Source organism: Caulobacter sp. CCG-8 (assembly GCF_037402475.1).
In the GTDB taxonomy this organism is placed as follows: domain Bacteria; phylum Pseudomonadota; class Alphaproteobacteria; order Caulobacterales; family Caulobacteraceae; genus Caulobacter.
Map to the genome: position 1 here is coordinate 164245 of NZ_JBBEUD010000006.1, position 57671 is coordinate 221915.

Here is a 57671-nt window from a genome sequence, read left to right on the forward strand (position 1 = left end):
CGCGGAGCGCGGCCGTTCGCACCACGCCCCCGCATCCTGTCCCAGGGTTTCTCCGGACCCTAGGCGGTTTCCTTGATCAGGCGGCGACGCTCGACCGAGGAGGGGATGCGCAGGGCTTCGCGGTACTTGGCCACCGTCCGGCGGGCGATGTCGACGCCCGCTTCCTTGAGGATCTCGACGATCCGGTCGTCGGAATGGACGTCGGCCTCGGTCTTCTCGGCCTCGACCAGGCCCTTGATCTTGTGGCGCACGCTGGCGGCCGAGTGGGCCTCGCCGCCTTCCGACGACTGGATGGCCGAGGTGAAGAAGTACTTCAGCTCGAACACGCCGCGCGGGGTGGCGATGTATTTGTTGGAGGTCACCCGGCTGACGGTGGACTCGTGCATGCCGATGGCGTCGGCGACGGTCTTCAGGTTCAGCGGCCGCAGGTGCTCGACGCCGTAGGCCAGGAAGCCGTCCTGCTGGCGGACGATCTCGCTGGAGACCTTCAGGATGGTCTTGGCCCGCTGGTCGAGGCTTTTGACCAGCCAGTTGGCGGTGGCGAAGCTGTCGGAGACGAAGGTCTTCTCCTGGTCGGTCCGCGCGCCCTTGCTGACGCGGGCGTGGTAGCGCTGGTCGACCAGCACCCGGGGCAGGGTGTCGGTGTTCAGCTCCACGTGCCACAGGCCGCCGGGCGTCTCGCGCACATGGACGTCGGGCACCAGGGTCTGGGGCGGGTCGCTGTGGAAGGCCGCGCCGGGGCGAGGGGTCAGGGCGCGGATCTCGGCGACCATCTCGCGCAGGTCCTCGTCGTCGACGCCGCAGACCTTGCGCAGGGCGTTCATGTCGCGCCGGGCCAGCAGGTCCAGATTGTCCAGCAGGGCGGCCATGCAGGGGTCGTAGCGGTTGACGTCCTTCAGCTGCAGGGCCAGGCACTCGCGCACGTCGCGGGCCATGACGCCGGCCGGCTCGAAGCCCTGCAGGACCGTCAGCACCTCTTCGACGAAGGCCAGGCCGCAGCCCAGGCGCTCGGCCACCTCCAGCAGGTCGGCGCGCAGGTAGCCGGCCTCGTCGACCGCGTCGATCAGCACGGCGGCCACGGCGTTGCGGGCGGCCGAGAGGCCGGCCACGGCCAGCTGCTCGGTCAGGTGCTCGACCAGGGTCGGGGCGCGGGAGAGGGCGCCTTCGTAATTGTCGTCGCCTTCGAAACTGCCGCCGCCGCCGGCCCGCGACCAGTCGATCTGGCCGCCGGCCTGCTCGGCCCCCGCTTCGGTCCCGTCGCCGGTGGCGCGCTCGCCGGGCGAGACGTCGTCGGGGGTGGCGTCCATCTGGCTGCTGGCGGCGCTGTCGGACACGGCGTCCAGGCCCAGGTTCTCGGTGGCGCGTTCGGCGGGCTCTTCGGCCGCGCGCTCGGTTTCGGCCGGGCCGTCGTCGCGCGCCAGCAGGGGATTGCGCTCCAGCTCGGCCTCGACGAAGGCGTCGAGCTCGAGGTTGGACAGTTGCAGGAGCTTGATCGCCTGCTGAAGCTGCGGCGTGATGACAAGGCCCTGGCCTTGCCGAAGCTCCAATCTGTGGCCGAGAGCCAATGCGCCCTCCTGGGCAAATCAACGAACCTGTTGATCGCCATTGAACGGCCAGTTTGGTTAACGGGGCGCCAACGCCAGCAAAAAGCGGGCCACTGCGACCTTCCGTCCGCGAAGACCGGCGCTTTTCCCGGCATCGGGCGTCAAGTCACTGATCTGGCGACACTTTTAGTTTTCCGGAGCCGCAACGAAAAAGCCGCGCGCTCCGGGTGACGGAACGCGCGGCCTGTTAAATCTTGCCCGGCGGGCGCGGCGAGGGCGCCTAGACCCGCTCGTCGAAGCTGTCGCCCAGATAGACGCGGCGGACCTCGGGGTTGTCGATGATCTCCTGCGGGGCGCCTTCGAACAGCACCTCGCCGGCGTGGATGATCGAGGCCCGATCGACCATCTGCAGCGTCTCGCGGACGTTGTGGTCGGTGATCAGGATGCCGATGCCGCGGTTCTTCAGGTAGCTGACCACCTCGCGGATGTCGGAGATCGCCAGCGGGTCGATGCCGGCGAAGGGCTCGTCCAGCAGCATGAACGACGGCTCGCTGGCCAGGGCGCGGGCGATTTCCACGCGGCGGCGCTCACCGCCCGACAGGGCGGCGGCCGGCGACTTGCGGATGTGGGTGATCCGCAGTTCTTCCAGGATCTCGGTGACATGGTCGCGGGCCTTGCGCTGGTCCTTCTGGCGCATCTCGACCACGGCCATGACGTTCTGCTCGACCGTCATGCCCCGGAAGATCGAGGCTTCCTGCGGCAGATAGCCCACGCCCATGCGGGCGCGCTGGAACATCGGCTGGGACGTGATGTCCTCGCCGTCCAGGTAGATCGAGCCGTAGTCGGCGGCGACCAGGCCGGTGATCATGTAGAAGCAGGTGGTCTTGCCGGCGCCGTTGGGGCCCAGCAGACCCGCGACCTCGCCGCGCTTGAGGCGCAGGGAGACGCTCTTGACGACCGGGCGGTCGCCGAACGACTTGCCGATGGCGTCGACGAACAGGCCTTCGCTGGCCGTGGCGTCGACGTTCAGGGATTGCATCGAAAACGCCATGAGATCCTACGGCTTGCCGGCGGCGGGCTTCTTGTCTTTGTTCTGGTCGGGATAGAGCACCGCCCGCACACGGGGCTTGCCGCGGCCCGTGGCGTTGGATTCCATCTTCACGTCGTTGGTCTTGGTCTTGATCGTCATGCGGTCGCCCCGGGCCACGTCCTGGCCCTGGACGGCCACGACGTCGCCGGTCACCACGATGGTGTCGGTGGCGTAGTCGTAGACGGCATGGTCGCCGCGCACGGTCTGCTCGGGCGTCACGTAGAAGACGTTGCCGTCGGCCTCGACGCGGTCGACGTCGCCGCAGTCGTTGTTGCCGGTGGGCGAGGAGGTCTTACCCGGCGTCTTGCGGCGGTTGTAGACGGTCATGGTCGCGGCCCGCATGCGGGCCTTGTCCTGCAGGACCTCGACCGCGCCGCGGAAGATGGTCTTGCACTGGCTGTTGATGACCTCCTGCTCGTCGGCGGAGATGTCCACCGGCGCGCTGGAGTCGTTGCCTCGCGCGGGGGCCGTCGTCTGGGCCATGGCCGAGCCGCCCAACAGGATCGGGCCGCTCAGCAGGCTGAAGGCGATCGCCGTCGGCGCCATCCATCGATTCATCAACCACGTCCTCATGTTCATTCCGGCGTCCCCGTGTTCTGACCCGGACTTTGGGCCTGCACGGGAACGGCCTCACCCGTCTTCCGGTCGATGCGCGTCTTGACGCCGCCCCGGAAGATGATGCGGTCGCCCTTGTCATATACGGAGTAGGCGTTGGATTGCACCTGTCCAGTTGGACCTTCGCCTTGCAGCGTGGTTTCGCCGGTGGTGTTGCCGTTGCGCGTGTCGACCAGGGCCTCGTCCGAAGCGAATCGATAGCCGGCCCCGTCGTCCATGCGCACGTTGCCGTACAGCTGCAGGATCAGGGTGTCTTCGCGATAGACGCCGCGGTCGGCGGTCGAGCGGGTGGGGGCGGGGCTGCCCACGCCCAGGGTCAGGGTCGGGGCGTCCAGGAACACCCGCTTGAGGTCGTTCTCGTCGCGCACCGCCGAGCGGGCGGTGATGATGAACGGCCGTCCGTCGCTGGACTGGCCGTAGAAGCGCGGCGTGACCATCCGGATCTGGGCCTTGCTCTCGGCCGGCCGGCGGTCGCCGGCGGTGAACGAGCGCCAGGCCACCTGGCCGCCCACGGTGGCCAGGAGGGCGACCATGGCGGCCGGCAGCACCACCCGCGCCAGGTGGACGCGGCGCGAACGACGGCGCCAGCGGCGCAAGTCCCGCCTGTATCCCGCCCGGTCGGCCTCGAGGGTGGTCATCCCGCCCGCCTCAGCTGTGCGCGAAGATGTCGACGTCTTCCCAGCCGGCCAGGTCCAGGGCCGCGCGGTGGGGAAGATAGTCGAAGGCCGCCTGGGCCAGGGCCATGCGGCCTTCGCGGACCAGCATGGCGTTGAGGCGCTCGCGCAGGGCGTGGAGATGCAGCACGTCCGAGGCCGCGTAGGCGACCTGGTCGGCCGACAGCGTGTCGGCGCCCCAGTCCGAGCTCTGCTGGACCTTGGACAGCTCGACCCCGACCAGCTCGCGCGTCACGTCCTTCAGGCCGTGGCGGTCGGTATAGGTGCGGGCCAGCTTGCTGGCGATCTTGGTGCAGTACACGGGGGCCGTCATGACCCCCAAGTGCAACAGGAACATGGCGATATCGAAGCGGCCGAAGTGAAAGAGCTTCACGACGGAAGGATCGGTCAGCAGGCGCTTGAGGTTGGGCGCGTCGTAGGTCGAGCGGTCCAGGCGCACCACGTGGGCGTCGCCGTCGCCCGACGACAGCTGGACCACGCACAGCGGGTCGCGGCCCAGGCGCAGGCCCATGGTCTCGGAATCGATGGCGACCGCCGTCGCGCCGTCGAAGACGCCGGCGGGCAGATCGCCTTCATGCAGGAAGTTGGCCAAGTCTCTTCGTCTCCGCGCCCTCGGTCTCGTCGCGCGGACGCTGCGAATTCCGAATGCGCCTGAATAATGGGGCGCCGACCCTGTCGGCCGAATGAACAGGATATCTAACGCCTGGTCACAACCGTCGCTAGGCCCCCGTGGGGGCCAGGATCATTTTGTGAGCATGTCTTGGAAGCTTTCGAGCCCCCTGGAGTTCCGGGAGCTTCGGCGCCACCCCGACCTTCTTTCGAAGGTTGGTAGGGGGTGGTGCCCAGGAGAGGACTCGAACCTCCACGACCTTTCAGTCACTGGCACCTGAAGCCAGCGCGTCTACCAATTCCGCCACCTGGGCCTGCGGAGCGATCCGTGGACCGCCGCGAGGCCGGGACGTTTATGCAAAGGTTCTGGCCGCGTCAATCGCTAATCGCAGCCTTTTTTTCAGCTTCGATTGCGAAGGCCCTCGCGGTCGTCTATCCCCCGCCTCACGACTTGATAGAGAGGTTTTCGCATGCAAGGTCTGGTCACGGTGTTCGGCGGCTCCGGCTTCGTCGGCGGCCAGGTCGTACGCGCGCTCGCCAAGGCGGGCCATCGCGTGCGGGTGGCGGTGCGCAATCCCAACCTCGCCTATCGCATGCGCATGCTGGGCGATGTCGGCCAGATCGAGGTCGTGCAGGCCAATGTCCGCAACGCCCCGTCGGTGGCCCGCGCGGTCGACGGCGCCGAGGCGGTGGTCAATCTGGTCGGGGTCCTGTGGGAGAACGGCCGCCAGAAGTTCCAGACCCTGCACGTGATGGGCGCCAAGACCGTGGCCGAGCAGGCCAAGGCCGCCGGCGTCAAGCGCCTGGTCCAGGTCTCGGCCATCGGCGCCGACGTCAAGTCCTCGTCCAAGTACCAGCGCACCAAGGCCGAGGGCGAAGCCGCCGTCCGCGCCGCGTTCCCGGGCGCGGTGGTGATCCGCCCGTCGATCGTGTTCGGCGCCGAGGACAAGTTCTTCAACAAGTTCGGCCAGATGGCCGCCCTGGTCCCCGCCCTGCCGCTGATCGGCGGCGGCGAGACCAAGTTCCAGCCGGTCTATGTGGGCGACGTGGCCGCCGTGATCGCCAAGGCGGTCGCCAGCCCGGCCGCCGAGGGCCTGACCTACGAGCTGGGCGGCCCGGCCGTCTACAGCTTCAAGGAGCTGATGGAGCTGATCCTGGTCGAGACCGGCCGCAACCGCGTCCTGGCCCCGATCCCGTTCTTCGCCGCCGGCCTGATCGGCAAGGTCGGCGACCTGTCGCCGATCAACCCGCCGCTGACGTCGGACCAGGTCGAGTCGCTGAAGACCGACAACGTGGCCGACAAGGGCCTGCCGGGCCTGGCCGAGGCCGGCGTCGTCCCGACCGCCGTCGAGGCGGTGGTCCCGTCCTACCTCTACCGCTACCGCAAGGGCGGCCAGTACGCCGAGGTCCCGGCGGGGGCGTTCTAGGACTCTCCTCTCCTACGGGAGAAAAGCAAAAAGCCGCGTCCGGTCTTCCGACTGGGCGCGGCTTTTTCGTTCAGCGGACGGGGACATGCCCTCGCGGCGTGTCCCCGGCCTTGGCTCGGCGCGCGCTGATGGGGACACGCCGCAAGGGCATGTCCCCGCTCAGATCACTTCGGCATGTAGATCAGCCCCAGGCCGATCACGCCCACCACGATCCGCCACCAGGCGAACGGGGCGAAGCCGCGCTTGCCGATGAAGGCGATCATCGTCTTGACCACCAGCAGGCCCGACAGGAACGACACCACGAAGCCGACGGCGATGGTCCCGGCATGGCTGGTGTCGATGTCCTTGTAGCTCTTGAGCAGGTCCAGGGCGAAGGCGCCGACCATGATCGGGATTGCCATGAAGAAGCTGAACTCGGCGGCGGCCTTGCGCTCCACGCCGATCAGCATCGAGCCGACGATGGTCGAGCCCGAGCGCGACACGCCCGGCAGCAGCGACAGGCACTGGAACAGGCCGATCAGGAACGCGGTCTTCAGGCTCAGCGCCATGCCGTCCATTTCCTTGGGGGCGGGGGCCTTCTTGTCGACGATCAGCAGGATCACGCCCCCGACGATCAGCGAGGCGCAGATCACCTGCGGCAGGAACGGGTTCTCGAAGAAGTGCTTGATCACCCCGTGCAGGAGCAGGCCGGCGGCGAAGGCGGGGATGCAGCCGATGATCACGCTCAGCGCGAAGCGACGGGCTTCCGGCTTGGTCGGCAGGCCGACCACGACATTCCACAGGCGCTGGAAATAGACCGCCACGACCGCTAGGACCGCGCCCAGCTGGATCAGGACGATGAAGGTGTCCCAGGCCGGATCGGTCAGGCCCAGGGCGATCTTGGTCAGCAGCAGGTGCCCCGTCGACGAGACGGGGATGAATTCCGTCAGGCCCTCGACCAGGCCCAACACGATCGCGATCAGCCAATCCGGCATCGTCATTCCTTTAGGCGCGCGGCCTCTTGAAACCCCGCCCCGGGCGTGCGCCCGACACGGTAAACAAGTCGTTTATCCACTAAGTGGACCATATAGGGCCATAACTGCGAGTCGCTCGCAATAACCCCACAGTCATCACGGATAAATTTGTCCATGAATTTGACAAACGCATTCTTCTTGCCGCGAAGAGTCCGTATGAGGCCCGCGCACGCAAATTTTTCCCCGGCAGCGGGGACGAGGGAAGTCGCATGGCCGAGCGCATGCTGAAATTCACGACCGTGGCCCGCAAAACGCCCGAAAAGCGTTCGGCGGCTGAGCGCAACGGCGACTTCCACGAGATCTACGCCGACTTCATCGACGCGAAAGCCACCGAGCAGGCCTCGCGTTGCTCGCAATGCGGCGTGCCGTTCTGCCAAACCCACTGCCCCCTGCACAACAACATCCCCGACTGGCTGCGGATGACGGCCGAGGGCCGCCTGGAAGAGGCCTACCAGCTGTCGCAGGCCACCAACTCCATGCCGGAGGTTTGCGGCAGGATTTGCCCGCAAGATCGTCTCTGCGAAGGCAACTGCGTCATAGAGCAGTCGGGTCACGGCACCGTGACGATCGGCTCGGTCGAACGCTACCTGACCGACAAGGCCTGGGAGATGGGCTGGGTGAAGCCGCTCGTGGCCAAGGCCGACCGCGGCCAGTCGGTGGGGATCATCGGCGCGGGCCCGGCCGGCCTGGCCGCCGCCGAGAAGCTGCGCGAGGAAGGCTACGCCGTCACCGTCTACGACCGCCACGACCGGGCCGGCGGCCTGCTGATCTACGGCATCCCCGGCTTCAAGCTGGAGAAGGACGTCGTCGAGCGCCGCACCCGGCGCCTGGCCGACGGCGGCGTCGAATTCAAGCTGGGCTTCGAGGTCGGCAAGGACGCCACGCTGGAAGACCTGCGCGAAAAGCATGACGCCGTGCTGATCGCCGTGGGCGTCTACGCCGCGCGCGACCTGGTCGCGCCGGGCTCGGGCGCCAAGGGCGTGGTCGCCTCGCTCGACTACCTGATCGCCTCCAACAAGAAGACGCTGGGCGACGACGTCCCGGCCTATGACAGCGGCGAGCTGAACGCGGCCGGCAAGGACGTGGTCGTGGTCGGCGGCGGCGACACCGCCATGGACTGCGTGCGCACGGCGATCCGCCAGGGCGCGACCTCGGTCACCTGCCTCTATCGCCGCGACAAGGCCAACATGCCCGGCTCGCTGCGCGAGGTCGCCAACGCGGAGGAAGAGGGCGTGACCTTCGAATGGCTGGCCGCGCCGCGCGCCCTGGGCGGCGACGCCGAGGCCGTGACGGGCGTGCGCGCCATCCGCATGCGCCTGGGCGCCCCGGACGCCTCGGGCCGCCAGACCCCGGAAGAGATCGAGGGCGGCGACTTCGACCGTCCGGCCCAGCTGGTGGTCAAGGCCCTGGGCTTCGAGCCCGAGAACCTGCCCGAGCTGTGGTCGGCGCCCGACCTGAAGGTCACGCGCTGGGGCACGGTCAAGGCCGACGTCCGCCACCAGATGACCAATCTGGACGGCGTGTTCGCGGCCGGCGACATCGTGCGCGGCGCTTCGCTGGTGGTCTGGGCGATCAAGGACGGCCGCGACGCCGCCGACGCCATGCACCGTTATCTGCAGGCCAAGGTCGGCGCCCCCGCGCTGATCGCGGCGGAATAAGAGAGAGGAACCAAGACCATGAGCGAGATGGACCTCTATCTGAAGAACCGCCAGGCCCTGATCGACGGCCACGCCTACGACCCCTCGACCGAGCGCGACGCGTGCGGCGTGGGCCTGGTCTGCGCCATCGACGGCCAGCCGCGCCGCGAGGTCGTCGAACTGGCGATCAAGGCCCTCAAGGCCCTGTGGCACCGGGGCGCGGTCGACGCCGACGGCAAGACCGGCGACGGCGCCGGCGTGCTGGTCTCCGTCCCGCAGGACTTCTTCGTCGACCAGGTGCGCCGCACCGGCCACGCCCTGCGCCAGGGTCCGATCGCCGTCGGCCAGGTCTTCCTGCCGCGCACCGACCTGGGCGCCCAGGAGGCCTGCCGCACGATCGTCGAGGCGGAAGCGCTTCGCTTCGGCTTCTACATCTACGGCTGGCGCCAGGTGCCGGTCGACACCTCGGTGATCGGCGAGAAGGCCAACGCCACGCGTCCGGAAATCGAGCAGATCATGCTGGCCGCCCCGGCGGGCCTGGAGGGCGAGGCCCTGGAGCGCGCCCTGTTCCTGTGCCGCAAGCGCATCGAGAAGCGCGTGCACGCCCAGAACATCAGCGACTTCTACATCTGCTCGTTCTCGGCCAAGTCCCTGATCTACAAGGGCATGTTCCTGGCCGAACACATCGACGAGTTCTATCCCGATCTGAAGGACGATCGCTTCGCCGCGGCGGTGGCGATCTTCCACCAGCGCTATTCGACCAACACCTTCCCGCAATGGCGCCTGGCCCAGCCGTTCCGGATGCTGGCCCACAATGGTGAGATCAACACCATCAAGGGCAACATCAACTGGATGAAGTCCCACGAGATCAAGATGGCGGCCGACGCCTTCGGCGAGTTCGGGGACGACGTGAAGCCGGTGATCCAGCCGGGCGGTTCGGACTCGGCCAACCTGGACAACACCTTCGAGGTGCTGGTCCGGGCCGGCCGCGACGCGCCCATGGCCAAGACCCTGTTGGTGCCGGAAGCCTCCAACCCCAACCAGAAGGCCGAGCACAAGGCCCTCTACAGCTACTGCAACGCGGTGATGGAGCCGTGGGACGGCCCGGCCGCCCTGTGCGCCACCGACGGCCGCTGGGTCGTGGCCGGCAAGGACCGCTCGGGCCTGCGCCCGCTGCGCGTGGCCTATACCGACGACGGCCTGGTGATCATGGGCTCGGAAGCGGGCATGTGCGGCGTCGAGGAAAGCCGCATCACCCGCAAGCTGGCGATCTCGCCGGGCCGGATGATCGCCATCGACCTGGCGGGCGGCAAGCTCTACGGCGAAGACGAGATCATCGACGAACTGGCCGGCCGCCACCCCTATACCGACTGGCTGGGCAACATGGTCGATCTCGAGAAGGAGATCGGCCCCGGCCCTGAGCCGCGCAAGTACGGCCGCGAGGAGCTGACCCGCCGCCAGGCCGCCGCCGGCTTCTCGCTGGAGGACCTGGAAATGGTCCTGGCCCCCATGGTCGAGGAGGGCAAGGAAGCCGTCGGCTCGATGGGCGACGACGCGCCCCTGGCCGTGCTGTCGGAAAAGTACCGGCCGCTCAGCCACTTCTTCCGCCAGAACTTCAGCCAGGTGACCAACCCGCCGATCGACCCCCTGCGGGAGACCGGCGTCATGAGCCTGAAGACCCGGTTCAAGAACCTGGGCAACATCCTGGCGCAGGACGCGGCCCAGGCCGACGTCTACGTGCTGGAAAGCCCGGTCCTGACCACCGGCATGTACGAGCGCATCCATGGCCTGCTGGGCCAGAAGAACGTCGCCGTCATCGACTGCACCATGCCGCTGCCGGCCCCGGAAGCGCGCGACGGCGACGCCCTGCGCGCCAACCTGGACCGCATCCGGGCCGAGGCCGAGGACGCGGTGCTGCGCGGCTGCGGCGCCATCGTCCTGACCGACGAGGGCAGCAACGCCGAGCGCGTGGCCCTGCCGATGATCCTGGCCACCGGCGGCGTCCACGCCCACCTGGTGGCCAAGGGCCTGCGGTCGTACGTCTCGATCATCGTCCGTTCGGCCGAGTGCCTGGACACGCACTATTTCGCGGTGCTGGTCGGCGTCGGCGCCACGGCGGTCAACGCCTACCTGGCCCAGGAAAGCTTCCAGGACCGCCTGGAGCGCGGCCTGGTCGGCGACAAGTCGCTGCGCGACGTCTGCATCAACTTCAAGACGGCCATCGAGGGCGGCCTGCTGAAGATCATCTCCAAGATGGGCATCAGCGTCATCTCCTCGTACCGCGGCGGCTACAACTTCGAAGCCGTCGGCCTGTCGCGCGCCCTGGCGGCCGAGTTCTTCCCGGGCATGCCCTCGCGCATCTCGGGCATCGGCCTGGCCGGCATCGAGACCAAGTCGGTCGAGCTGCACCGCAAGGCCTGGGGCGAGCCGGCCGTGACCCTGCCGGTCGGCGGCCTCTACAAGCTGCGCCGATCGGGCGAGGCCCACGCCTTCGAGGCGCGCCTGATCCACACCCTGCAGAGCGCCTGCGACACCGGCGATTTCGAGCTCTATCGCCGCTGGTCCAACGGCCTGCGCACCCAGAAGCCGATCCAGCTGCGCGACCTGCTGGACTGGCGCTCGGACCGCAACCCGATCTCGACCGACGACGTCGAGAGCGTCAACGAGATCCGCAAGCGCTTCGTCACCCCCGGCATGAGCCTGGGCGCCCTGGGCCCCGAGGCGCACGGCGTGCTGAACATCGCCATGAACCGCATCGGCGCCAAGTCGGTGTCGGGCGAGGGCGGCGAGGACTCGGCGCGCTACAAGCCCCTGCCGAACGGCGACAACCCCAACAGCGCCATCAAGCAGGTGGCCTCGGGCCGGTTCGGCGTCACCGCCGAATATCTGAACCAGTGCCGCGAGATCGAGATCAAGGTCGCCCAGGGCGCCAAGCCCGGCGAGGGCGGGCAACTTCCTGGCTTCAAGGTCACGGAGATGATTGCACGTCTGCGCCACGCCACCCCCGGCGTGATGCTGATCAGCCCGCCGCCGCACCACGACATCTATTCGATCGAGGACCTGGCCCAGCTCATCTACGACCTGAAGCAGATCAACCCGATCGCCCGGGTCACAGTGAAGCTGGTGGCCGCCACCGGCATCGGCGCGATCGCGGCCGGCGTGGCCAAGGCCAAGGCCGACGTCATCCTGGTGGCCGGCAATGTCGGCGGCACCGGCGCCTCCTCGCAGACCTCGGTCAAGTATGCCGGCGGTCCGTGGGAGATGGGCCTGTCGGAGGCCAACCAGGTGCTGACCCTGAACAACCTGCGCCACTCGGTGGTGCTGCGCACGGACGGCGGCATCCGCACCGGCCGCGACGTGGTCATCGCCGCCATGCTGGGCGCCGAGGAGTTCGGCATCGGCACCGCCTCGCTGGTGGCCATGGGCTGCATCATGGTGCGCCAGTGCCACTCCAACACCTGCCCCGTGGGCGTCTGCACCCAGGACGAGGCCCTGCGCGCCAAGTTCACCGGCACGCCGGAGAAGGTGATCAACCTGTTCAGCTTCGTGGCCGAAGAGGTCCGCGAGATCCTGGCGGGCCTGGGCTTCAAGAGCCTGCAGGAGATCGTCGGCCGCACCGACTTGCTGGCCCAGGTGTCGCGCGGCGGCGAGCACCTGGACGACCTCGACCTGAACCCGCTGCTGGTCCGCGCCGACCCCGGCCAGAACAAGCCCTACTGCACGGTCGAGGGCCGCAACGCGGTTCCGGACACCCTGGACGCCCAGATCGTCCGCGACGCGGCGCCCCTGCTGGAGCGCGGCGAGAAGATGCAGCTGACCTACACGGTCCGCAGCACCGCCCGCTCGATCGGCTCGCGCACGTCCAGCCACATCGTGCGCAAGTTCGGCATGAAGGGCCTGCCCGCCGGCCACCTGACCGTCCAGCTCAAGGGCTCGGCCGGCCAGAGCCTGGGGGCCTTCGCGGTTCAGGGCCTGCGCATCGAGCTGACCGGCGAGGCCAACGACTATGTCGGCAAGGGCCTGTCGGGCGCGACGATCGTCATCAAGCCGGCCCGCGGCCTGGCCGCGCCCGAGACCAACACCCTGATCGGCAACACCGTGCTGTTCGGGGCCACCTCGGGCCGTCTGTTCGCGGCCGGCCAGGCCGGCGAGCGCTTCGCCGTTCGCAACTCGGGCGCCACCACGGTGGTCGAGGGTTGCGGCGCCAACGGCTGCGAGTACATGACCGGCGGCCAGGTGGTGATCCTGGGCCCGACGGGCGGCAACTTCGGGGCCGGCATGACCGGCGGCATGGCCTTCGTCCTCGACCAGCACGGCCGGTTCGAGAGCCAGGTCAATCCCGAGAGCATACTGGTCCAGCGCCTGGCCTCGCCCTACTGGGAAGGCGTGCTGCGCTCGCTGCTGGCCGAACACGCCCGCGAAACGGACTCGGCCTTCGCCGAAAGCCTGATCCGCGACTGGGACCGCGTGCGCGACCTGTTCTGGCAGGTGTGCCCGAAGGAGATGGTCTCGCGTCTGCCGCAGCCGCTGGCGGCGGAAGAGGCCGTGCACGAGCGGGCCTAGCGCCACTTTGCAGATGGGTTAGCATGGGCCTCTCAACCGGAGAGGTCCATGCTGTCCGCCCTGATGATCCTGGTCGCGGCGGCGACGATCCAGGCCGAGCCCGGGCCGGGTTGGGACGATCCCCATGATCTTGGGAAGATCGGTCCGTGGGCGCTGACGTGCGTACGCGACGGAAGCTTCACGAGCTGGAACCATGTCGAAGGCTGCTCCGCCCGGGCTTCGGTCGGCGGGGCGCGGCTGATCATCGTCCGGACGGCGAACGAGGCCTATACGGTTGTCGACGGCGTCCAAGGCTGCTCGCCTCTCGTCAGCCAATCGGGCCTTTCGCTAAGGGCCTTGAACAGGCCCGGTGCGGCGCGCGTCCGGCTGGTCCGCGACGCCTTGCGGCGCACGATCAGGGCCGCCGTGGAGCGGTGCGGCGCAGGTCCGGAATACAAGGCCTTCGTCGTGCGCGACAGCGACATCGAGGCGTTCCTGAAGATCAGTGAGGGGCTCCAGGACCTGAACGGGCCCGGGTCGTAGGGATCAGGACGCCGGCCGCACGCCCACATACCGCGCCCGGGGCCGGATCAGCTTTCCCGTCTGCAGCTGCTCGATCGCGTGGGCGTGCCAGCCCGCCATCCGTCCGACGGCGAACAGGCTGAACGGCGCGTCCGCCGGCAGGGCCAGGGTCTGGGACAGGGCCACCAGGGCGAAGTCGATATTGGGGGGCAGGCCCGTGGCGGCCTCGGTCTCGCGGCGCAGCTGCGCCAGGACCTCCGGGACCTTGAAAGCCTCCAGCAGGGCCGCCGCGCGCGGGTCGCCGTCGGGATAGAGCGGATGGCCGAAGCCCGGCATGGCCGCCCCCCGGGCCAGGCGCTCGGCCACGGCCCGCGCCGGGCCGCGCCGCTCGGCCTCGTCGACGAGCATCTCGACCCGCGCCGCCATGCCGCCGTGCAGGGGTCCCGACAGCGCCGCCAGCCCGGCCAGGGACGCGGCCGCCAGCGACGCCCCGGTCGAGGCCGCCACCCGCACCGCGAAGGTCGAGGCGTTCAGCTCGTGGTCGGCCAGCAGCACCAGGCTCCGGCGGACCAGGTCGGCGCCCTGGGCGTCCAGGCCCCAGGCCTCGGCCAGGCGCTGGTGAATCGGGCCATCGCCGATCGACCCGGCCACGGCGTCGGCGGCGGCTTCCAGCAGTCCGGCCGCCTCCATGGCCAGGGCCAGGGGCGCGCGGCCCCGCGCGGGCGGGTCGATCCCGGCCCGGGCGGCCAGGGTCGAGAACAGGCGCGCGCGGGGCGTCTCGCCCTTCTTGGGTTTCTTGGGCTCCGGACCGGTCAGCGGCGCGCCGTGGCCGCCGCGCAGCAGGCGCGCCGCCTGCTCCAGGCTGTGCATGCGGGCCAGGTCGACGGCGTCCTGGCCGCGATAGAACAGCCGCCCGCCCTCGACCGTGGTGATCGCCGAGGGCAGGACCGGCTCGCCCCAGGCGATGGCCTCGGCCGCCACGTCGGCGGCGCGCCGGCCCCGGGCCTTCTTGGCCGCCAGGGCCGCGACGTCGGAGGCGCGATAGAGGCTGCGGCGCGGATCGTCCGGATGGACGACCGCGCCCACCCGACCCCGGCTGACATAGGCGTACAGGGTCTGGGCCCTTACCCCCAGCGTCGCCATCGCCTGTTCCGCGTCGATCCATTCGGCCATTTATATTGATTACATTGATCAAGATTGACGATCAAGCTCCGGAGGCGTGGATTGCGCGGTGAAAGGAGACCTCATCTATGTCCAAGGGTCTTACCGCCGCCCAACACGCCGGCTTCGTCGCGGAAGGTCTGGAAGGCGTCGTCGCCGCCCACACCGTGCTGTCCGACGTCGACGGCCAGGCCGGCCGCCTGACGATCCGCGGCTACGCCGTCGAGGACCTGGCCCATCGCGCCGGGTTCGAGGGCGTCGCCCACCTGCTGCTCGACGGCTTCTTCGACGACCTGCCGTCCGACCTCGCCCCGGCCCTCGGCGCCGCCCGCGCCCGCGCCTTCGCCGAGGTGGCCGCCCTGGACGAGGGCCTGGCCCGGCGCGATCCGGTCGAGGCCGTCCGCGCCCTGATCGCCCGCCTGCCCGACGGCGACGGGCTGGACACGGCCCTGCTGCTGCTGGCCGCCCCGGCCGTCTTCACTCCCGCCGTGCTGCGCGTCGCCGGCGGCCAGTCGCCGGTCGCCCCGGACCCGGCCCTGTCGCACGCGGCCGACATGCTGCGCATGACGCGCGGCGTCCCGGCCACGGACGGGGAGGCGAGGGCGCTGGACGCCTATCTGGTCACGGTCTGCGACCACGGGCTGAACGCCTCGACCTTCGCCGCCCGGGTGGTGGCCTCCACCCGCGCCGGCCTGACCTCGGCGGTGCTGGCCGGGATCTCGGCCTTGAAGGGTCCGCTGCACGGCGGGGCGCCCGGTCCGGTGATCGAGATGCTGGACGCCATCGGCGCGCCCGACAACGCCGAGGCCTGGCTGCTGGCGGCCCTGGCGCGCGGCGACCGGCTGATGGGCTTCGGCCACCGCATCTACCGGGTCCGCGACCCGCGCGCCGACGCGCTGAAGGCGGCGATCCGCCAGCTGGCCCAGACGTCCAACGCCGTGCCCGGCCGCTTGGCCTTCGCCGAGAGCGTCGAGCAGGCCGCCCTGCGGATCCTGCGCGACCACAAGCCCGACCGGCCGCTGGACACCAATGTCGAGTTCTACACCGCCGTCCTGCTGGAGGCCCTGGGCCTGCCGCCCAAGAGCTTCACCTGCGTCTTCGCCATGGGCCGCACCGCCGGCTGGATCGCCCACGCCCGCGAACAACTGGCCACCGGAAAGCTGGTGCGCCCGCAGTCGGTCTATGTGGGGCCCAGGACCAAGGCGGCGGCCTAGGGGGGAAACGGGGGACACACACTCACGCCACGGTCCGAGCCGATCCGGCATGGTCTTGCCGTGAGTGTGTGTCCCCTCCTTCGTCCACCGCGAGTCGTTCTCGCTGGGGCTGCATCGCCGCCCTTGCTAAACAGCGTGCATGTCCGTTGCTCCCGTCCCCGCCCTGACCGCCGCCGAGTCCGCCAAGCTCACCCGCCGGGTCACCGCCCTGTCGGTGGGGGTGGCGACCGTGCTGATCGTGATCAAGGGCGCGGCTTGGCTGGCCGGCCATTCGGTGGCCATGCTGGCCTCGCTGGCCGACAGCGGGCTGGACCTGATCGCCTCGCTGATCACCTTCTACGCCGTGCGCTACGCCGCCGAGCCGCCGGACGCCGAGCACCGGTTCGGCCACGGCAAGGCCGAGGCCTTCTCCAGCCTGACCCAGGCGGGCCTGGTCTTCGCCTCGGGCGCCCTGATCGGCCAGGAGGCCATCCGGGGCCTGCTGCATCCCAAGCCGATCGCCGCCGAGGGGCTGGGCATCGGCGTCATGATCGTCTCGATCCTCCTGACCCTGGCCCTGATCCGCGCCCAGGCCGAGGTGATGAAGCGTACCCGCTCGGTGGCGGTGTCGGGCGACAAGGCCCACTACGCCGCCGATCTGGCGTCCAACGCCGTCAGCCTGGCCGGCATCGCCGCCGCCGGGTTCCTGGGCCTGACCTGGGTGGACGCCGCCGCCGGCCTGGTCGTCGCCGCCTGGCTGGTCTGGGGCGCGATCGGGGTGTTCCGCGAGGCCAGCCACCAGCTGATGGACCGCGAACTGGCCGACGAGGACCGCGCCCGCATCGTGGCCCTGCTGACCGCCGACCCCCGGGTGATGGGCGTGCACCAGCTGCGCACCCGGGCCTCGGGCCCGTTCGTCCACGTCCAGGCCCACATGGACTTCGACGCCGAGACGCCCCTGGTCCTGGCCCACACCCTGATGGTCGAGGCCGAGGCGCGGGTGCTGGAGGCCTTCCCGACCGCCGACATCCTGCTGCATCCCGACCCGCGCGGCCTCGCCGAGCCGCATGCGGGGGCCTTCAGCGAGGTCGAGCCGTTCTGAAGGCTTGCCCCGACGGCTCCGCGGGGCCAAATGGCGCTTCTTCCGAGACGTTAGAGCGACCGACCTGATGGACGACACCCTGGCCAAGCTTCCGCCGACCTTTTCGGGCGCCACCGTGCTGGTGCTGGGCGACGTGATGCTGGACCGCTTCGTCTACGGGGCGGTGGACCGCATCTCGCCCGAGGCCCCGGTGCCGGTGATCGCCATCGAGCGCGAGACGGCGATGCTGGGCGGGGCCGGCAACGTGGCCCGCAACGTCGCGGCCCTGGGCGGCCGGGCGGTGCTGGTGGGCGTGGTCGGCGACGACGACGCGGGCCGGACGCTGCTGGGCCTGATCGATCGCGAACCCAGCCTGGACGCGGCCCTGATCGTCGACGCCAAGCGCCGCACCACCGAGAAGACCCGCTACATCTCCGGCTCGCACCAGATGCTGCGCGCCGATCGCGAAGACCGGGGCGAGGCCGACGGCCAGGCCCTGCTGAAGGCGTTCGAGACCCACCTGCGCGAGGTCGACGTGGTGGTGCTGTCCGACTACGCCAAGGGCGTGCTGACGCCGGTGGTGCTGAAGGCCGCCATCGCCGCCGCCAACGCCGCCGGCAAGCCGGTGATCGTCGATCCCAAGAGCCGCGACTTCAGCCGCTATGACGGCGCCACCCTGATCAAGCCCAACCGCCGCGAGGCCGCCGAGGCCACCGGCGTGACCGGGGCCGGGGACGAGGCCGCCGCCGAAGCCGCCGACGCCATCCTGGCCACGGCCCCCAACCTGGCCGCCGCCCTGATCACCCGGGGCGGGGCGGGCATGACCCTGGCCGTGCGCGGCGAGGCGCCCGTCCACCTGCCGGCCACGGCCCTGGAGGTGTTCGACGTCTCGGGCGCCGGCGACACCGTGGCCGCGACCCTGGCCTTGTCGCTGGCCAAGGGCGCGCGTCCGCTGGACGCGGCCCGCCTGGCCAACCTGGCCGCGGGGCTGGTGGTGGCCAAGCTGGGCACCGACGTGGTCACCGCCGACGAGCTGGTCGAGGCGGCCCGGGGCGAGCACGCCGACCCCATCGCCGACAAGATCGCCGACCTGGACGGGGCCCTGGCCATCGTCGCCGGCTGGCGGGCGCGGGGGCTGAAGGTGGGCTTCACCAACGGCTGCTTCGACCTGCTGCACCCCGGCCACGTCTCGCTGCTGGCCCAGGCCAAGGCCGCCTGCGACCGTCTGATCGTCGGCCTCAACACCGACGCCTCGGTCCAGCGCCTGAAGGGCCCGACCCGGCCGGTGCAGAAGGAGGGCGGCCGCGCCACCGTCCTGGCCTCGCTGTCGGCGGTGGACCTGGTGGTGCTGTTCGACGAGCAGACCCCGCTGAACCTGATCAAGGCCTTCCGCCCGGACGTGCTGGTCAAGGGCGCCGACTACACGGTCGAGACCGTGGTCGGTTCCGACGTGGTGCTGGCCTATGGCGGCAAGGTGCTGCTGGCCGAGCTGAAGGCGGGCCAGAGCACGACCAATCTGATCGGCCGGATGAACGCCAAAGCTTGACTGTAAGAGTTAAGGTCCGCGGTCCAGGTCAAGAGTCAGGTCCAACGACCTGATTTTGGCCGTGAAGTCGGCGGAAGACCGGCGTTCAGCAAGTTCTTGTTAAACAAAACGGCGCATCGATCGAACGATGCAGCCTGAATGCGCGTGGGCATGAGCGTCGAACGAACCCTTCACCACTTCCCCCTGGACCCGGCCTCGCGCCAGGTGCGCCTCGCCCTGGGCGAGAAGCGCCTGCCGTTCGTCGAGGTGCAGGTCCGCTATTGGGAAGGGCCGGAGGCGTTCCTGAAGCTGAACCCGTCGGGCGTGCCGCCGGTGCTGGTCGAGACCAAGCACCAGCGCACCACGGTGGTGGCCGAGAGCCGCGCGATCCTCGAGCACATCGAGGAGCAGGACCCCGAGCCCGCCCTGCTGGGCCGCGAGCCGGGCGAGCGCGCCGAGGCGCGCCGCCTGCTGCAGTGGTTCGACCGCAAGTTCGACAACGAGGTCAACGGCTTCCTGCTGCACGAGAAGATGGAGAAGCGCCTGCTGCGGCTGGGCGCGCCCGACCTGTCGTCGCTGCGCCGGGGCCGCGACGCCCTGCGCGCGCACATGGACTACATCGAAGGCCTGCTGAACACCCGCGACTGGCTGGCCGGCCGCCGCATGAGCCTGGCCGACTTCGCCGCCGCCGCCCACCTGTCGGTGATCGACTATTTCGGCGACGTGCCGTGGAAGGACTTCCCGATCACCAAGACCTGGTACATGAAGCTGAAGTCCAGGCCCGCCTTCCGACCCATCCTGGCCGATCGCTGGCCGGGCCTGGCGCCGGTCGCGCACTATGACGATCTCGACTTCTAGCCACCCGAACGAGACCTTGCGGGACGAGATCCGAGCCGAAGCCCTTCGGCTGGGCTTCGACACCTGCGGGTTCGCCAGCGCCTCGGACGCCTGGCCCAACGGCGGCTGGCTGCGCGAATTCGTGGCCGAGGGCTTCCATGGGGCCATGGGCTGGATGGAGGAGACGCTGGACCGGCGTTCCCACCCCACGGCCATGTGGCGGGACGCGACGACGGCGGTGGTGCTGGGCGTCAACTACGGCCCCGAGCACGACCCGCTGCTGGCCCTGGAGGACCGGTCCCGCGCCGCGATCAGCGTCTACGCCCAGGGCGACGACTATCACGAGGTGATCAAGAAGCGGCTGAAGGCCCTGGCCCGCTGGATGCACGGCCGGTTCGGCGGCGAGGTGAAGGTGTTCGTCGACACCGCGCCCCTGATGGAGAAACCCCTGGCCCAGCGCGCGGGCCTGGGTTGGCAGGGCAAGCACACCAACCTGGTCTCGCGCCAGTTCGGCTCGTGGCTGTTCCTGGGCAGCGTGCTGACCACCCTGGACCTGCCGGCCGATCCGCCCGAGCGCGACCACTGCGGTTCGTGCAGCGCCTGCCTGGACATCTGCCCGACCCAGGCCTTCCCCGCGCCCAACCGCCTGGATGCGCGGCGCTGCATCTCGTACCTGACCATCGAGCTGTCGGGCCCGATCCCCACCGAGTTCCGCCCCGCCCTGGGCAACCGCATCTACGGCTGCGACGACTGCCTGGCGGCCTGTCCCTGGAACAAGTTCGCCAGCCTCTCCAGCGAGATGGCCTTCCACGCCCGCGAGACCCTCAAGGGTCCGTCCCTGGCCGAGCTGGCGGGACTGGACGACCCGTCGTTCCGGGCCCTGTTCAGCAAGAGCCCGGTCAAGCGCATCGGCCGCGACCGCTTCGTGCGCAACGTGCTCTACGCGATCGGCAACAGCGGCGATCCCGGGGCGATGCGGGCGGTCGAGCCCCTGCTGGCCGACCCCTCGCCGGTGGTGCGCGGCGCGGCGGTGTGGGCGGCGAGGCGGTTGCTGGACGCCGAGGGGTTCGCGCGCCTCGCGGCGACGGCCATCGAGGAGGACGAGGCCGTGCGGGCGGAGTGGGCCGGGGCCGCCTAGCCCCGCGCCAGCCGGACCAGGTACTGGCCGTACTCAGTCTTGCCCATGGCCTCTCCGAGGGCGGCCAGCTGGTCGGGCGAGAGCCAACCCTTGGCGAACGCGATCTCCTCGGGGCAGCCGACCTTCTGGCCCTGGCGCTTCTCGATGGCGCGGATGAACTCGGTGGCCTCGACCAGGCTGTCGTGCGTGCCGGTGTCCAGCCAGGCGTAGCCGCGCCCCAGCTTGGAGACCGACAGCTGGCCCTGGTTCATGTAGAGCCGGTTGATGTCGGTGATCTCGATCTCGCCGCGCGGCGAGGGCGGCAGGTCACGGGCCATTTCGACGACCTGGTTGTCGTAGAAGTAGAGACCCGTGACCGCCCAGTTCGAGGCCGGCTTTTCGGGCTTCTCCTCCAGGGAGACCGCGCGTCCCTCGGCGTCGAAATCGACCACGCCGTACCGCTCGGGGTCGTGCACATGGTAGGCGAAGACCGTCGCCCCGACGTCGGAGGCGGCGGCTTCGGCCAGCATCTCGCTCAGGCCGTGACCGAAATAGAGGTTGTCGCCCAGAACCAGGGCGCACTTGTCGTCGCCGATGAACTCGCGGCCGACGATGAAGGCGTCGGCCAGGCCGCGCGGCGTCTCCTGCACGGCGTACTGGAACCGCACGCCCCAGGCCGAGCCGTCGCCCAGCAGGTCCTTGAACAGCGGGATGTCCTTGGGCGTGGAGATGATCAGGATGTCGCGGATGTCGGCCAGCATCAGGGTGCTGATCGGGTAGTAGACCATCGGCTTGTCGTAGATCGGCAACAGCTGCTTGCAGACCGCCCGCGTGAGCGGATGCAGGCGGGTGCCGGAGCCCCCGGCCAGGACGATACCCTTCATGGACAACTAGAGCTCCATCTCGGTCATGCAGGCGGCCAGGCTGTCGCGCCAGGGGCGGCCGCGCCAGTCCAGCGCGGATTCGAACTTCCCGCAGTCCAGGCGCGAATTGGCCGGACGCTGGGCGGGGGTGGGATAGTCGGCCGTGGCGATCGGCCGGACGCGGGCGCTCGGGCCCCCGCGCGAGGCCGAGATGTCGAAGACCGCCGAGGCCAGGTCGGCCCAGGTGGCGTCGCCCGCGCCGCTCAGGTGGTAGACGCCCGCCAGGGTCGGCGTCCCGGCCAGGGCGTCCGCCGTGCGCAAGGCCGCCTCGGCGCAGTCGCGGGCCCAGGTCGGGCGGCCCAGCTGGTCGGCGACCACGCCCAGCTCCTCGCGGTCGGCGGCCAGCCGCAGCATGGTCTTCACGAAGTTCGCGCCGTGGCGGCTGTAGACCCAGGAGGTGCGTAGCACGGCGGCGAGGCCGCCGACGGCGCCCACGGCCTGTTCACCGGCCAGCTTGCTGGCGCCGTAGACGCCCGTGGGGCCGGTGGCGTCGGTCTCGACATAGGGGCGCTCCAGCGCGCCGTCGAAGACGTAGTCGGTCGAGAAATGCACGAAGGGCAGGCCGCGGGCCGCGCAGGCCCGGGCCATGGCCGCGGGGGCGTCCCGGTTGAGGGCGTAGGCGGCCTCGGACTCGGTCTCGGCGCGGTCCACCGCCGTATAGGCCGCGGCGTTGATCACCGCCGCCGGCGCGACGGACGCCACCAGGCCCTCGATGGCGCCGTGATCGGCCAGGTCGAGGGTCTCGCGTCCGGCGAAGCTCATGGCGCGGCCGCTGGTGTCGGCCAGCCGAGCCAGTTCCTGCGCCACCTGCCCGTTGCGCCCGAAGACGAGGATCGGAGCCGGCATGGCCTCAGCTGGCCTTGGCGGTCAGGAGGCCCAGGCGGCGGCCGTCATAGGCTTCGCGGAGCGGGCCCCACCAGTCGGCCCGGGCCAGATACCATTCGACGGTGCGGCGGATGCCGGTCTCGAACGTCTCGCGGGCCTTCCAGCCCAGTTCGCTTTCCAGCTTGGTGGCGTCGATCGCATAGCGGTGGTCGTGGCCGGGACGGTCGGCGACGAAGGTGATCAGGTCGCGATGCGAGCCTTCGGCGGACGGCGCCAGCTCGTCGAGCAGGTCGCAGATCGCGTGCACGACCTGCAGGTTGGTCCGTTCGTTGCGGCCGCCGACATTGTACTTCTCGCCCGGACGGCCGCTTTCCAGGATCATGCGCAGGGCGCGGGCGTGGTCCTCGACGAACAGCCAGTCGCGGATGTTGGCCCCGTCGCCGTAGACCGGCAGCGGACGGCGATCCAGGCCGTTGAGGATCATCAGCGGGATCAGCTTCTCGGGGAAGTGGTAGGGGCCGTAGTTGTTGGAGCAGTTGGAGACCAGCACCGGCAGGCCGTAGGTGTGCCACCAGGCCAGGGCCAGGTGGTCGGCGGCGGCCTTCGACGACGAATAGGGCGAGGTCGGCGCGTAGGGGGTGGTCTCGGAGAACAGGCCGTCGGCGCCCAAGGAACCGTAGACCTCGTCGGTGGAGACGTGGACGAAGCGGAAGGCGGCCTTGGCCTCGCCGGTCAGGCCGCGCCAGTAGTCCAGGGCGCAGTCCAGCATCACGTAGGTGCCGACGATGTTGGTCTCGATGAACGGACCGGCGCCGACGATCGAGCGGTCGACGTGCGACTCGGCGGCCAGGTGCAGCACCGCGTCGGGCTTGTGCGTCTCGAAGATCGCCTTGATCGCGGCGCGGTCGGCGACGTCGGCCTGGATGAAGCTGTAGTTGGGCGAGCCGGCGACTTCGGCCACCGAGGTGAGCGTGCCCGCATAGGTCAGCTTGTCGACATTGACGACTTGATCGCCGGTATTCTCGATCAGATGGCGGCAGACCGCTGACCCGATGAAACCCGCGCCCCCGGTGACAAGTATCTTCACGCCCTAATTCCTTTAGGTCGGCGAAACGACGCCTTCGAACGCTTGCATCCGCTTGGTCCGCATGCACGCAAAGGACGCAATATCAGTTGCCGGATAGCTTCGATAGCCACCATGCCCTCTCCCTCGACCTCGATGCGACGGATCGCCGGTCGGGGAGCGAAGGCCGGCTCAGACCAGGGCCCGCGCCGCCTCGCCGTAGGTGAAGGGCGTGTCCAGGTCGGCCAGCAACGGGGCCGCGCCGTCGCGGGCGTTGGTCGAGATCTGCTGGGGCGGGATCGGCCAGGCGACGCCGACGGCCGGGTCGTTCCAGCGCAGCGCGCCCTCGGACTGCGGCGCGTAGTAGTCGGTGACCTTGTAGAGCACCTCGCACTCGTCGGTCAGGGTGCAGTAGGCGTGGGCGAAGCCCTTGGGCACGAGCAGTTGCCGGGCGTTGTCGTCCGACAGCTCGGCCCCGACCCATTGGCCGAAGGTCGGCGAGCCCCGGCGGATGTCGACGGCCACGTCGAAGATCGCGCCGCGCACGCAGCGCAGCAGCTTGTCCTGGGCGTGCGGCGGCTTCTGGAAATGCAGGCCGCGCAGGATGCCGCGCGTGGTCGAGCGTACATGGTTGTCCTGGACGAACGCGCCGCCCTTGAAACCGGCCTCGGTCAACGCCGACTGACGAAAGGTCTCCGAAAACCAACCCCGCTCGTCGCCATGGCGCGCGGGCGTGATAAGCAGCACCTCGGGAATCGCCAACGGCGTGATCTTCACGATTCAACCCTTCGAGAAATGAGTTCGTCAGGCATGGCTTGCCCGAGCGGCGATGACAAGAGGGAGCCTGGACCGACGGTCAGCGTGATCGTCGTCTCCTACCAGAGCGGCCCCACCCTGGCGCGCTGCCTGGAGGCGCTGCGGGCCCAGACCTTCACCGATTTCGAGATCCTGCTGGTCGACAACGCCTCGACCGACGGCGCGCCCCAGGCCGCGGCGGCGGCCGACCCGGCGATCCGGTTCCTGCAGCCGGGGGCCAATCTCGGCTTCGCGGCGGGCAACAACCTGGCGGCGGGGCAGGCCCGGGGCCGCTGGCTGGTGCTGCTCAACCCTGACGCCTATGCCCGGCCCGACTGGCTGGAGGCCCTGGTCGCCGGGACCCGCCGTCATCCGGAAGTGCGCTGCTTCACCTCGCTGCAGATGGTGGCCGACGAGCCGGACCTGATGGACGGGGCCGGCGACGTGATGACCTCGGCCGGCATCCCGTTCCGCGGCGGCTATCGTCGTCGCCGTCCGGCCGACCTCCTGGAGGGCGAGGTGTTCTCGGCCTGCGGGGCCGCGACGATCATCGACCGCGCGCTGTTCCTGGAGCTGGGCGGCTTCGACGAGCGGTTCTTCTGCTATTGCGAGGACGTCGACCTGGGCTACCGCCTGCGGCTGGCGGGCGAGCCGACCCTGCTGTTGCCGGCGGCGGTGGTCGAGCACGTGGGCTCGGCCAGCACCGGGGTGCGGTCGGACTTCTCGGTCTTCCACGGCTCGCGCAACCGCGTCTGGACCTTCCTGAAGAACACGCCGCTGGCGCTGCTGTGGCTGACCCTGCCGCTGCACGTGGCGGTGACGGCCGGCCTCCTGCTGCTGCACTGGCGGCGGGGCGACGCCGGTCCGGCCTGGCGGGGCATCCGCGCGGCCCTCAAGCGCCAGGACCTCGACCCGATCCTGGCCTCGCGTCGCCAGGTCCAGGCCGCCCGCAAGGCCGGCGCGCTCGACATCCTGCGGGTCATGGCCCTGGACCCGGTGGCCTTCTTCGGCCGGCGGCTGGTGATCAGGCGCTACCGGCCCTCGGCCCGATAGGCCGCCGGATCAGGCCCGGGACAGGTCCTCGACCAGCCGGCGCATGAAGGCCGCGCCGCGCTCCATCTGGCTGATCTCGACATATTCGTCGGGTTGGTGGGCCTGGTCGATCGAGCCGGGGCCGCAGATCACGGTCGAGAAGCCCGCGCCCTGGTACTGGCCGGCCTCGGCGGCGTAGGGCACGACGCGCGGCGGGCCGTTGTCGCCGGCGATGCGGCGGGCGAAGGCCTCGGCCGCGCCGTCGACCTCGGGTGCGAAGGCCGGGGTCATCGACCGGGTCTCGACCCGGACGCCGCCTTCGGGGGCCTTGGCCTTGATCCGGGCGTCCAGCGTCTCCGCCAGGGCGAAGAACTCGGCCAGGATCGCCTTGGGTTCCAGGCCCGCCGGGACGCGCAGGTCGAAGATGAACACGCATTCGCGCGCCAGGATGTTGACCGCCGTGCCGCCGTTGACCTGGCCGATGGTCAGGGTCGCGCCCTTGGGGGTGAACGGCGAGGCGGGGTCGGCCTCGCGCTCCAGCCGTTCGGACAGCTCGACCAGGTGGTTCATCAGCTTGATGGCCACCATGTTGGCCGAGACGCCCAGGTGGGTCAGGCTGGAATGGGCCTCGCGGCCGGTGACCGTGACGCGGAAGCTGGCGATGCCCTTGTGGCCGCGCACGGCGACCATGTCGGTGGGTTCGCCCACCACCACCAGGGCCGGGCGCGGCAGTTCGTCGGCGATCACCGCGATCATGTCCGGCGCGCCGAGGCAGCCCACTTCCTCGTCATAGGAGAAGGCCAGGTGGACGGGGCGGTCGAGCTCGGCACGGGCCAGATCGGGCGCGGCGGCCAGGGCCAAGGCGAGGAAGCCCTTCATGTCGCAGGTCCCCCGGCCGTACAGGCGTCCGTCGCGCTCGGTCAGGACGAACGGGTCGCTGCTCCACGGCTGGCCGTCGACCGGCACCACGTCGGTGTGGCCGGACAGCACGACGCCGCCCTCCACCGCCGGGCCGATGCTGGCCAAGAGGTTGCTCTTGGTCCCGTCGGCGTTGGGCACCCGGCGGGAGGCGACCCCCAGGTCCGCCAGATAGGCCTCGACCCACTCGACCAGGGCCAGGTTGGACAGCCGCGAGGTGGTGTCGAAGGCCACCAGGGTGGACAGGATGTCGACGGCGCGGGCGGCCAGGGTCTCCGAGGACGAGATCGGGGACGACGCGACGGGCGGCGCGGTTTGGGAGGACGGGACCATGGCGCGACCCTAGCGCGCCCGCCGGCCCGCGCCTACCGGGACTGAGCCCCGATCGGCTCCGTTCGCGTTCTATGCTTCGAGCCCGGACAGACAAGCCCCCGAAGGCGCCCCCATGATCGACCTCTACACCTGGACCACGCCCAACGGCCGCAAGATCCCCATCGCCCTGGAGGAGCTGGGGCTGGACTACACGGTGCACCCGGTCGACATCGGCCAGAACCAGCAGTTCGCGCCGGATTTCCTGAGCATCTCGCCCAACAACAAGATCCCCGCCATCGTCGATCATGACGCGCCAGGCGGGCCGCAGTCGGTGTTCGAGAGCGGGGCGATCCTGGTCTATCTGGCCGAGAAGACCGGCAAGCTGCTGGCTCCCTCGGGTCCGGACCGGGTGGCGGCGCTGGAATGGACCTTCTGGCAGGTGGGGGGTCTTGGGCCGATGGCCGGCCAGCTGGGCTATTTCGCCCTGCGCGCGCCCGAGCCCATCGAGCTGGCCATCGACCGCTTCGCCGACGAGGTGCGGCGGTTGCTGGGCGTGATGGAGGGGCGGCTGGAGAAGGTCCCCTACCTGGCCGGCTACGACTATTCGATCGCCGACATCGCCGCCTATCCCTGGACCGTGGCGGCCCTGGAGGGGCTGGAGAAGATCCAGCCCGACCGTCCGCCCCTGCCGGCGGTGCGCGCCTGGCTGGAGCGGGTGGGCGAGCGGGCCGCCGTGCGTCGGGGGATGGCCGTGCCGAAGGTCTAGGCGGGGATAGCCCCAGCGCCCCCAACAGTCGTCGTCCCGGACAGCCTCTGCGAGGCTTCCGGGATGACAACGGATAGGGGGCGAGATTCCTGCGAACGCGGACGCGCTCTAGACCGGCGCCTTCTGCTTGGGCGCCTGGATCTTCGAGGACAGCACGTCGATCAGCTCGATGCGGAAGATCATCACGCTGTTGCCGGGGATCGGGCCCTTGTCCTGGGCGCCGTAGCCCAGCTCCGGCGGCACGTAGAGGATCCATTCGTCGCCGGGCCGCATCATGACCAGGGCCTCCTTCCAGGCGGGCACCAGGCCCTGCAGCGGGAAGGACTCGGGGTGGCCGCGCTCGTAGGAGCTGTCGAACACCGTGCCGTCGACCAGCTTGCCCTCGTAGTTGACCTTGACCTCGTCGGTCGGGTTCGGCTTGGCCCCGTCGAGGGGGCCCGAGCGGACGATCTTGTACTGCAGGCCGTCGGCCAGGGTGACGACGCCGGGCTGCTTGGCGTTCTGGTTCATGAAGACCTGGGCGGCGGCCAGGGTTTCCTGCTGCTTCTTGCTGGGGCCGCAGGCCGACAGGGCCAGGGTCGCGCCGAGGGCGACGGCGAGGGCGATTTTGGGGACCAGCGCGAGGGGGCGGACCATGGGACGACGGGCTCCGACGATTATTCGTCCGTGCTAGACCATTTCGCGGTCTGTCGCGCGCCGATTTTGGGCGGCCCTCGTTTTGACACGGACAGTCACAGAACAGTGGTGGCGCGATATCGCGGCGCGCCCTAGAAACCGTCCCCACCCAGTGACTGCTCACGAGGCCCTCATGAAACCCGTCCGCAAAGCCGTCCTTCCCGTCGCGGGCTTCGGCACCCGGGTCCTGCCCGGCACCAAGACCACCCCGAAGGAGCTGCTCAACGTCGTGGACAGGCCGATCCTGTCCTACATCGTCGAGGAAGGTCGGGCCGCGGGCATCGAGCACTTCGTCTTCGTGACGGGCCGCAACAAGGGCGCGATCGAGGACTATTTCGACCACCAGGTCGAACTGGAGGCGGCGCTGGAGGCCAAGGGCAAGACCGCCCTGCTGAAGGAGCTGCGCGACGAGCTGCCCCGTCCGGGCGAGATGAGCTTCGTGCGCCAGATGGCCCCGCTGGGCCTGGGCCACGCGGTGTGGTGCGCCCGCGACATCGTCGGCGACGAGCCGTTCGCGGTGATGCTGCCCGACATGGTGATGTCGGCCGGCAAGCCCGCCCTGGCCCAGGCCATCGAGGCCTACGACCAGAAGGGCGGCAACATCGTCGTCGTCGAGCCGGCGCCGGAGGGCATGGCCCACCAGTACGGCATCGTCGCCCTGGACGGCCAGCAAGGCCGCCTGAACCGCATGACCGGCATGGTCGAGAAGCCGCCGAAGGGCACCGAGCCCTCGAACCTGTTCATCTCGGGCCGTTACATCCTGCAGCCGGAAATCTTCGACCTGCTGGAAAAGCAGGGCAAGGGCGCGGGCGGCGAGATCCAGCTGACCGACTCGATGCTGACCCTGCTGCAGACCCAGGACTTCCACGCCCTGGAATACGAGGGCGAGACTTACGACTGCGGCGACAAGATCGGCCTGCTGCGGGCCAATGTCGCCCTGGCCCTGAAGCGCCCGGACCTGGCCGACGCGGCCCGGGAAATGATCAAGGGGCTGCTGTAGAAGGATGCTCCCCCTCTTGGGGGAGCTGTCGCGAAGCGACTGAGGGGGTCCGCGCGGTCGGTCCCCCTCCGGCCCTTCGGGCCACCTCCCCCAGAGGGGGAGGATCTGGTCACACCGCGCGCGGCGGGTAGCCCTTCTCGCGCAGGGCGTCCATGACGTCCTGGGTGTGCTGGGCGTCGCGGGTCTCGATGGTGATGTCGAACTCTGCGCCCTTGGCCGGCACGTCCAGGGCCAGGCGGTTGTGGTTGACCTCGATGATGTTGGCGCCCATGCCGCCGATCACGCTGGCCACCGTCGACAGCAGGCCCGGGCGGTCGTCGCCGACGATGCGCAGGGACACCAGGCGCTGGGCGCGCACCAGCTCGCGGGTCAGGACCGAGGCCAGCAGGCGGGTGTCGATGTTGCCGCCGCACAGGATCAGGCCGCACTTCTTGCCGCGGAACCGTTCGGGATAGGCCAGCAGGGCCGCCAGCGAGGCCGCGCCGGCCCCTTCGGCGATGGTCTTCTCGACGTTGCAATAGAGGGCCACGGCCTGCTCGATGTGCGGCTCTTCCAGCAGCAGCACGTCGTCGATCAGGGGGCGGGCCACGCCGTAGGTCAGCTCGCCCACCGTCTTGACCGCCACGCCCTCGGCGATGGTCTGGCCGCCGCAATGGGCCGCCACGCCGCGCATCTTGGCGGTGAAGGACGGGTACATGGCCGGCTCGCAGCCGATGATGTGGATGTCGGACTTGATGGCCTTGGCCGCCGTGGCCACGCCGCTGATCAGGCCGCCGCCGCCGATCGGCACCGGCAGGACCTCCAGGTCGGGGGCGTCCTCCAGCATCTCCAGGGCGATCGTGCCCTGGCCGGCCATGATGTCATAGTCGTCGAACGGGTGGACGAAGGTCAGGCCCTGCTCGTCGCGCAGCTTGCGCGCATGGGCGGCGGCGTCGTCGTAGGTCTCGCCCTCGATGACCACGTTGGCCCCGAAGTCGCGGGTGTGCTGCACCTTCACGAAGGGGGTGGTCTTGGGCATGACGATGGTCACCGGCACGCCCAGGCGGGCGCCGTGATAGGCCAGGCCCTGGGCGTGGTTGCCGGCGCTGGCCGCGATGACGCCCTTGGCCTTCTCTGCGTCGGACAGCAGCATCAGCTTGTTGAGCGCCCCACGCTCCTTGTAGGCGGCGGTGAACTGCAGGTTCTCGAACTTCACCCACACCTCGGCGCCGGTGATCTTCGACAGGGTCTTGGAATAGCGGCAGGGGGTGCGCTCGATCTGGCCGGCGAGGCGGGCCGCGGCGGCGCGGATGGCGGTGATGTCGAGGGTCATGAAGATACGCAGGCCTTGGTGGTCGCCGAAGCATGAGCGCCGCCGGCCGGGACCGACGCGCCGCGTTGCTGTAACAACCAATCGTCCGTCGCGCCAACTCCGTTGTGCGCTCCGGCGCGCCGCCGTCCGATCCGGCGATTTGCTTTGCCCTGGCCGGGGACAGCCAGTAGAGGGACGTCCAGCGCCGGGAAGGCCGCGCCGCGTGGGTCGTATGTCGGAAGCAAGGTTTTCGCCGAATATGTTCCAGTCCTTGCCGGGGCCCGCCAAGGCGCTGATCCGACGCTTCTATTTCATGCTGTTCCGGGGCTCGCCCGCGCCCGACCGCCTGCTCTACGCCATCGACGAACCGCGAGGACAGCGTCCGCTCCGCGCCATTCGCGGGCGCTGCGTGCTCAGGGGCTGGGCCGTCCTCAAGGACCGGGTCGATCCGCCCCGCGTGCGGATCAAGGTCAATCGGGCGCTCTATCCCGTTCGGGTGATGGCCCGCGCGGACGTGCGCGAGGCCTTCCACCGCTCGCCGCCCTACGCCGAGGCCTGCGGCTTCGAACTGGCCCTGCAGCTGAACCGCGGCGCGCACCTGATCCGTGTCGAGGTCGAGCTCCATCCCGGCGTCTGGCGCCCGCTTTCGACGACGCTGTTCCTGTCGCTGGGGCTGCGCCAGCCGCTGCCGCAGCGTGTCGACTACGCGGCCTGGACCGACCTGGCGGCGGCCTGGCGGCCCCTGGAAAGGCGCGAGTTCGAAGCGCACCTGCCGCTGATGACCGCGCGCCCGCGCTTCGAGGTCTTCGTCGAGGCGGCGCGAGGCGGCGACTCCGAAGCCACCCGCGCGTCCCTGGCCGCCCAGATCTATCCGGACCTGGAGATCCACGATCTGGCCGAGGGCGAAACCCCGCCGCCGGCGCGCGACGGAACGGGCTACAGGATGTTCCTGCGCGCCGGCGACCGGTTGGCCGAGGACGCCCTCTACGCCTTCGCCGACCGCATCAACGCGGACCCGGCCCTGGAGGTCCTCCATGGCGACGAGGACCTGGTCGACGCCGACGGCGTGGAGCGGGAGCCGTTCTTCAAGCCCGACTGGAGCCCGACCTATCTGGCGGCGGCCAACTATCTGGGCCGGGCGGCCGTGTTCTCCAATCGGGTGGGATACGCCGGTCCGGCCGATCGCCTGCGGCTGGTCCGCGCCGGCGGGCCCGACGGCGCGCGCGTGGCGAGCATACCCCGCGTGCTGCTGCATCGCCCCGCCGACGACGCCGAGGGGCTGTTGGCGGACGCCGGGCGCGTCGCGACCGAAACGTCGCCGCCGCCCGCCGCCGGCGTCGCCCAGCCGAGGGTCCTGCTGGTGGTCCGGGGGCGCGGCTCGGGCCGTCCGCCGCCGCCGACCGACTATCCCTTGGTCGAGATCGTGCGCGAGGTCCGGCCGTCGGCGAAGACCGTCGCGCCCGCTCCCCCCGCCCCCTGGCTGGACGGGCTGGCGGATCGCCACGACGTGCTGGTGTTCGTCGACGAGGACCTGACCGACGCGTCGCCGGCCTGGATCGAGGCCCTGGTCGCGCCGCTCGCGGACGGCGCCGTGGCGGCGGTGGGGCCCGTCCTCGTAGATCGCGCCACCGGCATGCGGCATGTGGGCCTGACCAACGACGACGGGGAGCCCGCTCCGATCCGCGTCGAGACCGCCGGCGTCGCGCCCCTCGTGCCGCGCAACGTGCTGGGGGTCAGCCGGGCGTGCCTCGCCACCCGCGTCGACGACTTCATCGCCGTGGGCGGATTCGTGGACGGACTGGGTCCGGACCTGGAGGGCCTCGACTACTGCCTGAAGTTGGCCCGGCGCGGCCGGCTGATCGCGCACACGCCCGGCGCCGAGCTCTCCATGGCCCGATGGCGCGCGCCGAGGCCCGAAGCGGTGACCTGGCATCAGCAGACCTGGCCGGAATCCTGCGCCCGGGATCCCTATTACCGCGAGGACGCCCTGACGACGCGGCCGGCGACCCACCGCGTGGCGATGAAGTTGTCCAACCCATGACCCCAAGCCCCACCATCGCGGTCGTGTTCCTGCTCCGCTGGGAGGACGCCGGCTGGCGCGCCCACGCGCGCCGGTTCCTGGCGTCCTACGCGGCCTTCGACGCGGGCGTGGGCCACCGGCTCTACATCGCCCTGAAGGGCTTCGACACCGAGGCGGCGGTGGCCGAGGCGGCCGTCCTGTGCGCGGCCGTCCCGCACGTGCCGGTGGTCGTCGAGGAAGCCGGACGCGACATCGGCGCCTACCTGACCATGAGCCGGCGGATCGACGAACCCCGGGTGTGCTTCCTCAACAGCCACAGCCAGATCCTCTGCGACGGCTGGCTGCTCAAGCTGGACCGGAACCTGGACGCGCCCGGCGTGGGGCTGGTCGGGGCCACGGGGTCCTACGAGAGCCTCCACGTCATCGATCCCGACTTCCCCGCCTTTCCCAACCCGCACCTGCGGACCAACGGGTTCATGCTCGACGTCGCCCTGCTGCACGCGATCACGGCCGACGTCGCCATCGAGGGCCGGCGCGACGCCTTCATGTTCGAGAGCGGCGCGCTCAGCATGACCAACCGCGTGCTGGCGCGCGATCTGCGCGTGCTGACGGTGGGGCGCAACGGGCGGGGCTACGATATCGATTGGTGGCCGTGGTCCGACGGCTTCCGGCAGGGCCGGCAGACCAATCTCCTGGTCGGCGACAACCAGACCCGCCACTTCGACGCCCTGCAGCGCCCCGAGCGCGACCTTCTGGCGGGCCAGTCCTGGGGCGTCTACCGCAGCCGGAGCACGCTGCCGGGCTGGCGAACGCAAAAGCGCCCCGCGATCGGCTGACCGCGGGGCGCTCTTTGGTGTCGGCGAGGCCTCAGGCCAGCGGCGGATAGACGCCGGGGGGGAGGTCCTCGATCGGGCCGAAATAGGCGATCCGCCCGTGGTCCAGCACGGCGACCTTGTTGCACAGGGTCTTGACCAGGGACATCGAGTGGGTCGCGAGGATCAGGATCCGGGCCTCGTCGACCAGCTCGTGCAGCCGGCTCTGCGCCTGCTCCATGAAGGCGGCGTCGCCGGTCGCCAGCCACTCGTCCATCACCAGGATGTCGGGCGTCATCGACGTGGTCACGGCGAAGGCCAGACGCGCCATCATGCCCAGCGAGTAGGTGCGCATGGGCAGGTGGATGAACCCGCCCAGCCCGGAGAACTCGATGATCGAGGGGCGCAGCGATTCCATCGTCGCCCGGTCGATGCCGCGGTAGCGGCAGGCGACGGCGATGTTGTCGTAGCCGCTCAGGTTCATGTCGAGGCCGAGCGAGCTGTCGAAGACCGCGCTGATGGTGCCCGAGGTGGTGATCGTGCCCGAGGTGGGCGGATAGATCCCGGCCAGGACCCGCAGCAGCGTGCTCTTGCCCGCGCCGTTCGACCCGACCAGGGCGATGCGATCGCCGTTGTGGGCGTCCAGATTGATCTGGGTGAGCGCGCGGACGGTGACCTGGTCGTTGCGCGACCGCATCAGGACGCCGCCGACGGCGATGCCCAGGGCGGCCTTGCGCAACGATCGAGCGCGCGTTTCCTGGACCGGCAGATCGACGGTGACGCCGCGCAGCGAGATAAGACGTTCTGGGCTCATACGTAAAACACGACCGACTTGCGGCTGACGGCGTAGGCGATGATGCCCGCGATCAGACTGGCGAAGGTGAAGCCCACGGCTCCCGTGAAGACGAAGGCGGTGGGTGTGGTCCCGAGGAGCGGCTCGCGCACGACTTCCATCAGGTAGTAGAACGGATTGAGGTGCAGGAACGCCGACCGGGGGCTGATCGCCTTGGTGAGCCAGAAGACCGGGGTCACGAAGATCAGGATCTGGAACACCTGGGTGACGATCTGGATGAAGTCCTTGAACATCGCGCCGAGCGACGCGAAGACCGTGGCCATGCCGATGGAGAACAGGGTCAGCAGGGCGATGCCGGCGAGCGTCTCCAGCGGCTTGATGTCCATGACCTTGCCGAAGACGACCCAGATGATCGCCACCACGACCAGGTTGTGCGCCAGGACGATCAGGTTCCGCGCCACGACCCGGAAGATGTAGACGAAGTAGGGGACCTGGAGCGACTTGATCAGGCCCTCGGCCAGCACGTAGCTATGGCAGCTCTCGGTCGCGACGCTGGCGATGAACGACCAGATCATCAGGCCGGCCGCCAGATAGGGCGCGAAGTCCTGGAAGGCGACGTGCAGGATCTGGCTGTAGAGCAGCGACATGCCCGCGATGGTCAGCGCCAGGCCGCTGGCCAGCCAGAACGGCCCCAGCACCGAGTTGCGATAGCGTTGCTTGATGTCGGACCAGCCCATGGACAGCCACAGGCGCCACAGGCCCAGGGAGTCGCCGAGCTCGATGAACGCGTTGGTCGGCGTGAGACGCATCAGGCGTCGAGCGCCGTTCTTCGAAGGATTACTCATCCGCAGCGCACCCGATAGTAAGGTCGATCAATTCAGGTCTCCAGATTTGTGCAGTGCGGAGTAGTATTCGACGTACTGATCCCAGAACCGTGGGATGTCCGCGAGATCGAAGCTGAACTCGTCGTTCACGCGAAGATAGGGCTCGGAGAACTCGATCTGCCGCGCGAAGTCGACGGACAGATCGCGCCCCAGGCGATGGGACGCCTCCTTGGCCATCAACTGCGCGAACGCGCCTTGGCTCATGACGTATCCGGAAGGCCGCCGGGCGGCGGGTGTCGCCGGTTCGTTGATCATGGCCTCGACATAGTCCGCGTACGCGGCGGCTATCACGGGCGCCGGAACGTTGTCACGTACATAATCGGGCGTCTGCACGACCGGGACGTTCCCCGAAAGCCAGGTCTTGAACATGTACCAGCCGAAGCGCCGCTCTTCGAACGGGCCGAAGGGGTTGGCGATGACGAAGCGGCCGAAACGCAGGTTCGACCAGGCCGCGAAATGGCGCAGGGTCTCGGTGGTGAGCGTTTTCGAGAGTCCGTAGGGGTTGGCGGCCAGGGACCCGGGCGCGCCGCCCGAACCGGCCTCGAACACGGTGCCGGTGACGACGACGGCCTTGGCGCCGCGCTCGGCCATCTTGGCGAAGACGACATCGGCGCCCGCGGCGTTCCGCTGGACCGCCCTGACCGGATCGAAGCTCCACCCGTTGTAGCCGTCGATGTCGGCGGCGTGGTGCGCCAGGGCGTCCCAGGTTCCGGCCTCGACCAGTTCGAGGAAGCGCGGGGTGGCGAACGGGCAGTCGAACACCACCTCGGCGCAGGCCTGCAGACGTTCGACCCGCCGACTGCGCACGCCCTCGTAGGAGTCCGCGGATCCCCGTAGCGGCGCGACCACGCGCAGGCCGCGCTCGGCCATGGCCTCGGCGAACCAAAGACCGGTGAAGGAACTGGCGCCCGTGAAGAGGACAGACGAAGCCAAAACGGTTCTCGTGCTTAAGGCCGCGGCGCGGTTAGGGCCGGATCATGCTGTCGAAATAAAGGCGCCCGGCGATCGTTTTCCGATACGTTCACAGCGTCCAGCGGCCAGGCGATACCGAGCTCGGGATCGTCCCAGCGCACGGAGCCGGCGCCGCCCGGAACGAGGTCGGGCGAGATCTGGTACAGCACCAGGCAGTCGTCGGTGAGGGCCTGGAAGCCGTGGGCGAAACCGGGCTCGCTGTACAGCATGTGGCCGTTGGTCTCCGACAGCTCCGCCGCGAAATGCCGGCCGTAGGTCGGCGAGTCCGGGCGCAGGTCGACCATCACGTCGAAGATCGCCCCGCGCACGCACTGCACCAGCTTGTGCTCCAGGAACGGCGCCTTCTGGAAATGCAGGCCGCGAACCGTGCCGCGTTGCAGGTTGAAGGACGCCCCTTGCTGGCGGAAGCTCTCCGGCATGCCGTTGGCGACGGCGTCGCCGGCGGTGTTCAGCCGCCGGAAATAGCCGCGCTCGTCATGAAAGATCGGTCCCTCCAGCAGCCTGCAGCCCGCGAGAGGTTCGTCGAGCTTCCGCATGGGATCACAGGACCCGGGGCGAGGGGATCGCGACGATGAACTTGCCGCCCCAGGCGCGGATGCCGTCCAGCTGCGACATGACCTCGTCCTTGATGTTCCAGGGCAGGATCAGGACGTAGTCGGGACGGTCCTTCTGGATCTGGTCGGGCGACAGGATCGGCAGGCGGGTGCCCGGCAGGTAGAGGCCCTGCTTGTGCGGCGACATGTCGACCACGTAGTCGATCATGTCGGCGCCGACGCCGCAGTAGTTCAGCAGGGTGTTGCCCTTGGCCGCCGCGCCGTAGCCGACGATCCGGGCGCCGCCCTCCTTGAGTTCGACCAGCAGCTTGAGCAGGTCGCGCTTCACCTTGCGGACGGCGTCGCTGAACTTGCGATAGGTGTCGATGTCGCCCAGGCCGGCGGCGTCCTCGGCCGCCCGGGCGGCGGCGACGCGCGGCTCCTGGGCGTAGTCCGCGTCCTTGTGGCAGACGAACAGGCGCAGGGAGCCCCCGTGCGTGGGCAGCTCCTCGACGTCGAACACGCGCAGGCCGGCCACGTCGAGCATGCGTTCGGCGGCCAGCAGCGAGATGTAGCTGAAGTGCTCGTGATAGATCGTGTCGAACTGCGACTGCTCCATCAGGCGCAGCAGGTGCGGGAATTCGAAGGTGATCACGCCCTGCGGCTTCAGCAGGATGCGGAAGCCGTCGAGGAAGTCGTTGATGGCCGGCACGTGGGCCAGGACGTTGTTGGCGGCCATGTGGTCGGCCTGGACGCCGCGGTCCACCAGGGCCTGGGCCGTGGCCGAGCCGAAGAAGGCCACCTCGGTGGGGATGCCGTGCTTGTCGATGGCGGTCTGGGCGACCGACAGGCTGGGCTCGACGCCCAGCACCTTGACGCCGTTCTGCTTGAAGTACTGCAGCAGGTAGCCGTCGTTGCTGGCGATCTCGACGACCTGGCTGTCGGCGCCCAGGCCGAAGCGGGCGATCATCGCGTTGGCGTAGGTTTCGCAGTGCTTGAGCCAGCTGGTCGAGAACGACGAGAAATAGGCGTAGTCGCTGCGGAACAGGTCGTCTTCCTTGAAGAAGTCCTGCAGCTGGACGAGCTTGCAGCTTTCGCAGACCAGGGCGCGCAGGGGATAATAGGGCTCGGGCCCGTCCACCGCTTCAGGGCGCAGGTAGTCGTTGGAAACCGGCGTGGCGCCGAGATCGGCCATCACCACATTCACTGGTTGGCCGCAATGCCTGCAGCTCTGAGAAACGTGCATCGTCAGGGTTCCCGTAGACATCTTATTGAGCGGCGCCGTCCGCGGCGGTCGCGACGTATTGCTGGATCTGTTGACGCGTGACGGCGCCCATGTCGGCGCCCTCGCCGAACGCCTTGCGCCACGCGACGGTGTTGGCGACCGCGTCGTGGAGGTTCCAGCGCGGCCGCCATTGAAGCTCGATCAGCGCCTTGGTCGAGTCGAGCGTCAACAGCCCGGCCTCGTGCACGGCGTTAGGATCTTCCTGGATGGTCAATTTCGCGGCGTCGCCCCAGAGGGCGCTGGCCACCTTGGCCAGCGTGCCGACGGGCTGGTTGCTGCTTTCGCGCGGGCCGAAGTTCCAGGCCAGGTTCTCGGACGAGCCGCGCCCGAAGCTGGCCTGGGCCGCGACGAGATAGCCGGAGAGCGGTTCCAGAACGTGCTGCCAGGGGCGCACGGCCTTGGGGCGGCGGATGATCGCCTCGCGCCCGGCGGCGAACGCTTCGAGAAGGTCGGGCAGCAGCCGGTCCTTGGACCAGTCCCCGCCGCCGATCACGTTCCCCGCGCGCACCGACACCAGGGCGTGGTCGGGCAGCTGGTGGTAGAAGCTGCGGCCGTAGGCGTAGGCCACCAGCTCGGCGCAGGCCTTGCTGTTGCTGTAGGGGTCGTGGCCGTTGAGGCGATCGGTCTCGCGATAGGCCCAGATGACTTCCTGGTTCTCGTAGCACTTGTCGCTGGTGACGATGATCGTCGCGCCCAGGCTGGGGCAGCGGCGCGAGGCCTCCAGGACGTGGACCGTCCCCATGACGTTCGACGAATAGGTTTCGACGGGATCGTCATAGGACGGACGCACCAGGGCCTGGGCGGCCATGTGGATCAGCACGGTGGGCTTGAAGGCCTGGATCTCGGCGTTCAGGCGCTCGGCGTCACGGATGTCGCCGATGACGCTCTCGGTGACCTCGGCGACCTTGGCGACGTCGAACAGCGACGGGCTCGTGGACGGCGCCAGCGCGTAGCCGCGCACGGTCGCGCCCATCTGCGCCAGCCACAACGCCAGCCAGCCGCCCTTGAACCCGGTGTGGCCCGTCAGGAAGACCCGTTGGCCCGCCCAGAAGGCCGGATTGGGGACTCCCAGGAGCGCGGCGTCGGCGGATTTCGGACCCGACGCGGGCGCGATGGACGAGGATGACATGACTGGCCTGATTTAGGTGCGGGGCGGCAGGTGCGACGGATCCCAGAACGCCCGGCCTTCGGTCCACGCCTTGTTCAGCGTCTCGACGTCGCGCTGGGTATCCATGCAGGCCCATTCGCCGCTGTGCTTGAAGACGTTCAGCTGGCGGTCGGCCGCCAGCTTGCGCAGCGGGTTCTGCTCCAGGACCAGGGCCGGATCGTCGTTCAGGTAGGACATGAACTGGCGCTTGAAGAAGAAGAACCCGCCGTTGATCCAGTGATCCTCGATCTCGGGCTTTTCCTCGAAGCCGAAGGCCTCGCCGTTGTCGAACTTGAACTCGCCGAACCGCGACGGCGGATTGACGCCCAGGACGGTGCCGATCTTGCCGGTGGCGACGTGATCCTTGAACTCGTTGCCGATGTGGGCGTCGGTGACGCCGTCGCCGTAGGTCACGGCGAAATGCTCGGCGTCGCCCAGGTAGCGCGAGGCCGCCTGGAACACGCGGCCGCCGGTCATGGTCAGTTCGCCGGTATAGGCCAGCGTCACTTCCCAATCCGCCTCGGAGGTGAGGCCTTCCACGGAATGGAACGTCACCTGGTCGGTGCCCAGTTGAACGGTCGCGTCGCAAGTCATGCGATGAAAGTTCAGGAAATATTCCCGAATGACTTCGCTGCGATATCCCATGCAGAGGACGAACTTACGGAAGCCGAAATGCGCGTAGAGGCGCATGATGTGCCAAAGCGCCGGCTGACCGCCGATCGGGACCATTGGTTTCGGGCGAAACTCCGTTTGTTCCCGCAGGCGGGTGCCGAGGCCGCCGCACAAAATGAAGACAGGTACATCTGAGCGCACGAGTATTCTCATCCCCATTTTGAGCCGAAGCACTTAGGCCTCGTCCGTACCCTATAGCGGAGCCCGCGCGAGAATGACAACCGAGGAAAAAAGGCCCGATCTGGGCTTTTGGCGGTCTCGTTGAGTAAAAGTTTTGCGACAGCGACCGCGCGGTCTTCAATTTACGGACGCGCCGCGGGACGCCGTCGCTCGCCGCCGGTTTTCCGGGCCGCGCGGCGCCGCTCTAGAGCGGCGTGAGATCCGGCGGCTTCCGGTCCAGGCGCGCCAGGAAAGCCCGCAGGGTCCGGGTGGCGCGCCAGGGCAGGGAGCGTTCCAGCGCGGCGCGCTGACCCAGCAGTTCGTCGCGTTCGGCGGTCAGCAGGCGTTCGCGTTCCTGGCCGGCCTTCCGCGACCGGACGGTCGATTCAAGCTCGGCGGCCAGCCTTAGCGTCTCGCCGGCGGCCTGCTCGGCGGCGGCGGCCAGTTCATCGCCCCGTCGGGCGAGCGCGGCGTGGGCCTCGTTGAGGGACTGGAGCTGCGACTGGCTCCGCGCCAGCTGCTCTTCCAGGCTGGGGGCGGCGGTCGCCGGCTCGGGCTCGGGCGCGGCCTCGGCCGGGAGGGCCAGCCACCGCACGGCGTCGAGGATGTCCTGGTGGCTCGGGATCCCGTGATAGGCGACGGTGGCGGGATGGTAGGTGTTGAGAAGGCTCTGATAGCCCCACATGATCGAGCGGGTGTCGGGCAGTTTGAGGCGTTTGACCGTCATGGCCGAGCGCAGGGCGCGTCGCGCGAAGGCCAGGTCGGCGCCCCTCAGGCCCCGCATGTAGTCGTAATAGGCGCGGCGCGGCTCGCGGGTCTCGTAGCCGGCCAGGAGCGCCATCTCCATCGTCTGCAGGCGTCGGTACCGGCGCAGGTCCACCGCGACCTCGATGCGTCCGGCCAGCCTTTGCTTCAGCTGCAGGGCGGCCAGGAGCCAGTTGCGGACGTGGGCGACCCCCGGCCGCTCGATCGCCTCGACGACGGCAGGGTCGCCGCCTGACAGGAAGGCGGTGTCGACGGGCGCGCTGAGGAACTGGAGCCGTCCCTCCTCCTCGCGCTGGTTCATGAAGTAGAAGCCGAACGACTGCTTGGCGATCCCGATGATCATGCGCGGGTGCGGATCGGCGATGATCCGCGCCGCGGTCAGGAAGGTCAGGAAGCTGACATAGTAGTCCGGATAGGGCGATTGGTAGAACGGCCCGAGGTCGGCGAGCGACAGGATGTAGTCCCGCCGGTACATGTAGTGCTGGGCGTTGAAGCTGATCTGGTGGCGGAAGGCGGGACCCATGACGCCCAGGCGTCGCGCCCAGTCCAGGTCCACCTCGTAGGGCGCGTTGCGATCGTGGAAGAGGACGCTGTTGTCGACCGTCGCCAGATAGCCGTCCGGCGCGCCGGCGATGACGCCGGGATAGGTGTAGTGATAGCAGTTGGCGTACAGCACGTCGGGCCGGTCGAAGGCCGAGATCAGCCACGCCTGATGGCTGAGATAGCCCGGCGCCATGGCGTCGTCGTCGCCCAGCATGACGACATAGTCGCCCTGGGCCGCCTCCAGGGCGCGATTCCAGTTCTCGGTCACAGACAGCGGTGAATCCGACCGCAGATAGCGCACGCGCGCGTCGCCGAGCTCGTCGACATAGCCGCGATAGTCGTCGTCCGAAGCGTTGTCGGAAATCACGATCTCGAAGTCGCCGAAATCCTGCAGCCGGACCGACTCGACGGCGAGTTTGAGCAGGTTGAGTCGATTCCGACTGGGGATAAGGACGGAGAACATGAAACTCGACGTTCCGTAGGTGGGAGGGGGGCGTTCGCGTCGCTATTCGACGCGCCGCAGGACGCCGCGCGGGTTCATGGTCAGCAGGAAGCGTTCGAAGGACCGATCGGCCACGAACCGGGGGTTCTCGGCCAGGAAGGCGTCGACGGCCTCCCAGGGGCCCGGCCCGAACTCGGGATAGGTCGGATGCCCGTTCACGTTGGTGTCTTCGACGACCAGCAGGCCGCCCACGGGCACCAGTTCGCTGTACAGGCGCAGCTCGTCCAGGACGTGGTCGCGCCGATGATCGCTGTCGAGGATCACCATCACCTCGGGACCGGCCGCCGCGGCCTGGGCTGCGACCTGGGCGAAGATTTCGGGGGCCGTGCTCGAGCCGCTGACATAGCGCAGGCGCGGATGCTGCGGCTGGATGGCGCGATGGGTGTCGTCGATATCGACCGTCACGACCGAGCCCTCGCCGACCATGTCGCAGATGCACGCCAGGTACAACGCGCTGCCGCCCTTGTACGTCCCCGTCTCGATGATCAGGTTCGGTCGCCGCAGGACGATCAGCTCCTGATAGAGCCAGAGGTCCATCGGGCACTTGAACATCTCGTGGCCCATCCAGGCCAGGACGATCGTGTGCAGGCCCACGCCGCCGTCGAGCTTGGAATAGTAGAGGTCGTGGAAGCGGTCGACGATCTGCTGCTCTTCGGCGGTCAGGTCGGCGTCGCGGCAGTAGGGCTTGAACGCGCCGATCGGCGGGCGCACGGGCGGGGAAGTCGATGCCGTCATCACGCAAGCTCCCGGCAAGCTTCGATTCGTTGATCAACCCCTGCCTAATGACAAACGTCGCCAGGCGAAAGCGTGATGATTCTGCGGTAAGGGCGGAGGACCAAGTCCGCCAAGGAAGCTCAATGCGTACTCACGAACCGATGAAACCCCGACAGCCGGCGGTGACCGAGGCGCTCCTCGCACGCTCGACCGCGATGCGCCGCCAGCTCGAGGCCGGACCCGAGCTGTTCCAGGCCGGACGCTTCTGGGCGGACATCGGCGGCCAGAACGAGGCGCTGCTGTCGCGGCACGGCGTCGAGAACTTCAAGCGGACTCTGGCTCAGAACTATTTCAACTGGGCCGTCGAAGGCCCCAATGATCCGCAGATGCAGAGCCTGCTGCGCGAATGGGCGGACGATCCCAGCGCCCTGCCGCTGGAGGCCGAGCTGCTCGGCGATCCGGCGGTGCTCAGCATCAACGACACCAGCTATCTGCTCTCGCCCAGCGCGGCGCGCGGCTACACGCTGTTCGTCGGCCTGCTGTGGTGGCACGCGACCAAGCGCGCGGCTCTGGGCGACGGCGACAAGCTGGCCGAGGCGGCGGTCGGCAATCCCATTCCCATCAATGTCCAGGGCCGGGCCGTTTCGCAGGACCTGGCCAATTCGCTGCGCGAGTTCACCCGCATGCGGCCCGTCCTCGAAGGCGAGCGCCCCATCCTGGCCGAGATCGGGGCGGGATACGGGCGGCTGGGCTATGTCGCGAGCCAGCTGAAGCCGTTGCGCTACTGGATCTTCGACATCCCGCCGGCCCTGGCGGTGGCGGAATGGCATCTGGCGGAGGCGCTTCCCGACCGGAAGATCTTCCGCTGGCGGCCCTTCGCGCGCTGGGACGAGGTCGCCGACGAGGTCATGGCCGCGGACATCGCGATCTTCACGATCGACCAGCTGCGGCATGTCCCCGCCGGCATCGTCGACTGCTTCGCGGCGATCTCCGCCCTGCACGAGATGAGGCCCGAGCAGATCGCCGCCTACATGAACATGATGAGCGCCGCCTCCAAGGCGATCTACACCAAGAACTGGACGGTCTGGCGCAACGAGCACGACGCCTTCGACTTCCGGTCGACGAATTTGCCGGCCCCCGCCGGATGGTCCACCGTGCTGGAGGCGGTGGACGAGGTCATCCCGGCGTTCACGGAGAAGCTGTTCGTGGCGCCCCGCGCCTGAACGGGATCCGCCGTCGCCTCCGAAGGCGTCAAAGACTTTCGTTGCTCGACGCCCCACTCAACTTATAACTTGTCTGAAATCTTGGTCCCGATGCGTCGTTTTTTCTTCGGTAGAGAGCAGAAATGTCAGAAAACACCTTTAACTTCAAAGGTTATGACCTCCCTGAACGACTAGTGAACCTGACGGGCGGCGGCCCCGACTCGTTCGATGCGATCTCCACGGCCCACATCGCCGACCTGCGCCGCTATCTCGGGATCAAGAGCGATTCACGGCTTCTCGAAATCGGTTGCGGCATCGGCCGCGACGCCATCCCGCTGACCGAGATCATCACCGAGGGCCGCTACGACGGCGTGGACATCATCGGCGACTCGATCGCCTGGCTGTCGGCCAACCTCACGCCGCGCCATCCCAACTTCAATTTCCACCACTACAACGTGGCGGATCAGCTGCACAATCCGACGGGCACGGAGGACATGCGGTCCTTCAAGATGCCGCTGGAAGACAACAGCGTCGACGGGGTCTTCGCCTGGTCCGTCTTCACGCACATGCTGTCGGACTACATCACCTACTATCTGGGCGAGTTCCAGCGGGTGCTGAAGCCCGGCGGCCGGGCCTTCCTGACCTGCTTCCTCTACAACGACGCCGTGCTGGCCAAGGCGCGGGAGACCAACCTGACGCCCTTCGACCTGAGGTTCGAGCATCCCTGGGGCGAGGGCTGCCTGATCAACGATCCGCAGCACCCCCTGGGCGCGGTAGCCTACAACGAGGAGCGCCTGAAGGCCCTGGTCGGCGCGTCCGGCCTGACGCTGGAGCGCATCGCCCTGGGGTCGTGGTCGGGCTACTGGCCCTATCCCGAGGGCGGGCAGGACGCCCTGATCATCAGCAAGGCCTGATCGGCGCGCATCGCCGGACAGGACGACCGCGGGCGGCGCCGGAATCCAGGATTCCGGCGCCGTTTTCGCGTCAGATGAAGCGCTTGAGGCCGTAGCCGCCCGCGCCGCGGACGGGAGTGGCCTCGCCGCCGGCGGCGGAGCCGGCGGTGAAGGCGTTCCAGGCGGCCTGCACGCTCGCCTTGTCGGTCGGATGGAGCGGCCGGCCGCGCACCTTGCCCTCGATCAGCGGGCTGTAGGCGACCCGGCGGCCCGAGCGGTCCGCGAAGGCGCCCAGCCACAGGCCCAGTTCGGCGGGGGCCAGGCCGGCCGGCGCCGCGGCGAGGGCCTCGTGCAGGAAGTCCGCCCTGACCAGGCAGAGGTCGATGACGCCCGCCGAGATGGTCTGCGGCTTCCAGCCCAGGACGAAGGGCCCGGGATCGGTCAGCGCCAGCTGGTCGTAGGGCGCGTGCAGGTGGCCCTGGCCGTCGGCCATCCAGCCCGCGGCGACCACGGCCACGTCGTTCACCAGCCGTCCGGCGACCACGGCGACGTCGTCGTGGAACTCGAACATCTTGACCGCTTCCAGCAGGAGCTCCTGGCTGGGCTTCTGGGCCTTGGTCGAGTGGATCAGCACCAGGTCGCCGGGCTTGGCGCCACGCACCTGCTCGATGAACGCCGAGGCCGGGACGGCCTTGCCGCGCGCGCGGCGCCCGACGGTGAACGGACCCAGGGCGTCAGAGGCCGAGACCTCCACGGCGACGATGTCGGGAAGGTTCTCGGCGTTGCGCTTGATCCACCATTCCTCGGCGCCGCGGAAGATCGGGAAGGGCGCGACCTCGCAGACCGCCGACAGGCCGCGGTCCTCGATCTTCGCGGCTAGCAGGGCCTGGACCGACTTCGACGATCCGTTGCTGGTCTCGCCGTTGTTGGACGTGCTGCCCTGGTGGTGGCGCCAGTGGTAGACGATCGACGGCACGTGGACGAGCGGGTGGCCCGCCCGCGAGAAGCGGTAGGCCGTGTCCCAGTCGTGGCAGTATTCGCTCGGCTTGAACGTATAGACGCCCAGGCTCAGGGCCAGGTCGCGGCGGAACGCGCAGGCGTGCCAGATCCAGGAGTTCTCCAGGTCGAGGACCGGGTCCCAGGCCGGGCGCAGATAGGGCGCCTGCAGGGCCTCGCCGATGACGATGTCCTCGTCGGTGTAGAGGAAGGCCGGCGGGGTCGGGGCGCGTTCGATGGCCTGGGCCAGCAGCTTGAGGCAGTCGGGCGTCAGCAGGTCGTCCCCGTCCAGCGGGAGGATGTAGTCCTCCTTGGCCGCCGCGAGCACGTGCTGCATGCCCCCGATGATGCCGAGGTTCTCGTCGAGATAGTGCAGCTTGACCCGCGGATCGTTGGCCAGGGTGCGCAGGTAGGCCCTCAGGCCCTTGCTGATCGGGCCGTGGGCCAGGATGACCCATTCGAAGCCGACGTCGCGCTGCGCGAACACGGTCTCGGCCGTGCGGCGGAACAGGGCCTCGTCGGTGCGGATGTACAGGGTCGTGAGCAGCGAGAAGCGCGTCTTGACCGGACCGCCCGGGGCGACCGCCGTCCGGGCCTTGGCCTGGAGGTCGTGCCACACCGGATAGGCCGCCGGCGAGGCCGACGACTTGGAGCGGCGAACCGGGCGATAGGCCGTCGCCCGGGTCAGGCCCAGGTCCGGGTGCAGCAGCTGGCGTTCGGGGATGATGTCGGCGGCGTACGACGCGAACCGCGCATGTTCCGCGTCCTGGACCAGGCTGTCCCAGTCGATCCCCGTCTCGCCCGAGACGAAGGGCGAATAGATCACCCGCTCGCCGTGCTTGCGCGCGTTGGCGCCGAGCCAGCCGCCGAGCATCGCGGTCGACGGCCCCCAGGGCGCGATCTCCTCGAGGGCGCGGATCAGGAAGTCGGGCTTGATCACCGCGTGCAGCGCCGACACGGCGCTGACCGAATGCTGCTTCCACATCTGGGCGGCGTAGCCCGGGTCGGCGAGGCGGCGGCCGCGGTCCGGGCACTCGCACCCCTTGCCGAACCCGAAGACGTAGCCGGCGGCGAGCACCTCGCCGTAGGAGTGGATGCGTCCCCCGATCATGACGGCGTCCGGGAAGAGCTCGAAATGGCCGACGGCCTCGTGGAACCACTCGTCGTTGTCGGGCGCCACCTCGTCCGCGATGATGTGGAACAGGCGTCCTTCCTTCGCCGCGGCGCGGGCGTGTTCGACCAGCGCGTGGGGACCCTTGGCCAGGTCGACGTGGAAGACCTGGTGGTCGACCTTGGCGGGCACGCGCAGCGTGTGCTTCTTGGGCGACGAGCCGTTGGAGACGACGACCGTCGTCAGGCCCGGCGCGGCCGGCGCGCGACGGCGGCGCAGCCACCAGTCCGGCGTCTCGCCGAACATCGGGTTCTTCGTCAGTTCAAAGAGCTTGCCCTTGGCGTGGCCCTTCAGGAAGCGGGTGAGCACGGCGCGCTGTGAGCCGAAGACCACCGGCTTGGAATTGATGTTCGACGCCGTCGACTGCTGGTGCATGCGCCAGCTGTAGACCACCTCGGGGATGTGCCGCGGCGTGTGACCGGCCAGGGCGAAGCGGGTGAAGGTGTCCCAGTCGTGGCTGCCCTCCGCCTCGGCGTCGGTATAGGCGCCCAGTTCGAGCGCCATCTTGCGGTCGATCGCGCAGAGATGGGCGATGTAGCAGGAGTTGACGAAGAGGACCGGATCCCAGTCGGGCTTCAGGTAGGGGCCGCTGAGCTCGGCGCCCATGAGCTTGTCTTCGTCGGTGTAGGCCAGCGCGGGATAGCCGTGCTTCTGCAGATGCCAGGTGACGATGCGGACGCAGTCGGGCGTCAGGTAGTCGTCGGAGTCCAGGGGCAGGATATAGCGCCCCTTGGCGCGCTCGAGGCAGCGGCGCATGCCCCCGATGATGCCGAGGTTCTTCTCGACGCGCTCGAGGCGCACGTAGGGCTTCTCGGCCAGCTTGGCGAGGTAGGCGATGACGTCGGGGCGCGTGCAGCCGTTGTCGAGGATGTACCACTCGAAATCCGCGCCGCCCTCCTGGTTCTCCAGGCTGCGCGCCAGCACGTCCAGGAACGCGGGCGGCGTGTTCCAGACCGTGGTCACGAAGCTGAGCAGTCCGGTTTCCTGGACGGCGGGATACAGTCCTTTGCGATCGGCGAGCGCCTCGCGGAGATAGGCGTTGTACTCGTCGACGCCGCGTTCCGGGTCGGGGAGGGGCAGGCGGCGGGGCTCGTTCTTGCCGATCTCCAGGGCGTCGGGCTTGACGCCCTGTTCGATCAGCCGCCGGGAGAGGGCCTCCAGCACGGGCGCCAGGGCCTGGCTCCAGGTGTGGGGCAGGTCGAGCTTGGCCGCTTCGTGGCGTTCCTCGACGTCTTCCAGCCGGTCGACGGCGCGCGACAGCGCCGCGGCCACGGCTTCCACGGTCGGCGGGACCGCGATGATGTTGGACGAGACGGCCGCCAGCCGCTCCGCGTCCTTGTTGGCGTATTCGTTGGTGACCACTAGGCCGCCGCACGCCGCCATCTCCAGCGGCGGGTAGCTGGGGTGGGGCGACATCATCAGCGACAGCAGGATGTCGGCCTGCCGCATCTGGCTGGCATAGGCGTCGAAGCCCAGCCAGGGCGCACATTCCAGCGTGGCGTCCTGACCGAGCGGGACGCTCGTGAAGGGCTCGCCCATTCCGACGAAGTCCCAGGACCCCGCGCCCAGGTCGCCCGAGGCGATCGCCATCTGCAGCGCCGCGACGCCGAGTTCGTAGAGGTTGCGCACGCCCGTGTTGGGCCGGGCGTAGAACAGCAGCTTGCGCTTCTTGCCCTTGCGGGGCTCGGGATGGAAATCGTCGCGCGAAACGGCCGGTTCGAAGGAGATCGCGGTCCGGGCGAAGGCCGGATCGGCGTGGCGGCCGATGCCGTTCTCGACCAGGAAGTCGCTCAGCAGCTTGGTGTTGACGACCGGGATGTGCTCGAGGCCGTAGGTCTCCAGGGCCAGGGCGTAGTGGCTCGATGCCGGGTAGAGGATCGGCTCGAAGTCCTGGATCAGGTAGATGAACGGCCGTCCGCCCACCAGCGGCGAGGCGGCCTTGGCCATCTGGGCCGTCCACCAGGCGGTCGCGAAGAACAGGTCCTTTTCGTGGATGGTGATGGTCTTGCGGCGGTCCGAGGCGTCGACGAGCTCGACGTTGGGCAGGCGTTCCTCGACGCCGGAGATCGCCTGGATGTGACGCCAGATCGGCTCATGGTCGGCGTCGATGGGCGCGTCCGTTGAGATCAGGCGCACGGCGAAGCCGACCTTGCCCAGGCGGTAGGCCAGGTTGAGCGCGGTGTTGGGGCCGCCGGACATGCTGGCCATCCGGATGGCCGGCAGCAGCACGTTGATCGTGGGCTGGCCCGTCGGGTCGCGGCTCACGCGCAGCGACAAGGGCACGGCCGGCGCGAACAGTTTCGGGTCGACCGCGGTCGAGAGGAGCTGCTCCTCGGGCCGCCGCAGCATGCCGAAGCGGTTCGCCTGGCGGGAGAGCACGCTCGGGAAGGCGCCCTGGTCCAGGATGCCGGCGAACTTGCGCCGCAGGCGCGTGCGCTCGGGGGTGCCCGCCCCGATCAGTTCGGGAAGGGCCTGCTCGGAAATGCTTTCCATCTCCGGCACGTGGACGACGCCATAGCCCATGGCGGCGGCGTCGAGGCCCAGCTCCAGGCCGTGGAGGGCGTCGTCGACGTCCAGTCCCTTGAGGGACAGGCCCTGCCTCAGCAGGTCGGCGCGGATGGCCAGGAAGAACGCCGGGAGGCCCGTCACCGGTCGCGCGATCGACCAGATGTGGCCGGGCGTCTCGGTTTTCAGCCATTCGTAGAAGGGCGAGGCGACAAAGCCCTGCAGGCCGGCCAGGAGACCGGCGCTGAAGACCGTGCCTTCCGCATCGGTCACGGGTCCGCCGACCACGCCGCAATTGAGGTCCAGCTCCAGGGTCCCCACGGCTTCCCAGAGGGCCCGGCGGTTCTGGATCGCGACCTTCGACGAGACGATCACCTTGGCGAAGGCCTTGGCCGGCGCCTGGTTGATCAGGGTCGTCAGGGCGCTGTCGGAGCCGTACGCCTTGGTCACGAGCCCCGCGTCGGCGATCAGGTCCTGGACCTGGTCCTTGAGCCGGGTCGGATAGAGCACGCGCCGGACCGTGGCGGCCCCGGCGACCATGTCGAGGTTGTGCCGGAGGGTGTCGAGATCGTCGATGTCCTGGAGGACGAGATCGACATGGACGCCGACGTCGCGGATTTCCTTGCGCCGGGTGGCGTACCAGCCGACGACGCCCTCGAACAGCGAGCCGGCCTGGAACTTGTCCTGCAGGCCCCGGCGGGCGAGCGACCGCTCCATCACCTCGTACTGCGAGCCGCCGATATAGTCCTTGGCCGAGGTGGCCAGGGCGGTGGACTCCGCGTGCATGCGCCAGCCGTACAGCACCTCGCGGACATGCACGGCCCGTCCGCCGTTCTCCGTGATGCGCAGGGCCGTGTCCCAGTCGTGCGACCCGCGTGCGTAGTCGTCGGTATAGACGCCGACCTCGCGGCCCACGGCGGTCGAATAGACCATCAGGTGCGCCGCCGGCGCCGTGGCCATCGCGTGCGCGAACGCGAAGTCCCAGCGCCAGATCAGTTCGACGGGCTCGCCGTCCTCGTCGACCTTCTGCTCGTCGCTGAACATGAGGACGGGCTTTTCGTCCCCGGCCTCCCTCAGCGCCTTGGCGAACAGGGCCAGGGAGTCGGGATAGAGGATGTCGTCGGAGTCGACGGGCACGACGTAGTGGCCCTTGACCCGTTCGAAGACGTAGCGGTTGCCGCCGATGATGTGCAGGTTGTCTTCGACCCGGAAGAGGCGGAAGCGCGGGTCGCGCGCGGCGATCTCGACGCAGGCGTCGATCGTCTTCCGCGTCTTCGAGCCGTTGTCGAGGATCACCCATTCGAAGAACGGATAGGCCTGGGCCTGGATCGTCCGGGCCAGGGCGTCCAGGAACTTGGGGTCGGTGTCGTAGATCGTCGTGATGATCGAGAAGGTCGGCGCGGCGCCCTTGGTGACCCGGCCGAGGTCCATGGTTTCGAGCGCCTTCACCCGCTCGGCCAGCCGCTCCTGGAACAGCACCGTCCAGTCCTGGCGCGACGTCGATCCCCAGGTTTCGTGGTTTCGCGACAGCGGCGGAGAGATCTCGTAACCCCGGCCGCGTCCGATCAGCAGGTAGTGCAACAGCGGGTTCACGCTGTCGTCCTGCAGGTAGCGGCGCTGGTAGCGCCGGGTCGAGAACTTCTCGCTGGGGTTATGCCCCTCGCGCCAGCCCCGCTCCATATAGTGCCAGATGGGGTCGACCCCCGCGGCGGCCACCTCGGGGTGGCGGGCCAGGTAGTAGGCGGAATCCAGCAGGCCGCTGGTCGAGACCAGGCGCATCTGGGCCCGGGTCTCGCCGGCCAGGTCGTCGCGCCGGCCGCCCCGCGCCAGGAAGTCCATCAGGGGATTGACGCCCTGCGCCGCGACTTCGGGATTGTCGGCCAGGTATTGTTGGGTGTCGAAGAGGCCGCTCGGATTGCGGCCTTCCCGGTGCCCGCTGGAAAGATAGTGGACCGCCGGATCCATGCCGGCCGCCGCCACGTCGGCATAGGTCCGCAGATAGAAATCGCGGTCCAGCAGTCCGCTCGCGACAATATATTCGACCTGGGCGCTCAGATCAGTGGCGACGCGCCCCTCGGACCTGCCGTACTTCAGGTAGTGATAAAGCGGATTGATGCCGGAACGGGCGACGTCTGGATTGCCGTTCAGGTAGAACTGGGTGCTGAAGGTCGGTGAAGGGTTGCGCCCTTCCTGGGCGCCATATCTCACATAGTGCAAAATCGGATCGATGCCATCGAGCCGGACATCGTCGTGCGACGAAAGATAATACTCACGATCGAATAGATCGCTGGAAGAAATCGCCTTGATCCACTGTCGCTCTCTAATGCGAAGCATCAACACCCGAGCGCTTAGCGATTTCATCGACTATCAGACCCCAGTTGGATATATGTTATTGGCGATCATTATCGTTCGCTTGGCGCGGGCCATGCGAGCTCCCGCCAAACGCGTAACGGCTTGTTTAAATATTGTCCATCCCGAGACGCGACCCGCGGGGAGAAAGACCGGCGGGCCGCGTTTCTGGATTATCAGGGGGCGGATGGAAGCGGGCCTGATGCTTTTGAAGCCGCTCCCGTGAGGCCGACCGAACGTCAGCCGGCGGCCGCCGCCGCCACGGCTTCGGCGGTGATGCCGAACTCCTTGTACAGGCGCTCGAACGGCGCCGAGGCCCCGAAGCCGGTCATGCCGACGAACTTGCCGTCCACGCCGATGAAGCGGTCCCAGCCCATGCGGACCGCGGCCTCGACGGCGACGCGGGTCGGGGCGGTCCCGATCACCGAGGCCTTGTAGGCGTCGGCCTGCTGCTCGAAGAGCTCCCAGCAGGGGGTTGAGACGACGCGGGTCGGCTTGCCCTGGGCCTGCAGGATGTCGCGCGCCGCCACGGCGACCGAGACCTCGGTGCCCGAGGCGAAGATCGTCACGGCCGCCTCGCCGCCCTCGGCGGCCAGCAGCTCGTAGGCGCCCTTGGCCGAGCGGTTCTCGTCGGCGTCGCCGCGCACGCCCGGGACCTTCTGGCGCGACAGGCACATGACCGACGGGGTGGTCTCGTGCTGCAGGGCGATCTTCCAGCATTCGGCGGTCTCGACCGCGTCGGCCGGACGGAAGACCAGCAGGTTCGGGATGGCGCGCAGGGACGCCACGTGCTCGACCGGCTGGTGGGTGGGGCCGTCCTCGCCCAGGCCGATGGAGTCGTGGGTCATCACGTGGATCACCCGGGCCTGCATCAGGGCGCCCAGGCGGATGGCCGGGCGGCTGTAGTCGGCGAAGGCCAGGAAGGTGCCCGAATAGGGGATGACGCCGCCGTGCAGGGCCATGCCGTTCATGGCCGCCGCCATGCCGAACTCGCGCACGCCGTAGTGGACGTAGCGGCCGGCGTAGTCGGGGGCGTCGAACGGCTTCATGCCCTTGACGAAGGTGTTGTTCGAGCCGGTCAGGTCGGCCGAGCCGCCGACCATGTCGATGACGGTCGGGATCAGCTGGTCCAGGGCCGCGCCGGAGTGGACGCGCGTGGCGTTGCCCGGCTTGGTCTTGGCGGCCTCGGCGATATGGGCGTCCAGGGCCTTGAAGGCGTCGGCCGGCAGCTGGCCCTTCATGGCGCGGGCGAAGTCGTCGGCCAGGGGCGAGGCCTTGACCACGGCTTCCCAGGCCTTGCGGACGCGGGCGCCGCGGCGGCCGATGCTCTTCCAGGCCTTGGCGATGTCGTCCGGCACGGTGAACGGCGCGGCGTCCCAGCCCATGGCCAGGCGCGCGTCGCGGATCTGGTCGTCGAACAGGGTGTAGCCGTGGCTGTGGGGGTCGCCTTCCTTGGGACCGGCGCCCTTGGAGATCAGGGTCTTGCAGGCGATCAGGGTCGGCTTGTCCTGCTTGGTCGCCCAGCGCAGGGCGGCGGCGATCTTGCCGTGGTCGTGGCCGTCGACGGCCTTGACCGCCCAGCCGGCGGCCTTGAAGCGGGCCAGCTGGTCGCCGGTCTCGGCGATGGTGGCTTCACCGTCGATCGTGGTGTTGTTGTCGTCGAACAGCACCGTCAGCTTGTTGAGCTTCAGGCGGCCGGCGATGCTGATGGCCTCGTGGCTGACGCCCTCCATCAGGCAGCCGTCGCCGGCGATCACCCAGGTGCGGTGGTCGACGACGTCCTTGCCGAAGCGGGCGGCTAGGTGCGCTTCCGCCATGGCCATGCCGACGGCGGTGGCCAGGCCCTGGCCCAGCGGGCCGGTGGTGGTCTCCACGCCCGGGGTGTGGTGCACCTCGGGGTGGCCCGGGGTCAGCGAACCCCACTGACGGAAGTTCTCGATCTCCTTCATCGTCACGGCCTTGAAGCCGGTCAGGTGAAGCAGGGAATAGAGCAGCATCGAGCCGTGGCCGGCCGACAGCACGAAGCGGTCGCGGTCGGCCCAGTCGGGCTTGCTGGCGTCGAACTTCAGGAACTTGCCCCACAGCACCGTGGCGACGTCGGCCATGCCCATCGGCATGCCCTGGTGGCCGGACTTGGCCTTGTGGACGGCGTCCATGGAAAGGACGCGGATCGCGTCGGCCATCTTGACGGGCGAAACGGGCATGGGGCTTCCGGCTTGTTCTTGATTTGGCGGGGCTGCGCGAGGCGCGAGTCGCACGATGACCCCCCGGGGTCAACCCGCGAGCCCGCCCGCGAGACCTACCGGCCCCCTCGCGTGGGCGCTATGCAACAACGTCCGCAGGCGTTATAGCTGGGGACTGACTTATGCTCATTTTTAGCATAACCTCGAAAGGCCGGGTCGCTTGAGTTCTCCCTCGTTCTTCTCGCCCTACCGCCATGGCTTCGTCCGGGTGGCCACCGCGGTTCCCAAGGTCAGGCTGGCCGATCCCGCCGCCAACGCCCAGAGCGCCCTGGCCCTGGCGCGCCAGGCCCATGACGCCGGCGTGGCGGTGCTGGTGCTGCCCGAGCTGGGCCTGACCGGCTACACGATCGACGACCTGCTGCAACAGGACGCCCTGCTCGACGCCGTCGAGGCGGCCATCGCCACCCTGGCCCGAGAGAGCGCGTCGTTCTCGCCGCTGGTCGTGGTGGGCGCGCCGCTGCGCGACAACGGCCGGCTCTACAACACCGCCGTCGCCATCCAGGGCGGCCGGGTGCGGGCGGTGATCCCCAAGAGCTTCCTGCCCAACTATCGCGAGTTCTACGAACGCCGCTGGTTCACGCCGGGCGCGGGCGTGGTCGGCCGCACCCTGGACCTGGCTGGCCAGGCCGTGCCGTTCGGGACCGACATCCTGCTGCGCAACGCCCCGAGCTCCGGGGGAGACGTGGCGTTCACCGTCGGGGTCGAGATCTGCGAGGACGTCTGGACCCCCGCGTCGCCCAGCACCGCCCAGGCCATGGCCGGGGCCGAGATCCTGCTGAACCTGTCGGCCAGCAACATCACCATCGGCAAGTCCGAGACCCGCCGCCTGCTGTGCGCCAGCCAGTCGGCGCGGGCCGTGGCGGCCTATGTCTATTCGGCGGCGGGCGCGGGCGAGAGCTCGACCGACCTGGCGTGGGACGGCCATGTCGACATCCACGAGATGGGGACCCTGCTGGCCCAGAGCCCGCGGTTCTCGACCGGACCGGTGATGGCCATCGCGGACGTCGACGTCCAGCGGCTGCGCCAGGAGCGGATGCGGGTGGGCAGCTACGGCGACTCCATGGCCCTGAACCCGCCCGCCGCGCCGTTCCGGATCGTCGGCCTGGACTTCGTCCCGCCGGCCGGCGACCTGGCCCTGGAGCGGCCGATCGAACGCTTCCCGTTCACCCCGTCCGACCCGGCCAAGCTGGCCGAGAACTGCTACGAGGCCTACAACATCCAGGTCCAGGGCCTGGCCCGCCGCGTCGAGGCCACCGGATCCCAGAGCCTGGTGATCGGGGTCTCCGGCGGCCTGGACTCGACCCACGCCCTGATCGTCGCCGCCAAGGCCATGGACCAGTTGGGCCGGCCGCGCTCGGACATCCGCGCCTACACCCTGCCGGGCTTCGCCACCTCGGAAGGCACCAAGTCGAACGCCTGGAAGCTGATGAGGGCCATGGGCGTCACGGCCGAGGAGCTCGACATCCGCCCGGCGGCCCAGCAGATGCTGGCCGATCTGGGCCACCCCTTCGCCAAGGGCGAGCCGGTCTATGACGTGACCTTCGAGAACGTCCAGGCGGGTCTGCGCACCGACTACCTGTTCCGCCTGGCCAACCATCACCGAGGCATGGTGGTGGGCACCGGCGACCTGTCGGAACTGGCCCTGGGCTGGTGCACCTACGGGGTCGGCGACCAGATGAGCCACTACAACCCCAATTCCGGCGTGCCCAAGACCCTGATCCAGCACCTGATCCGCTTCGTGGCGGCCTCGGGCGACGTGGACGCGGCGACCAGCGACCTCCTGGAGGACATCCTGGCCACCGAGATCTCGCCGGAACTGGTGCCGGGCGAGGAGGTCCAGGCCACCGAGAGCTTCGTGGGGCCCTACGCCCTGCAGGACTTCAATCTCTACTACCTGACCCGCTACGGCATGGCGCCCTCGAAGATCGCCTTCCTGGCCTGGACCGCCTGGCGTGACGCGGCCGCCGGGGCGTGGCCGGTCGGTATTCCCGAGGGCGCCAAGCGCGCCTACGACCTGGCCGAGATCAAGCGGTGGCTGGAGCTGTTCCTGAAACGGTTCTTCGCCAACCAGTTCAAGCGCTCGGCCATGCCCAACGGGCCGAAGATCTCGTCGGGCGGGGCGCTGTCGCCGCGCGGCGACTGGCGGATGCCGTCGGACGCGACGGCCGACGTCTGGCTGGCCGAGCTGCGGGCGGGAACCCCGGCCTGAGCCAGCGGGGCGGTCCCGTGTTCCGGTCGGGTTACGGCGTGCTAGGAAGGCGCATGACGAAGCTCGACGACGCGCCCTCGGGGAAGATTCCGTGACCGCCATCTTTCCCGTCATCCTGTGCGGCGGCGCGGGCACGCGCCTGTGGCCGGCGTCCCGTCCCGACCGCCCCAAGCAGTTCCTGAAGCTGCTGGGCGCCCATTCGAGCTTCCAGGAAACCCTGCTGCGGGTCCGCGACCTGGCCCAGGACCGCGACGTCATCGTCGTCACCGGGGCGGGCATGGTCGAGATGGTCCGTGACCAGGCCCGCGAGATCGGGGCCGCGATCACGGTGCTCGTCGAGCCCCAGGCCCGCAATTCCGCCCCGGCCGTCGCCGCCGCGGCCGTCCTGGTCGAGCGCCTGGATCCTAGCGGGGTGATGCTGATGCTGGCCGCCGATCACCATGTCGGCGAGCCCGAGGCGTTCCGCGAGGCCGCGCGGGTGGCGGCCGACGCGGCCGGCCAGGGCCTGATCGTCACGTTCGGCGTGCGGCCCACCGGCCCGGCCACGGGCTTCGGCTACATCCGTCCGGGCGAGCTGGCCGACCAGGGCGTGTTCCGGGTCGCCGCCTTCGTCGAGAAGCCCGACCTGGAGACCGCCCGCCGCTACGTCGCCGAGGGCTATCTGTGGAACAGCGGCAACTTCGCCTTCCAGGCCGCGACCCTGCTGGGCGAGCTCCGCAGGTTCGAGCCGACCGTGGTCGAGGGCGCCCGGGCGGCGTTCGCCGACGCGGTGGTCGAGCCCGGTCTGGTGCGGCTGGACGCGACGGGGTTCGCCCGCGCCGCCAGCATCTCGATCGACTACGCGGTGATGGAGCGCACCGACAAGGCCGCCGTCGTGCCGGCCGCTTTCGACTGGTCGGACCTGGGCGCCTGGGACGCGATCTGGGGCGCCTCGCCGCAGGACGGCGCCGGCAACGCGGCCCAGGGCGACGTGACCCTGGTCGACACCACCGGCGTCCTGGCCCGCTCGACCGGCCCCTTCGTCGGCGCGATCGGGGTCAGCGACCTGATGATCGTCGCCGAACCCGACGCCGTCCTGGTCTGCCGCCGCGACGACGCCCAGGCGGTCAAGGCGCTGGTCGACGGGCTCAAGGCCAAGGGCCGCGACCTGGCCGAGCGTCACTCGACGGTCAGCGGCGGCGGGGTCGAGCGCCGGTCGGTGACCTATACCGACCAGGCCGGGGTCGAGCTCTGGCGATTCGAGGCGGGCGCGGCGGCGACGCTGCCGGCCGCCAGCATCCAGGTCCTGTCCGGCGAGGTGACGCTGGACGGCCGCGCCGCAACGGCGGGCGACCGTCTCGAGCTCGCGAGCCCGACCGCCGCCACCGCCGGCCCGGCGTCGGTCCTGTTGGTCACGATCTGGCGCTGACCGCCCGGTCCAGCTCCAGGATCGCGCAGACGATGTGGTAGAACGAGCTGGCCGGCGCGGCTTCGTCGACGAAGGTCCCGTCGGCCTGGAGCTTGTCGCGCCACAGGCCCTTCACCGGCACGTCGAAATACTTGAGCAGCCCGTCGGCGCCCTCGGCGGCGGTGGTCCACCAGCGGTCGTCGCCGGTGGACAGGGCGGCCAGCACCCCGGCCTTGATCCGCTCGGTCTGGGCCCACAGCCGCGCCACGTCGTCGTGCACGCTCATGTCGTCCAGCAGCGAGAAGATCGCCACGCCGCGGGCCGGATCGACGCCGGGGCCGTCGCCGATGGCGATCAGGCGCAGGGCGGCGGCCAGGGCGTCGTCGCGCCCCGCCAGCTTGCCCCACCGCAGCAGCAGCCAGGCCCATTCGAACTGGTGGCCCGGCTCGACGATCCGGCCCTGGACGCCGGGGGCGGGGTTCCAGTCGCCGTCGTAGTATTCGCGCAGGCCGCCGCTCTTCGGATCGATGAACCTGGCCAGGGCCAGCTCGGCGATCTCGTCGGCCATGGCCCGCCATTGGGCGCCGCCGCCGGCCTCCACCCAGGCCAGGCTGGCCTCGAACAGGTGCATGTGCGGGTTGGACAGCAGGGGCAGGGTGCGCGGGCTGCTCTCCTCGAAGCCGGCCACGGGGTGCTTGAGCTTGGCGTAGAGGGCGTGGCGCAGGTCG

At 69.3% G+C, this 57671-nt stretch carries 44 protein-coding genes and 1 tRNA gene (1 of these 45 running past the window's edge); 18 read left to right on the forward strand and 27 right to left on the reverse strand.

Annotated features, from left to right (window positions below; translation table 11 throughout):
- Window positions 1-59 precede the first annotated feature (59 nt).
- The 6 genes from rpoN to WAE60_RS07820 form a co-directional block, all read right to left on the reverse strand.
- Window positions 60-1565 (reverse strand): RNA polymerase factor sigma-54, encoded by a 1506-nt coding sequence (rpoN, locus tag WAE60_RS07795; protein ID WP_337685649.1) that lies wholly within the window; start codon window positions 1563-1565, stop codon window positions 60-62.
- Between the two features lie 259 nt (window positions 1566-1824).
- Window positions 1825-2583: an LPS export ABC transporter ATP-binding protein gene (lptB, locus tag WAE60_RS07800; protein WP_337685650.1), complete on the reverse strand. Its 759-nt coding sequence runs from the start codon at window positions 2581-2583 to the stop codon at window positions 1825-1827.
- Between the two features lie 18 nt (window positions 2584-2601).
- A complete protein-coding gene (locus WAE60_RS07805; RefSeq protein WP_029909719.1) occupies window positions 2602-3192 on the reverse strand; it encodes an LptA/OstA family protein in 591 nt (196 codons plus the stop codon).
- 17 nt (window positions 3193-3209) lie between these two features.
- Complete coding sequence (lptC, locus tag WAE60_RS07810) at window positions 3210-3887, reverse strand: LPS export ABC transporter periplasmic protein LptC (RefSeq protein WP_051695285.1); 678 nt, start codon at window positions 3885-3887, stop codon at window positions 3210-3212.
- Window positions 3888-3897: 10 nt separating this feature from the next.
- Complete coding sequence (locus tag WAE60_RS07815) at window positions 3898-4515, reverse strand: ribonuclease D (protein WP_029909714.1); 618 nt, start codon at window positions 4513-4515, stop codon at window positions 3898-3900.
- Window positions 4516-4759: 244 nt separating this feature from the next.
- A tRNA-Leu gene (locus WAE60_RS07820) sits at window positions 4760-4846 on the reverse strand.
- Between the two features lie 156 nt (window positions 4847-5002).
- Here WAE60_RS07820 and WAE60_RS07825 point away from each other — a divergent pair.
- Complete coding sequence (locus WAE60_RS07825) at window positions 5003-5959, forward strand: complex I NDUFA9 subunit family protein (protein WP_337685651.1); 957 nt, start codon at window positions 5003-5005, stop codon at window positions 5957-5959.
- A 164-nt stretch (window positions 5960-6123) separates the two neighbouring features.
- On the opposite strand, the gene WAE60_RS07830 is transcribed toward WAE60_RS07825, so the two are convergent.
- Entirely contained in the window at window positions 6124-6933 is an 810-nt protein-coding gene (locus tag WAE60_RS07830) for an undecaprenyl-diphosphate phosphatase (RefSeq protein ID WP_337685652.1), read from the reverse strand.
- Window positions 6934-7181: 248 nt separating this feature from the next.
- Between WAE60_RS07830 and WAE60_RS07835 the strand changes: the two genes are divergently transcribed.
- From WAE60_RS07835 to WAE60_RS07845, 3 genes are read left to right on the forward strand one after another with little or no spacing between them, the layout of a single operon-like run.
- A complete protein-coding gene (locus WAE60_RS07835; protein ID WP_029909709.1) occupies window positions 7182-8630 on the forward strand; it encodes an NAD(P)-dependent oxidoreductase in 1449 nt (482 codons plus the stop codon).
- An 18-nt stretch (window positions 8631-8648) separates the two neighbouring features.
- Window positions 8649-13172 carry a glutamate synthase large subunit gene (gene gltB, locus WAE60_RS07840; RefSeq protein WP_029909707.1) on the forward strand — a complete coding sequence of 1508 codons (4524 nt, stop codon included), beginning with the start codon at window positions 8649-8651 and terminating at the stop codon, window positions 13170-13172.
- Window positions 13173-13220: 48 nt separating this feature from the next.
- Window positions 13221-13694, forward strand: coding sequence for a hypothetical protein (locus WAE60_RS07845; RefSeq protein WP_029909705.1), 474 nt, complete (start codon window positions 13221-13223; stop codon window positions 13692-13694).
- 3 nt (window positions 13695-13697) lie between these two features.
- On the opposite strand, the gene WAE60_RS07850 is transcribed toward WAE60_RS07845, so the two are convergent.
- Window positions 13698-14846: a citrate synthase gene (locus WAE60_RS07850; protein ID WP_337685653.1), complete on the reverse strand. Its 1149-nt coding sequence runs from the start codon at window positions 14844-14846 to the stop codon at window positions 13698-13700.
- Between the two features lie 77 nt (window positions 14847-14923).
- Here WAE60_RS07850 and WAE60_RS07855 point away from each other — a divergent pair, with 77 nt between their 5' ends.
- From WAE60_RS07855 to queG, 5 genes are all read left to right on the forward strand, one after another.
- Window positions 14924-16048: a citrate synthase/methylcitrate synthase gene (locus WAE60_RS07855; RefSeq protein ID WP_337685654.1), complete on the forward strand. Its 1125-nt coding sequence runs from the start codon at window positions 14924-14926 to the stop codon at window positions 16046-16048.
- Between the two features lie 139 nt (window positions 16049-16187).
- The gene (locus WAE60_RS07860; protein ID WP_337685656.1) at window positions 16188-17129 is read left to right on the forward strand and encodes a cation diffusion facilitator family transporter; all 942 of its coding nucleotides are present in this window, start codon (window positions 16188-16190) and stop codon (window positions 17127-17129) included.
- Window positions 17130-17196: 67 nt separating this feature from the next.
- On the forward strand, window positions 17197-18654 hold the full coding sequence (rfaE1, locus tag WAE60_RS07865; RefSeq protein WP_337685657.1) for a D-glycero-beta-D-manno-heptose-7-phosphate kinase: 1458 nt from the start codon (window positions 17197-17199) through the stop codon (window positions 18652-18654).
- Window positions 18655-18804: 150 nt separating this feature from the next.
- The gene (locus WAE60_RS07870; protein ID WP_029909688.1) at window positions 18805-19491 is read left to right on the forward strand and encodes a glutathione S-transferase family protein; all 687 of its coding nucleotides are present in this window, start codon (window positions 18805-18807) and stop codon (window positions 19489-19491) included.
- Window positions 19472-20608, forward strand: a complete 1137-nt coding sequence (gene queG, locus WAE60_RS07875; protein WP_337685658.1) for a tRNA epoxyqueuosine(34) reductase QueG — start codon at window positions 19472-19474, stop codon at window positions 20606-20608. Before WAE60_RS07870 ends, queG begins: the two co-directional genes overlap by 20 nt.
- On the opposite strand, the gene rfbA is transcribed toward queG, so the two are convergent.
- From rfbA to rfbC, 4 genes are all read right to left on the reverse strand, one after another.
- The gene (rfbA, locus tag WAE60_RS07880; protein ID WP_029909681.1) at window positions 20605-21471 is read right to left on the reverse strand and encodes a glucose-1-phosphate thymidylyltransferase RfbA; all 867 of its coding nucleotides are present in this window, start codon (window positions 21469-21471) and stop codon (window positions 20605-20607) included. The genes queG and rfbA overlap by 4 nt on opposite strands.
- Window positions 21472-21477: 6 nt before the next feature.
- Window positions 21478-22356: a dTDP-4-dehydrorhamnose reductase gene (rfbD, locus tag WAE60_RS07885; RefSeq protein WP_337685659.1), complete on the reverse strand. Its 879-nt coding sequence runs from the start codon at window positions 22354-22356 to the stop codon at window positions 21478-21480.
- 4 nt (window positions 22357-22360) lie between these two features.
- Window positions 22361-23422 carry a dTDP-glucose 4,6-dehydratase gene (gene rfbB / locus WAE60_RS07890; RefSeq protein WP_337685660.1) on the reverse strand — a complete coding sequence of 354 codons (1062 nt, stop codon included), beginning with the start codon at window positions 23420-23422 and terminating at the stop codon, window positions 22361-22363.
- Window positions 23423-23590: 168 nt separating this feature from the next.
- A complete protein-coding gene (gene rfbC / locus WAE60_RS07895) occupies window positions 23591-24175 on the reverse strand; it encodes a dTDP-4-dehydrorhamnose 3,5-epimerase (RefSeq protein ID WP_029909672.1) in 585 nt (194 codons plus the stop codon).
- Window positions 24176-24208: 33 nt separating this feature from the next.
- Here rfbC and WAE60_RS07900 point away from each other — a divergent pair, with 33 nt between their 5' ends.
- On the forward strand, window positions 24209-25246 hold the full coding sequence (locus WAE60_RS07900; protein WP_337685662.1) for a glycosyltransferase family 2 protein: 1038 nt from the start codon (window positions 24209-24211) through the stop codon (window positions 25244-25246).
- Window positions 25247-25255: 9 nt separating this feature from the next.
- On the opposite strand, the gene argE is transcribed toward WAE60_RS07900, so the two are convergent.
- A complete protein-coding gene (gene argE, locus WAE60_RS07905; RefSeq protein ID WP_337685663.1) occupies window positions 25256-26476 on the reverse strand; it encodes an acetylornithine deacetylase in 1221 nt (406 codons plus the stop codon).
- A 112-nt stretch (window positions 26477-26588) separates the two neighbouring features.
- On the opposite strand from argE, the gene WAE60_RS07910 reads away from it, so the two are divergent.
- Window positions 26589-27221: a glutathione S-transferase N-terminal domain-containing protein gene (locus tag WAE60_RS07910; RefSeq protein WP_337685664.1), complete on the forward strand. Its 633-nt coding sequence runs from the start codon at window positions 26589-26591 to the stop codon at window positions 27219-27221.
- A 108-nt stretch (window positions 27222-27329) separates the two neighbouring features.
- Here the strand turns inward: WAE60_RS07910 and WAE60_RS07915 are convergent, their stop codons facing one another.
- Window positions 27330-27857 (reverse strand): FKBP-type peptidyl-prolyl cis-trans isomerase, encoded by a 528-nt coding sequence (locus WAE60_RS07915; protein ID WP_156035620.1) that lies wholly within the window; start codon window positions 27855-27857, stop codon window positions 27330-27332.
- A 172-nt stretch (window positions 27858-28029) separates the two neighbouring features.
- Between WAE60_RS07915 and WAE60_RS07920 the strand changes: the two genes are divergently transcribed.
- A complete protein-coding gene (locus WAE60_RS07920) occupies window positions 28030-28896 on the forward strand; it encodes a UTP--glucose-1-phosphate uridylyltransferase (RefSeq protein ID WP_029909658.1) in 867 nt (288 codons plus the stop codon).
- A 109-nt stretch (window positions 28897-29005) separates the two neighbouring features.
- Here WAE60_RS07920 and WAE60_RS07925 read toward each other — a convergent pair whose 3' ends face one another.
- Entirely contained in the window at window positions 29006-30208 is a 1203-nt protein-coding gene (locus WAE60_RS07925; RefSeq protein WP_029909654.1) for a threonine ammonia-lyase, read from the reverse strand.
- 238 nt (window positions 30209-30446) lie between these two features.
- Here WAE60_RS07925 and WAE60_RS07930 point away from each other — a divergent pair, with 238 nt between their 5' ends.
- Together WAE60_RS07930 and WAE60_RS07935 are read left to right on the forward strand one after the other, a co-directional pair.
- Window positions 30447-32228, forward strand: a complete 1782-nt coding sequence (locus WAE60_RS07930) for a hypothetical protein (RefSeq protein ID WP_337685665.1) — start codon at window positions 30447-30449, stop codon at window positions 32226-32228.
- The gene (locus WAE60_RS07935; RefSeq protein WP_337685666.1) at window positions 32225-33043 is read left to right on the forward strand and encodes a hypothetical protein; all 819 of its coding nucleotides are present in this window, start codon (window positions 32225-32227) and stop codon (window positions 33041-33043) included. The genes WAE60_RS07930 and WAE60_RS07935 overlap by 4 nt, the downstream gene beginning before the upstream one ends.
- Before the next feature lie 31 nt (window positions 33044-33074).
- On the opposite strand, the gene WAE60_RS07940 is transcribed toward WAE60_RS07935, so the two are convergent.
- From WAE60_RS07940 to WAE60_RS07980, 9 genes are all read right to left on the reverse strand, one after another.
- Entirely contained in the window at window positions 33075-33833 is a 759-nt protein-coding gene (locus WAE60_RS07940; RefSeq protein ID WP_029909646.1) for an ABC transporter ATP-binding protein, read from the reverse strand.
- Entirely contained in the window at window positions 33830-34657 is an 828-nt protein-coding gene (locus WAE60_RS07945; RefSeq protein ID WP_081916597.1) for an ABC transporter permease, read from the reverse strand. The genes WAE60_RS07940 and WAE60_RS07945 overlap by 4 nt, the downstream gene beginning before the upstream one ends.
- Before the next feature lie 27 nt (window positions 34658-34684).
- Window positions 34685-35629 (reverse strand): NAD(P)-dependent oxidoreductase, encoded by a 945-nt coding sequence (locus tag WAE60_RS07950; RefSeq protein ID WP_051695275.1) that lies wholly within the window; start codon window positions 35627-35629, stop codon window positions 34685-34687.
- Window positions 35630-35643: 14 nt separating this feature from the next.
- A complete protein-coding gene (locus WAE60_RS07955; protein ID WP_029909637.1) occupies window positions 35644-36204 on the reverse strand; it encodes a dTDP-4-dehydrorhamnose 3,5-epimerase family protein in 561 nt (186 codons plus the stop codon).
- A gap of 4 nt (window positions 36205-36208) precedes the next feature.
- On the reverse strand, window positions 36209-37468 hold the full coding sequence (locus tag WAE60_RS07960; protein ID WP_337685671.1) for a class I SAM-dependent methyltransferase: 1260 nt from the start codon (window positions 37466-37468) through the stop codon (window positions 36209-36211).
- Between the two features lies 1 nt (window position 37469).
- A complete protein-coding gene (gene rfbG / locus WAE60_RS07965) occupies window positions 37470-38615 on the reverse strand; it encodes a CDP-glucose 4,6-dehydratase (RefSeq protein ID WP_081916595.1) in 1146 nt (381 codons plus the stop codon).
- A gap of 12 nt (window positions 38616-38627) precedes the next feature.
- Entirely contained in the window at window positions 38628-39464 is an 837-nt protein-coding gene (locus WAE60_RS07970) for a sugar phosphate nucleotidyltransferase (RefSeq protein WP_337685713.1), read from the reverse strand.
- A gap of 205 nt (window positions 39465-39669) precedes the next feature.
- The gene (locus WAE60_RS07975) at window positions 39670-41235 is read right to left on the reverse strand and encodes a glycosyltransferase family 2 protein (RefSeq protein WP_029909626.1); all 1566 of its coding nucleotides are present in this window, start codon (window positions 41233-41235) and stop codon (window positions 39670-39672) included.
- Window positions 41236-41277: 42 nt separating this feature from the next.
- Window positions 41278-42009, reverse strand: coding sequence for a CmcI family methyltransferase (locus WAE60_RS07980; RefSeq protein ID WP_337685672.1), 732 nt, complete (start codon window positions 42007-42009; stop codon window positions 41278-41280).
- Window positions 42010-42131: 122 nt separating this feature from the next.
- Between WAE60_RS07980 and WAE60_RS07985 the strand changes: the two genes are divergently transcribed.
- Together WAE60_RS07985 and WAE60_RS07990 are read left to right on the forward strand one after the other, a co-directional pair.
- A complete protein-coding gene (locus WAE60_RS07985) occupies window positions 42132-43211 on the forward strand; it encodes a putative sugar O-methyltransferase (protein WP_337685673.1) in 1080 nt (359 codons plus the stop codon).
- Window positions 43212-43384: 173 nt separating this feature from the next.
- The gene (locus WAE60_RS07990) at window positions 43385-44104 is read left to right on the forward strand and encodes a class I SAM-dependent methyltransferase (protein ID WP_051695272.1); all 720 of its coding nucleotides are present in this window, start codon (window positions 43385-43387) and stop codon (window positions 44102-44104) included.
- A gap of 70 nt (window positions 44105-44174) precedes the next feature.
- Here WAE60_RS07990 and WAE60_RS07995 read toward each other — a convergent pair whose 3' ends face one another.
- On the reverse strand, window positions 44175-50963 hold the full coding sequence (locus tag WAE60_RS07995; RefSeq protein WP_337685714.1) for a glycosyltransferase: 6789 nt from the start codon (window positions 50961-50963) through the stop codon (window positions 44175-44177).
- A gap of 380 nt (window positions 50964-51343) precedes the next feature.
- Window positions 51344-53308 (reverse strand): transketolase, encoded by a 1965-nt coding sequence (tkt, locus tag WAE60_RS08000; protein ID WP_337685674.1) that lies wholly within the window; start codon window positions 53306-53308, stop codon window positions 51344-51346.
- Between the two features lie 199 nt (window positions 53309-53507).
- Here tkt and WAE60_RS08005 point away from each other — a divergent pair, with 199 nt between their 5' ends.
- Window positions 53508-55556, forward strand: a complete 2049-nt coding sequence (locus WAE60_RS08005; RefSeq protein ID WP_337685676.1) for an NAD(+) synthase — start codon at window positions 53508-53510, stop codon at window positions 55554-55556.
- Window positions 55557-55647: 91 nt separating this feature from the next.
- Entirely contained in the window at window positions 55648-56964 is a 1317-nt protein-coding gene (locus tag WAE60_RS08010; protein ID WP_337685677.1) for a mannose-1-phosphate guanylyltransferase/mannose-6-phosphate isomerase, read from the forward strand.
- Here the strand turns inward: WAE60_RS08010 and WAE60_RS08015 are convergent.
- Window positions 56948-57671: the 3' portion of an AGE family epimerase/isomerase gene (locus WAE60_RS08015; protein WP_337685678.1), read on the reverse strand. 434 nt of this gene lie beyond the right edge of the window; 724 of the gene's 1158 nt are visible here — the last part of the coding sequence; its start codon lies beyond the right edge, outside the window; the stop codon is at window positions 56948-56950. The genes WAE60_RS08010 and WAE60_RS08015 overlap by 17 nt on opposite strands.

Coding starts and splice junctions, on each gene's coding strand:
- WAE60_RS07920 (WP_029909658.1), top strand. CDS start 28,030: ATGAAACCCGTCCGCAAAGCCGTCCTTCCCGTCGCGGGCTTCGGCACC.
- rfbG (WP_081916595.1), bottom strand. CDS start 38,615: ATGTCATCCTCGTCCATCGCGCCCGCGTCGGGTCCGAAATCCGCCGAC.
- WAE60_RS07855 (WP_337685654.1), top strand. CDS start 14,924: ATGTCCAAGGGTCTTACCGCCGCCCAACACGCCGGCTTCGTCGCGGAA.
- WAE60_RS07845 (WP_029909705.1), top strand. CDS start 13,221: ATGCTGTCCGCCCTGATGATCCTGGTCGCGGCGGCGACGATCCAGGCC.
- WAE60_RS07945 (WP_081916597.1), bottom strand. CDS start 34,657: ATGAGTAATCCTTCGAAGAACGGCGCTCGACGCCTGATGCGTCTCACG.
- WAE60_RS07805 (WP_029909719.1), bottom strand. CDS start 3,192: ATGAATCGATGGATGGCGCCGACGGCGATCGCCTTCAGCCTGCTGAGC.
- WAE60_RS07830 (WP_337685652.1), bottom strand. CDS start 6,933: ATGCCGGATTGGCTGATCGCGATCGTGTTGGGCCTGGTCGAGGGCCTG.
- WAE60_RS07860 (WP_337685656.1), top strand. CDS start 16,188: ATGTCCGTTGCTCCCGTCCCCGCCCTGACCGCCGCCGAGTCCGCCAAG.
- WAE60_RS07960 (WP_337685671.1), bottom strand. CDS start 37,468: ATGTCTACGGGAACCCTGACGATGCACGTTTCTCAGAGCTGCAGGCAT.
- WAE60_RS07980 (WP_337685672.1), bottom strand. CDS start 42,009: ATGACGGCATCGACTTCCCCGCCCGTGCGCCCGCCGATCGGCGCGTTC.
- queG (WP_337685658.1), top strand. CDS start 19,472: ATGACGATCTCGACTTCTAGCCACCCGAACGAGACCTTGCGGGACGAG.
- lptC (WP_051695285.1), bottom strand. CDS start 3,887: ATGACCACCCTCGAGGCCGACCGGGCGGGATACAGGCGGGACTTGCGC.
- WAE60_RS07870 (WP_029909688.1), top strand. CDS start 18,805: ATGAGCGTCGAACGAACCCTTCACCACTTCCCCCTGGACCCGGCCTCG.
- argE (WP_337685663.1), bottom strand. CDS start 26,476: ATGGTCCCGTCCTCCCAAACCGCGCCGCCCGTCGCGTCGTCCCCGATC.
- rfbA (WP_029909681.1), bottom strand. CDS start 21,471: ATGAAGGGTATCGTCCTGGCCGGGGGCTCCGGCACCCGCCTGCATCCG.
- WAE60_RS07850 (WP_337685653.1), bottom strand. CDS start 14,846: ATGGCCGAATGGATCGACGCGGAACAGGCGATGGCGACGCTGGGGGTA.
- WAE60_RS07910 (WP_337685664.1), top strand. CDS start 26,589: ATGATCGACCTCTACACCTGGACCACGCCCAACGGCCGCAAGATCCCC.
- WAE60_RS07930 (WP_337685665.1), top strand. CDS start 30,447: ATGTTCCAGTCCTTGCCGGGGCCCGCCAAGGCGCTGATCCGACGCTTC.
- WAE60_RS07975 (WP_029909626.1), bottom strand. CDS start 41,235: ATGTTCTCCGTCCTTATCCCCAGTCGGAATCGACTCAACCTGCTCAAA.
- WAE60_RS07900 (WP_337685662.1), top strand. CDS start 24,209: ATGGCTTGCCCGAGCGGCGATGACAAGAGGGAGCCTGGACCGACGGTC.
- rfaE1 (WP_337685657.1), top strand. CDS start 17,197: ATGGACGACACCCTGGCCAAGCTTCCGCCGACCTTTTCGGGCGCCACC.
- rfbD (WP_337685659.1), bottom strand. CDS start 22,356: ATGCCGGCTCCGATCCTCGTCTTCGGGCGCAACGGGCAGGTGGCGCAG.
- tkt (WP_337685674.1), bottom strand. CDS start 53,308: ATGCCCGTTTCGCCCGTCAAGATGGCCGACGCGATCCGCGTCCTTTCC.
- WAE60_RS07925 (WP_029909654.1), bottom strand. CDS start 30,208: ATGACCCTCGACATCACCGCCATCCGCGCCGCCGCGGCCCGCCTCGCC.
- WAE60_RS07935 (WP_337685666.1), top strand. CDS start 32,225: ATGACCCCAAGCCCCACCATCGCGGTCGTGTTCCTGCTCCGCTGGGAG.
- WAE60_RS07970 (WP_337685713.1), bottom strand. CDS start 39,464: ATGGGGATGAGAATACTCGTGCGCTCAGATGTACCTGTCTTCATTTTG.
- WAE60_RS07955 (WP_029909637.1), bottom strand. CDS start 36,204: ATGCGGAAGCTCGACGAACCTCTCGCGGGCTGCAGGCTGCTGGAGGGA.
- lptB (WP_337685650.1), bottom strand. CDS start 2,583: ATGCAATCCCTGAACGTCGACGCCACGGCCAGCGAAGGCCTGTTCGTC.
- WAE60_RS07915 (WP_156035620.1), bottom strand. CDS start 27,857: ATGGTCCGCCCCCTCGCGCTGGTCCCCAAAATCGCCCTCGCCGTCGCC.
- WAE60_RS07825 (WP_337685651.1), top strand. CDS start 5,003: ATGCAAGGTCTGGTCACGGTGTTCGGCGGCTCCGGCTTCGTCGGCGGC.
- WAE60_RS07985 (WP_337685673.1), top strand. CDS start 42,132: ATGCGTACTCACGAACCGATGAAACCCCGACAGCCGGCGGTGACCGAG.
- WAE60_RS07940 (WP_029909646.1), bottom strand. CDS start 33,833: ATGAGCCCAGAACGTCTTATCTCGCTGCGCGGCGTCACCGTCGATCTG.
- WAE60_RS07835 (WP_029909709.1), top strand. CDS start 7,182: ATGGCCGAGCGCATGCTGAAATTCACGACCGTGGCCCGCAAAACGCCC.
- gltB (WP_029909707.1), top strand. CDS start 8,649: ATGAGCGAGATGGACCTCTATCTGAAGAACCGCCAGGCCCTGATCGAC.